At 33.9% G+C, this 44,823-nt stretch carries 39 protein-coding genes, 2 tRNA genes and 11 pseudogenes (1 of these 52 running past the window's edge); 22 read left to right on the top strand and 30 right to left on the bottom strand.

From position 1 onward, the window contains the following. Positions 1-522, top strand: partial view of an N-acetylmuramoyl-L-alanine amidase gene (locus wVul_RS04190; RefSeq protein WP_047759288.1) — the 3' end only. Its footprint begins 945 nt before the window's first position; the window shows 522 of its 1,467 coding nt (coding positions 946-1,467); its start codon lies off the left edge, out of view; the stop codon is at positions 520-522. A gap of 266 nt (positions 523-788) precedes the next feature. Then, positions 789-1,469 carry a ribulose-phosphate 3-epimerase gene (gene rpe, locus wVul_RS04195; protein WP_047759289.1) on the top strand — a complete coding sequence of 227 codons (681 nt, stop codon included), beginning with the start codon at positions 789-791 and terminating at the stop codon, positions 1,467-1,469. Positions 1,470-1,508: 39 nt separating this feature from the next. Here rpe and wVul_RS04200 read toward each other — a convergent pair. From wVul_RS04200 to wVul_RS10510, 3 pseudogenes are all read right to left on the bottom strand, one after another. Beyond that, positions 1,509-2,835 (bottom strand): annotated as a pseudogene (locus tag wVul_RS04200) (IS110 family RNA-guided transposase). A 222-nt stretch (positions 2,836-3,057) separates the two neighbouring features. After that, positions 3,058-3,887: pseudogene (locus tag wVul_RS04210) on the bottom strand (transposase); the annotation flags it as partial. 377 nt (positions 3,888-4,264) lie between these two features. Beyond that, positions 4,265-4,429, bottom strand: a pseudogene (locus wVul_RS10510) (IS5 family transposase); the annotation flags it as partial. A gap of 154 nt (positions 4,430-4,583) precedes the next feature. On the opposite strand from wVul_RS10510, the gene ruvX reads away from it, so the two are divergent. After that, on the top strand, positions 4,584-5,051 hold the full coding sequence (gene ruvX / locus wVul_RS04215) for a Holliday junction resolvase RuvX (RefSeq protein ID WP_047759291.1): 468 nt from the start codon (positions 4,584-4,586) through the stop codon (positions 5,049-5,051). Positions 5,052-5,078: 27 nt separating this feature from the next. Here the strand turns inward: ruvX and ruvC are convergent, their stop codons facing one another. The 11 genes from ruvC to pheS form a co-directional block, all read right to left on the bottom strand. Next, entirely contained in the window at positions 5,079-5,567 is a 489-nt protein-coding gene (ruvC, locus tag wVul_RS04220) for a crossover junction endodeoxyribonuclease RuvC (protein ID WP_047759292.1), read from the bottom strand. Then, entirely contained in the window at positions 5,568-6,395 is an 828-nt protein-coding gene (locus wVul_RS04225) for a cytochrome c oxidase subunit 3 (protein ID WP_047759293.1), read from the bottom strand. A gap of 47 nt (positions 6,396-6,442) precedes the next feature. Then, on the bottom strand, positions 6,443-7,102 hold the full coding sequence (locus wVul_RS04230; protein ID WP_047759294.1) for a TenA family protein: 660 nt from the start codon (positions 7,100-7,102) through the stop codon (positions 6,443-6,445). A gap of 48 nt (positions 7,103-7,150) precedes the next feature. After that, entirely contained in the window at positions 7,151-7,828 is a 678-nt protein-coding gene (locus tag wVul_RS04235; RefSeq protein ID WP_047759295.1) for a TenA family protein, read from the bottom strand. Positions 7,829-7,922: 94 nt separating this feature from the next. Then, the gene (gene metK, locus wVul_RS04240) at positions 7,923-9,098 is read right to left on the bottom strand and encodes a methionine adenosyltransferase (RefSeq protein WP_410543409.1); all 1,176 of its coding nucleotides are present in this window, start codon (positions 9,096-9,098) and stop codon (positions 7,923-7,925) included. Between the two features lie 36 nt (positions 9,099-9,134). Beyond that, positions 9,135-9,211: transfer RNA gene (locus wVul_RS04245), tRNA-Ile, on the bottom strand. Positions 9,212-9,219: 8 nt separating this feature from the next. Beyond that, complete coding sequence (gene rpmA, locus wVul_RS04250) at positions 9,220-9,489, bottom strand: 50S ribosomal protein L27 (RefSeq protein ID WP_047759296.1); 270 nt, start codon at positions 9,487-9,489, stop codon at positions 9,220-9,222. Positions 9,490-9,499: 10 nt separating this feature from the next. Continuing rightward, positions 9,500-9,802, bottom strand: a complete 303-nt coding sequence (gene rplU, locus wVul_RS04255; RefSeq protein ID WP_047759297.1) for a 50S ribosomal protein L21 — start codon at positions 9,800-9,802, stop codon at positions 9,500-9,502. 476 nt (positions 9,803-10,278) lie between these two features. Continuing rightward, positions 10,279-10,749, bottom strand: a complete 471-nt coding sequence (locus wVul_RS04260; RefSeq protein WP_047759298.1) for a P44/Msp2 family outer membrane protein — start codon at positions 10,747-10,749, stop codon at positions 10,279-10,281. An 83-nt stretch (positions 10,750-10,832) separates the two neighbouring features. Then, positions 10,833-12,068, bottom strand: coding sequence for an NTP transferase domain-containing protein (locus tag wVul_RS04265; RefSeq protein ID WP_047759299.1), 1,236 nt, complete (start codon positions 12,066-12,068; stop codon positions 10,833-10,835). Then, positions 12,069-13,112 carry a phenylalanine--tRNA ligase subunit alpha gene (gene pheS, locus wVul_RS04270; protein ID WP_047759300.1) on the bottom strand — a complete coding sequence of 348 codons (1,044 nt, stop codon included), beginning with the start codon at positions 13,110-13,112 and terminating at the stop codon, positions 12,069-12,071. A gap of 351 nt (positions 13,113-13,463) precedes the next feature. Between pheS and wVul_RS08725 the strand changes: the two genes are divergently transcribed. Beyond that, positions 13,464-14,569, top strand: a protein-coding gene (locus wVul_RS08725) for an IS3-like element ISWpi17 family transposase (protein WP_153295427.1) whose coding sequence is annotated in 2 segments (ribosomal slippage) — positions 13,464-13,737 and positions 13,737-14,569 — 1,107 coding nt in all. Because the reading frame shifts where the segments join, the coding sequence is not laid out codon by codon here. A 301-nt stretch (positions 14,570-14,870) separates the two neighbouring features. Here wVul_RS08725 and wVul_RS10055 read toward each other — a convergent pair. After that, the gene (locus tag wVul_RS10055; RefSeq protein ID WP_255351219.1) at positions 14,871-15,002 is read right to left on the bottom strand and encodes a hypothetical protein; all 132 of its coding nucleotides are present in this window, start codon (positions 15,000-15,002) and stop codon (positions 14,871-14,873) included. Between the two features lie 168 nt (positions 15,003-15,170). Next, positions 15,171-16,095 (bottom strand): annotated as a pseudogene (locus wVul_RS10515) (IS110 family transposase). A gap of 222 nt (positions 16,096-16,317) precedes the next feature. Here wVul_RS10515 and wVul_RS04295 point away from each other — a divergent pair. From wVul_RS04295 to wVul_RS10285, 6 genes and pseudogenes are all read left to right on the top strand, one after another. Next, positions 16,318-16,560: pseudogene (locus wVul_RS04295) on the top strand (IS110 family transposase); the annotation flags it as partial. A gap of 45 nt (positions 16,561-16,605) precedes the next feature. Further along, positions 16,606-17,070, top strand: a complete 465-nt coding sequence (locus wVul_RS04300; RefSeq protein WP_047759303.1) for a phage baseplate assembly protein V — start codon at positions 16,606-16,608, stop codon at positions 17,068-17,070. Positions 17,071-17,529: 459 nt separating this feature from the next. Further along, entirely contained in the window at positions 17,530-19,287 is a 1,758-nt protein-coding gene (gene ltrA, locus wVul_RS04305; RefSeq protein WP_202966476.1) for a group II intron reverse transcriptase/maturase, read from the top strand. Positions 19,288-19,382: 95 nt separating this feature from the next. Then, on the top strand, positions 19,383-19,637 hold the full coding sequence (locus tag wVul_RS04310; RefSeq protein WP_047759341.1) for a PAAR domain-containing protein: 255 nt from the start codon (positions 19,383-19,385) through the stop codon (positions 19,635-19,637). Further along, the gene (locus wVul_RS04315) at positions 19,621-20,070 is read left to right on the top strand and encodes a DUF1016 N-terminal domain-containing protein (RefSeq protein WP_153295550.1); all 450 of its coding nucleotides are present in this window, start codon (positions 19,621-19,623) and stop codon (positions 20,068-20,070) included. The genes wVul_RS04310 and wVul_RS04315 overlap by 17 nt, the downstream gene beginning before the upstream one ends. A 114-nt stretch (positions 20,071-20,184) precedes the next feature. Continuing rightward, a complete protein-coding gene (locus wVul_RS10285; protein ID WP_410543410.1) occupies positions 20,185-20,358 on the top strand; it encodes a PDDEXK nuclease domain-containing protein in 174 nt (57 codons plus the stop codon). On the opposite strand, the pseudogene wVul_RS08745 reads toward wVul_RS10285, so the two are convergent. Next, positions 20,355-20,866 (bottom strand): annotated as a pseudogene (locus wVul_RS08745) (transposase); the annotation flags it as partial. The gene wVul_RS10285 and the pseudogene wVul_RS08745 overlap by 4 nt on opposite strands. 222 nt (positions 20,867-21,088) lie before the next feature. Here wVul_RS08745 and wVul_RS04330 point away from each other — a divergent pair. Further along, positions 21,089-22,077, top strand: a pseudogene (locus tag wVul_RS04330) (IS110 family RNA-guided transposase). 217 nt (positions 22,078-22,294) lie between these two features. Here wVul_RS04330 and wVul_RS04335 read toward each other — a convergent pair. From wVul_RS04335 to wVul_RS04365, 7 genes are all read right to left on the bottom strand, one after another. Next, a complete protein-coding gene (locus tag wVul_RS04335) occupies positions 22,295-24,271 on the bottom strand; it encodes a type IV secretory system conjugative DNA transfer family protein (RefSeq protein WP_047759306.1) in 1,977 nt (658 codons plus the stop codon). A 30-nt stretch (positions 24,272-24,301) separates the two neighbouring features. Next, a complete protein-coding gene (gene virB11, locus wVul_RS04340) occupies positions 24,302-25,294 on the bottom strand; it encodes a P-type DNA transfer ATPase VirB11 (RefSeq protein ID WP_047759307.1) in 993 nt (330 codons plus the stop codon). 1 nt (position 25,295) lies between these two features. Further along, positions 25,296-26,777, bottom strand: a complete 1,482-nt coding sequence (locus wVul_RS04345; protein WP_047759308.1) for a TraB/TrbI/VirB10 family type IV secretion system protein — start codon at positions 26,775-26,777, stop codon at positions 25,296-25,298. Between the two features lie 16 nt (positions 26,778-26,793). Next, positions 26,794-27,591, bottom strand: coding sequence for a P-type conjugative transfer protein VirB9 (gene virB9, locus wVul_RS04350; RefSeq protein WP_179943854.1), 798 nt, complete (start codon positions 27,589-27,591; stop codon positions 26,794-26,796). Continuing rightward, on the bottom strand, positions 27,578-28,258 hold the full coding sequence (locus tag wVul_RS04355) for a VirB8 family type IV secretion system protein (RefSeq protein ID WP_047759309.1): 681 nt from the start codon (positions 28,256-28,258) through the stop codon (positions 27,578-27,580). The genes virB9 and wVul_RS04355 overlap by 14 nt, the downstream gene beginning before the upstream one ends. Before the next feature lie 72 nt (positions 28,259-28,330). Further along, the gene (locus wVul_RS04360; RefSeq protein WP_047759310.1) at positions 28,331-29,413 is read right to left on the bottom strand and encodes a GTP cyclohydrolase II; all 1,083 of its coding nucleotides are present in this window, start codon (positions 29,411-29,413) and stop codon (positions 28,331-28,333) included. Between the two features lie 31 nt (positions 29,414-29,444). After that, a tRNA-Leu gene (locus wVul_RS04365) sits at positions 29,445-29,532 on the bottom strand. 175 nt (positions 29,533-29,707) lie between these two features. Between wVul_RS04365 and wVul_RS04370 the strand changes: the two genes are divergently transcribed. Then, positions 29,708-30,952 (top strand): metallophosphoesterase family protein, encoded by a 1,245-nt coding sequence (locus wVul_RS04370; protein WP_047759311.1) that lies wholly within the window; start codon positions 29,708-29,710, stop codon positions 30,950-30,952. 553 nt (positions 30,953-31,505) lie between these two features. Here the strand turns inward: wVul_RS04370 and recG are convergent. After that, positions 31,506-33,535, bottom strand: a pseudogene (gene recG / locus wVul_RS04375) (ATP-dependent DNA helicase RecG). Between the two features lie 140 nt (positions 33,536-33,675). Between recG and wVul_RS04380 the strand changes: the two are divergent. Further along, on the top strand, positions 33,676-34,623 hold the full coding sequence (locus wVul_RS04380; protein WP_047759312.1) for a hypothetical protein: 948 nt from the start codon (positions 33,676-33,678) through the stop codon (positions 34,621-34,623). A 9-nt stretch (positions 34,624-34,632) separates the two neighbouring features. On the opposite strand, the gene miaA is transcribed toward wVul_RS04380, so the two are convergent. Then, the gene (miaA, locus tag wVul_RS04385) at positions 34,633-35,526 is read right to left on the bottom strand and encodes a tRNA (adenosine(37)-N6)-dimethylallyltransferase MiaA (protein WP_047759313.1); all 894 of its coding nucleotides are present in this window, start codon (positions 35,524-35,526) and stop codon (positions 34,633-34,635) included. Between the two features lie 75 nt (positions 35,527-35,601). Here miaA and wVul_RS04390 point away from each other — a divergent pair, with 75 nt between their 5' ends. The 5 genes from wVul_RS04390 (at position 35,602) to wVul_RS04410 (ending at position 39,215) form a co-directional block, all read left to right on the top strand. Then, positions 35,602-36,072, top strand: a complete 471-nt coding sequence (locus wVul_RS04390; RefSeq protein ID WP_047759314.1) for a hypothetical protein — start codon at positions 35,602-35,604, stop codon at positions 36,070-36,072. Positions 36,073-36,220: 148 nt separating this feature from the next. Next, positions 36,221-36,808 carry an L-threonylcarbamoyladenylate synthase gene (locus wVul_RS04395; RefSeq protein WP_047759344.1) on the top strand — a complete coding sequence of 196 codons (588 nt, stop codon included), beginning with the start codon at positions 36,221-36,223 and terminating at the stop codon, positions 36,806-36,808. 17 nt (positions 36,809-36,825) lie between these two features. After that, positions 36,826-37,677: an AAA family ATPase gene (locus wVul_RS04400; RefSeq protein WP_047759315.1), complete on the top strand. Its 852-nt coding sequence runs from the start codon at positions 36,826-36,828 to the stop codon at positions 37,675-37,677. Between the two features lie 36 nt (positions 37,678-37,713). Then, the gene (locus wVul_RS04405; RefSeq protein WP_047759316.1) at positions 37,714-38,505 is read left to right on the top strand and encodes a hypothetical protein; all 792 of its coding nucleotides are present in this window, start codon (positions 37,714-37,716) and stop codon (positions 38,503-38,505) included. Between the two features lie 50 nt (positions 38,506-38,555). Then, entirely contained in the window at positions 38,556-39,215 is a 660-nt protein-coding gene (locus tag wVul_RS04410) for a VirB8/TrbF family protein (RefSeq protein ID WP_047759317.1), read from the top strand. A gap of 6 nt (positions 39,216-39,221) precedes the next feature. Here wVul_RS04410 and wVul_RS04415 read toward each other — a convergent pair whose 3' ends face one another. Further along, a complete protein-coding gene (locus wVul_RS04415; protein ID WP_047759318.1) occupies positions 39,222-40,718 on the bottom strand; it encodes a proton-conducting transporter transmembrane domain-containing protein in 1,497 nt (498 codons plus the stop codon). Between the two features lie 542 nt (positions 40,719-41,260). On the opposite strand from wVul_RS04415, the gene wVul_RS04420 reads away from it, so the two are divergent. Both wVul_RS04420 and wVul_RS10290 read left to right on the top strand, forming a co-directional pair. Further along, on the top strand, positions 41,261-41,716 hold the full coding sequence (locus wVul_RS04420) for a hypothetical protein (RefSeq protein ID WP_153295552.1): 456 nt from the start codon (positions 41,261-41,263) through the stop codon (positions 41,714-41,716). Between the two features lie 21 nt (positions 41,717-41,737). Continuing rightward, complete coding sequence (locus wVul_RS10290) at positions 41,738-41,884, top strand: transposase (RefSeq protein ID WP_410543411.1); 147 nt, start codon at positions 41,738-41,740, stop codon at positions 41,882-41,884. 253 nt (positions 41,885-42,137) lie between these two features. Here wVul_RS10290 and wVul_RS10520 read toward each other — a convergent pair. After that, positions 42,138-42,299 (bottom strand): annotated as a pseudogene (locus wVul_RS10520) (IS5 family transposase); the annotation flags it as partial. Continuing rightward, positions 42,293-42,523: a transposase gene (locus tag wVul_RS08760; protein WP_153295564.1), complete on the bottom strand. Its 231-nt coding sequence runs from the start codon at positions 42,521-42,523 to the stop codon at positions 42,293-42,295. The pseudogene wVul_RS10520 and the gene wVul_RS08760, both read right to left, overlap by 7 nt. A gap of 208 nt (positions 42,524-42,731) precedes the next feature. On the opposite strand from wVul_RS08760, the pseudogene wVul_RS10525 reads away from it, so the two are divergent. Both wVul_RS10525 and wVul_RS04425 read left to right on the top strand, forming a co-directional pair. Then, positions 42,732-43,584, top strand: a pseudogene (locus wVul_RS10525) (transposase family protein). Positions 43,585-43,833: 249 nt separating this feature from the next. Further along, positions 43,834-44,265, top strand: coding sequence for a hypothetical protein (locus wVul_RS04425; protein ID WP_047759320.1), 432 nt, complete (start codon positions 43,834-43,836; stop codon positions 44,263-44,265). Between the two features lie 179 nt (positions 44,266-44,444). On the opposite strand, the pseudogene wVul_RS04430 reads toward wVul_RS04425, so the two are convergent. Continuing rightward, positions 44,445-44,823, bottom strand: a pseudogene (locus tag wVul_RS04430) (IS4-like element ISWpi18 family transposase); the annotation flags it as partial.

The following is a 44,823-nucleotide window of genomic DNA, read 5'->3' on the forward strand; positions in this document are numbered from 1 at the left end:
CCTAAATTTTTAAGTGAATATGGCAATTGTATTTTCAACAAATTCACATCTTTTAGTAATAAAATTGAATCAAGTTTACAACCACCATTTTTGAATGAAGAGGATTACAAGCGTTTATTATCTTCTTTTGCAGAATATAAAAATAATATTTCTTCTAGTGCATTTGCTACGCTCATGTACAAGATTAAGCTATATTACGACTCTTATCTAAGGTATAATATAAGATCTTCGTTTTATATGCCATTTAAGCTTAATATATTTACAAAGTTGGATATTTTAAAGAATGAAATATTGTCTTTTAAGTCTATAAGCTCTGAAAAGGCTATAGAAGTTTCGAGTTTAATTAATGAGTTTAGGTCAAAAATTTTATCTGATTTCCAAAATTTTGAGAAGCAATGGTTTCAAGAATTTAAGGACACTTGGAAACAAAAATTTATACCAGATATGGAAAAGCAAATGTCTTGGACTGCGCTGCATAAAACTGTGTTGGAATATTTAGAAGGAGCGAAGAAAAGAGTCTAATGATTATTGCAATAGCCACAGATACTTGAGCGTTTATCAGTTGAGCAGAAGAAAACATCAGATAAATTACAAGCACTGCGTTTTTTTTACTTATGCTAACAATTTTTTGTGGTGAAAACTATTTATGGTTCAACCTGAACAAGATAATTCAAAGGTTGCAATTACACATAGGATATAAAAAAATTTCTAAATGAGACTCATGTAGTATTGGGATGACAGAGTTCAAAAAATAAGTTACTTTTTTTATTTTTGGTAAAAAGTAGTCCATGGGTATTAAAATTGCACCTTCTATACTTTCAGCAGATTTTGCAAAATTAGGGGAGGAAGTAAAAAGAATTAGCGACTTGGATGTAGATTATATACACATAGACGTTATGGATGGAAATTTCGTTCCAAATATTACAATAGGTCCGAATGTTATCTCTGCAATACGTAAATATAGCAATCTTCCTTTTGATGTACACTTAATGATTAAATCTCCTGGTGACCATATTGAAAGCTTTATAGAAGCTGGTGCTGATATTATCATTATACATGCAGAAGCAGAGATACACCTTGAGAGGCTAGTAAGAAGGATAAAGTCATATAAAAACGTAAACAATGCAAAAAAAACGATTCAAGTTGGAGTTTCAATTGTCCCTTCAACTTCTCCGAGTGTGCTTGAGTATATAATACATGAGCTAGATATTGTGCTAATTATGACAGTCAATCCTGGATTTGGAGGACAGGAGTTTATTCATTCACAGTTGAATAAGATATCTGCTGTAAAAAAAATGATACAAGAGCGCAGTCTTAAAACACAAATTTCAGTAGATGGTGGAATTAACTTTTCTAACGCAGCTGATGCAATAAAAGCAGGTGCAGATATATTAATTGCTGGATCATCAATATTTAAAGCTAAAGATATGAAAAAAGCTGTAAACGATCTTAAAAATCTGTTGTTATAACCCTCCTAATAAACTCCTTCAATTAACTGATCCTTTCTCCTAAGAAACTCCTTGAACTAACTCATCTTTTTTTACCAGGATATAGCCAAATTCAGAAGCTTTTTTACTCAGATTTTTCATAACCCTGTTTTGATAAAGTTTTTCGTAAGAATCAATTCCTTTTTCGACATACTCTTGTCCATACTTTAGCATATTATAAAAGATACATGCTAATTTCCTTGCCATAGCAGTGATCGCTTTTGGAGCTCCCAGTCGTTTTTTCCACTTTCTGCATTGTGAACCAAGAGCAGTATTACTTTTTGATACACATTGTGCAGCAAGCCGTAAGGCATTTGCAGCACGATTTACGACTTTACAAGTTTTCGTGCTAAACACTTTCTCTCCAGTGATTTTATTACCAGGACTCAGCCCCAACCAAGACGAAAATGTTGGCCATTTGTTATGGTTGATACCAGTCTCTGAGATTATGGTCTGTATACTTAGTACACTGAATCCTGGAACTCTAGTAAAATCTATCCCGATAACCCGGTATAATTCTTCATGCAAATTAAAGTTTGGATCATTTTTTTGCTTGCCTTGTGCTTTACTTGTTGATTTGCTCTCATCAGATTTTGTTTCAAATGTTTTATAGTAGCTTTCAACGCTTCTATCACATTCCTTTATTTGTTCCTGGAAAAAAGTATATGCTTCATATTCTTGCTTAAGTGTAAACAAGTGTTCCTCTCTGTAGTCACCGGTTAATGCCTTTACAATAGTAGATTTATCATTTCTTATTCGTCCATCCCTTAATTCAGCTAATTTTTCAGGATCTCTTTCACCTTCAATTATCGCTTCAATAATCCTAATACCTGTTACACCATTAATATCACTAATTGCCTTATGTAACTGAATGTTCATCTGAATTAATGCCTTTTGCATGCGTTGAGTGTGTGTACTTGCGCTTCTGATTAGATTATTACGTTGTCTGACGTAGCCACGCAGTACGCAAATTTGATCATCTGGTCTAAATGATCCTTGGAGCAGTCCATAGCTATGTAACTGTTGCAACCACTGGCAATCTTGAACATCAGATTTTCTACCAGGTACATTTTTAATATGCCGCGCGTTTACTAATTTTACTTCAAATCCATATGATTCAAGTATTTGAAATAAAGGAATCCAATATACTCCCGTTGATTCCATAGCTACCGTTTTAATTTCACACTTCTTCAACCATTTTGCTAAGTTATGCAGATCCACTGTAAAACAACCAAACTTTTGGATATGTTGCTCATCTCTTCCTTCTGGAACACATACATAATGTACAGATATCTATTCCTGCCGCATTAGGGTTCATTACTTCCAACTTATTTTTTACTTTTGCCATTTTATATCTTTAGTATATAATTTATCATTGAAGAAGCGCTTCAGCTTGAGACGGTAAAATTAAGGCACTCTCCTAAACGAGGTAGTCTGAATAGACTCCATCAATGGTTTAACCGTCACCTTCAAAACCATGCTAACCAACGGGCACTGTGGCACCATTGGGATATCGGTCATAACTGCAGAAGTGCTTCCTACGCAATTATACCAACAAATTACTAAAAACTTAAATTAGGGAGTTTCTTTTTGGTTTGACAGGTTTTGCCTGTTCGATGCTTACCAGAACATAACCGAATTCAAGGGCTTTTCTACTTAGATTTTTCATAACCCTGTCTTGATAAAGTTTCTCATAATAATCAATTCCTTTTTCTACATATTCTTTTCCATATTTTAGCATATTGTAAAAAATACATGCCAATTTTCTTGCTGTAGCAGTAATTGCTTTCGGTATCTCTAGTCGCTTCTTTAAAACCTCCTGCAGTATGCACCAAGTGCAGTCTTGATACACAGCAAGGCATTCGCAGCACGATTTATAACCTTACGTGTTCTTGTTCCAATAATTTTCCCTCCTGTAATTTTATTAGTAGGACTCAACCCGAGCCATGAAGAAAAATGCTTTTCTGTCTGCCATTTATTGCGATTTATACCTGTTTCTGAAATGATAGTCTGTACACTTAATACATCAAGTCTTGGAACTTTAGTAAAATCCATTCCCGTTATTCGATATAAATCTTCGTCTACGGCAAAATCTGGACTATTCTTCTGCTTCCGCTTTTTTATTTTATTCAATGTTCCGTTCTCATTCAACTTTGTTTCAAATATTTTATAGTAATTTTCTATACTTTTATCACATTCGGTTTGAAAAAAAGTATATGCTGCATATTCTTGTTTCAATACAAACAAGTGTTCTTCTCTATAGTCGCCTGTTAGTACTTTTACTATAGTATGGTTATCGTTCTTCATATTCGAACTTCTAAATTCAGCTAGTTTTTCAGGATTCCTCTCTCCTTCAATTATTGCTTTAATAATTTTCATACCTGTTACACCGTTGATATCACCATAGGCGTCAAGTTCAGGAAAAGTAGCATAAGAAAGAAGAGAAGCGGTAAAAATTATTTTAGACATTAAACGATAAAATTAGTAATTTATAGATTCTTTAAAAAAAAATTATCTTATTCTAGATCAAAACTTCTCAAAAAAATAAATATAACAAATAAGATACCTATCTTAAATGGTTGCTATATTAGGTATATTCTCTTAACTTGACGCCTATGGTTTATTTAACACTCCCGAACATTTTGCGTAATAAAATATACGATACAATTACTCCCCTTGAATTTACTTTGTGTAAATTTGTTGCTTCTCTTGCCCACTCTATAATTAAACAACTCTGCAATGTCTCCTATTTGACTGGCCAACAATGAAAATTGGCATAAAATCACACCTTTATCACCATAAATATAGTTGCCACCTTGTATTTTTAGACTATTTTCGTACCTATTTTCAATAGCTTCACTGATGTAATGAAAAATGTTTCCCCTTTTCTCAAGAAATTTGCTATATTCGTTTTAGTTACTGACTCTTATTTTTTGTGGCATATTTTTTCTTCAAGGGTTAAATGGCTATTTTATAATGAATTTTGTCAAGCACTGGAATGACACCTTGCCTTACAGAACGTTCTTACAGCTCTATATCACGCTGCTTACATCACAATTTATTTGTTTATTCTTGATTTTGAAGGAAATCTAATAGATGCTACATAGGAATCCAGACGAGTTTCTAAAGTCTATTCCAAGAGATAAACGCATAATGTGCCTTGATATGGGAGAAAAACAAATAGGCGTAGCATTTAGTGATAAAACACAGCTCATAGCCACAGCTCATAGTATATATTACAGAAGGAATATAAGCAAAGATTTAGGTTACTTACATAGAATACTTAAAGAAAATGAAGCTGGATCAATGGTAATAGGACTACCATTCACAATAGATGACCAAGAGACCGAATGGTGTAAAGCAATAATCCAATTCGCAAATAAAATAATAAAAAAATGTAAAGTAAACATATACCTACAAGACGAAAGTTTATCAACATCTCTTGCAACTCACGCACTAAAAATTACGGGAATATCAATCACAAAATCGAAAAAAATAGATGATAAAATTGCTGCATGTATTATTCTGCAACGAACATTAGATAAGATAAACACCATCAAATAGTTTTTTTTAAACTGAATTCATGTAAAATTACTTAATAAAACAAGAGCTTTTCGTATAAGCATGACAAATTGCTGTAGCAAGAGCATCAGCAGTATGGTGACATTTTATGTTTAAGTTTTTAACTATTTGCTTCACCATAAATATAATCTGATTCTTATCAGCATGGCCATTTCCGGTAATGCTCTTTTTTATATAGTTCGCATCATATTCATTCATGGTCAAATCCGTCATTTGTAATACTAAAATTGCAATTGCTCTTGCATATCCTAAAGTTAGTGAAGATTTTGGATTCTTATTAACAAAAATTTTTTCTACAGCAGCTTCATTAGGAGAGTATAGAAAAATTACTTTCTTTAATTGTTCAAAAATTATATTTAGACGTTCACCTGTACCCAATTTACCATCAGTTGATATGGTACCACCACCCAAAAATTTAATATTATTCTTTTCTTTCAGGCTGATAATGGCCCAACCAGTCTTACTCATCCCTGGATCTAGACCTATTATTTTAATCACTTAATAAAGGCTTAACCAATAAATAAACAAAAATAAAAATATCCAGACTAGATCGACAAAGTGCCAATACCAAGAAGCAAATTCAAAGCATAAGTGATCTTGAGGTGTAAATTGATCTTTTCGAGCTCTAAATAAACATACTGACAAAAATATTATACCTATTGTAACATGAACGCAATGAAAACCAGTAATCATGTAAAAGTTAGATGTATAAATAAGTTTTTCTCCTGCTTCTTGTAAAGAAAAACTTGCTTCATGATACTCAAGTGCTTGGACTATTATAAAAAAAACTCCAAGCAATATAGTCATAGACAGCATTTTAATCATGCTCTTTTTATCATTTTCAAGTAAAAAATGATGTGCTGAAGTAATTGTTGTACCAGAAAGTAATAATATCAACGTATTCATAAATGGTAACGACCATGGATCAGGTGGTAAAATCCCTTCAGGGGGCCATTCAACTTTTTTTGTAGGAGAAAACGCTTCAAATAAAAAAACCGGATCAAGCCAGGCTTTAAAGAATGAACAAAAGAACGCTATAAAAAACACAACTTCCGAGAGGATAAATAAGTACATTGCAAGCTTGAGTCCATGTTTTACAATGGCAGTATGGCATTTATCATAAATTGCCTCTCTTATTACATCTCTCCACCAAAAAAACAGTATCCCTGATACTGCAGAGATCCCCAGAACTAAACCAAATATTCCAGAAATTTGTTTATGGAGTGCACCAATTAACCCAAGTGCAAGAACAAGAATTGCTACTGATATAGCAATTGGCCAGGGGCTTGGGTCCACTAAATGAAAATCATGTTCTTTACTTTTCATATCATCTCCAAAAATACGTATCAAGCATACAAATTAGCTTAAAATTGTCAATATTTCTTAAAATCTTGATCAAATTCTGAAAAATTATATGCGCTATTCCAAAAATCTAACTCAAATTGCACGCTTATTCTAAACAATTCAAGCATTCTTCTTCTTTCTTTTTCTCCTACTTTTTGGCAATACTCATCAACAATACTTTCCAAAGCGATGCATCCAGACCCTATTAAATTACTGCTATAAAAATCAAACCAATCTCTATATCTATTGTTTTTCTTAATTTTATTTCTCATACTGTCAACAACAACCTTATATATAAAATGGCAAGAGTATAAAACTGTTATAGCTTCATAAGTGTCGCTATATGAGGTAGATAAAAGAAAGTTAGTGAAATTAAAGCACTTGAGAGACTTCTCTCCAAAACTTATGGAATACACAGTAAAGTAGTGCTTATATAAAACTCTCACAATGGCTATTGTGCCCTGAGCTACTTCAATGAGTGAGGTAATATTGCTAAGATCTTCTACTTTGGATGCAATGATCAATATGGTACGAATGTAACCATCTAAAAATAGTGCATCCTGCTGGATATAGAATTTAAAACTCTCTATATTTAAAGTACCGTCCATTAACTCAACATTAAAAGGGTGATTAGCTACATCCCTCAAAAGATTCGATCCATAACAATTCCTAATTATATTACTAAACATATAAAATACTAAAAATCAAGGTTCTGACACGAGTTGCCCTATATTAGATTATAAGTTGCGACCTGCGTTATAATAGATCTCATCCCAAAACACCAATTCTAGTTCCAGCCCTTTCCTAAAAAACCCACGCATCTTTCTCTTTTCACAATCGTTAGTTTCCTTATATAATTTATTTGTAATATTAGTAACCTCATCAATCGCAGCATTCATTTCTTTGCTATCGTAAATGTTGATCCACTCTTTGTATTTGTTATTTCTAACCTCCTTGGGTGTTACCTGATTCATCATATAATCCACAATAATTTGGTATATATTGAAGCAAGGGTAAGATGCTGCCAAAGCCCCAGCAACAAAATTATGATATGCAGCGCATATGAAAAAATCAGTAAAGGCAGAACAGGCTCTTGATTTCTTGTGATTATCGGATAAATCACAATCTGCAAAATATTCTTTATATTGCTTACGAACATCAAACGTTCCTCTTGCCACATTTATTAAGCTGCTCATTATCTCAACGTCATTAGCTTTAGCTGCAATAATCAATAAAGCACGAGTACAATCCACTAAATATAAAAAATCCTGCTGAAGATAAAATTTGAACTTTTCATAATCTAGCGTATTATTAATCAATTCAACATTGAAAGGATGTTTTTTTATTTTTTCAATAAGATCAGATGATTCTCTTACAGCAATATCGTAAAATTCTTCTTTCGGTTTGTTAGACATATATGAACCTCACAAATATAAAAGCCACTAGAATTAGTATAAAAAACTAATTACACTTTAATAATAAGTTATTATATCAGTATCGAGCTAGAAATCAAAACTTTAAAGCAGTTCTACTTTTGTCTCCTATATTGAATTCTCTACAAAGATCAGCAGATAAGTCCATACTTTCCCAAGAAAATCCACCATCACTTTCTGATTTTTTACCGAAATGTCCATAATAGGCTGTACGTTTATATATAGGACGATTAAGCGATAAATGCCTGATGATACCTTTAGTTGATAAATCTATGTTACCTTCAATAAACCTTTTAATCCTCTTTTCATCTACTATATTCGTACCAAATGTATCAATATAGAATGAAGTAGGTTTTGAGACACCAATTGCATAAGAAAGCTGCACAAGGCAACGTTTAGCCAAGCCGGCAAAAACAATATTTTTAGCAAGGTATCTCGCCATATAAGCTGCTGATCTATCAACCTTGGTTGCATCTTTTCCAGAAAATGCTCCCCCACCGTGTGGAATATAGCCTCCATAACTATCAACCATAATTTTCCGTCCAGTTAACCCACAATCACCAACTGGTCCACCGATAACAAATCTACCTGTTGGATTAACTAAGAGATTTTCCTCAGGACACATCCACCCTTCAGGTAAAGATGAAATTATGTAAGGATAAATTATTTCCTTCACTTTCGATTGACTCAGACCTTCAGAGTGCTGTATCGAAACAACAACATTTTCAGCACACACTGGAAGGTTATTCTCATACGCCAAAGTAATTTGTGACTTTGCATCTGGGCCAAGCTTTACCTCTTTAACCATACTAATGATATTTTTCAGAATCAAGTGTGCATAAAAAATGGGTGCCGGCATGAGGCTTTCCGTCTCTGTTGTTGCATAGCCATACATTATGCCCTGATCTCCAGCGCCTTGATCCACACCTATTGCAATGTCATTTGATTGTTCATGTAGCAATATATTTATCTTCACTGTTTTCCAGTGGAAACCATCATGCTCATAACCAATATCTTTTATTGTATTTCGTACAATACTTTCAATCTTGTTATTTTCAATGTTAGGCCCAAACACTTCCCCAGCTATAATAACATTATCTTTGGTAACCAAAGTCTCTATTGCAGTACGTGAAGAAGAGTCATTAAAAAGGTATTCGTCAAGTATTGCATCTGAAATCTGGTCTGCTACTTTGTCTGGATGACCGGCTGCTACTGACTCACTAGTTACTAAATTCTTATGTAAAATTATCATCTAGTTACACAATATCAAAACTACTGTAAGTCTAAATGGTGGGTCTGGGAAGAGTTGAACCTCCGACCTCACGCTTATCAGGCGTGCGCTCTAACCACCTGAGCTACAGACCCATATTTATTCAAGCCAAAGCTTGCATATCATCTGTAGGTACAACATCAATAAAAGTCTTTTTATTTGCTGATTTTCTAAAACTGACCCAGCCTTCTATTTTAGCAAAGATTGTATGATCTTTACCCATACCAACATTTTTTCCAGGATGGAATTTTGTACCTCTTTGGCGTACAATTATGTTACCAGGAATAACCTCCCCATTCTTCTTTACTCCGAGCCTACGCCCTGCAGAATCTCTACCATTACAGGAACTACCACCTGATTTTTTAGTTGCCATATCTTACCTCTTACTTTTGAAGACTAATTTCATTGATACGAAGAACAGTGATATACTGCCTATGACCAATTTTCCTACGGTAATTCTTTCTTCTCTTTTTCTTAAAGATTATAATTTTTTTATCTCTACACTGCTCCAGCACTTCGGCTTTAACAATAGCACTAGATGAACAAGATAAGCCATTATTTGAAATACAAATCACTTTATTGATTTCCACTTCCTCTTTTTCTTCAGCTTGTAATCTTTCTACTTTGATTATGCTACCTTTTTTTACTAAATACTGCTTCCCACCAGTTTCAATCACTGCAAACATGACAAATATCAATTATCGTTATTAACACTAATCGTAAATGATGTTATACATACTGTCAATATAAATAAAAACACGAAATACTTCTATCTTTATCTACTTTTCCCTGGAGAGTAGTTAAGTTTTAAAAACAAGAGTTTTAAGGCTTGACTATTCTTAATTTCCCCTACTTTACTTCTTTCTAATGAAAATATCCGTTCAACAAAGTGGCAAAATAAGATAGACAAAAAAACATAGAAACAAATGGTCAGTGCGTGACACTGGCATCCAGTCCTTTTTCACAAGAAACGTTGTAGAGCGCTTTCGTGTTTACCAACTGAGTGCCCCTGGATCCCAGTGTCACGCACTGGGATGACAAGAAAAGAAACACTTCCATTTCAATTATTTGCACATTAGCCATACATCTGAACAGATACTAATTAAAACTTTAAGATGCTAATAAAAACTCAAGCTTTCACTAAAAAACATTCAATTAGAGCTTACAAATTAAAACTCATTCCAAGTTCAACTCCATGCGAAAGTTCATGGAACTTTTGCAGCTTATAGCCAGCAAAAACATTTGTTCTCTCAGAAAGTGGAAGATTAATACCAGAACCTATCTGGTAGGAAAAAAATCCTTCTACGTCTGTCCCTTGCTCTTCTGACAGAGGAATTTTAGCAACTCCTCCCACACCAAAAGTAATATAAGGAGTAATATCTGTACTTTCAAATTTATAATGATAATGAAATTTTGCCATAATTCCCGCATCTAAAATCCCTTCATTAATAACAAGTTTAACTGCACGGCCAAATGAAATTTTAACGCTATCTGTACAATGATAGCCAAGATCATAATTAACACCGAGCATGCCATACGACGAAGAGGTGTATGTTCTATCTTTAATCCAATCAACTCCAAAAGATGGTACTGACAAAGAACAGCAGGCCAACAAAGTAAGTAATTTTTTCATTTTTATCCTCTAAAGATTAATACATGCGTATACAAGCATATAAATATATAAAAATAGTATAAATTGCAAGTAAAAAATTGGAATTATTTTATTTTTTTTGTTATTTGCCTTTCTCTTGCAATTGCAAGACTTCTCTTTGGCACATCTTCCACTATAACGCTACCTGCTGCAACTAGAGAGTCATCATGCACATTAAGCGGTGCAATTAGTGAACTATTGGCACCAATAAAGCAATTGTTTCCAATATTTGTTTTATGTTTTTTTTTTCCATCGTAATTACAAATAACTGTACCTGCACCTATGTTACTCCCCTGCCCTACCTGAGTATTTCCTATATAACTTAAGTGCTTTATCTTAGTATTTATACCTATATCACTTGCTTTTATTTCAACAAAATTACCTACAGTTACACCATTACCGATTGTTGTATTTTCGCATTTGGCAAATGGACCAACTCTAGCATCAGAATCTATTTTGACTCCAGGACCAAAAAAAACGTATGGGTAAATAATTGAATCCATGCCAACTTGCGTGTCAAGAGAGAAGAAAACAGTCTCTGGAGCAACAAGTGTCACTCCAGAGTTAGTGAAAAACTTTCTTTTGTCTTCTTGAAAGTAAAACTCAGCCTTTGCAAGGTCATTCCTATTATTTATGCCAGTTGCCTCCTCCTCATCAGCAATAACGTAGCCGACATTTAAATTACTCTTCACTGCAATGGCAACGATATCGGTCAAGTAATATTCATGAGCTTGATTATTACACTCTATTTTCTCCACCAATTCACGTAGATTCTTTTCACGTGCAACCATTATTCCAGCATTAGCAAGAAATTCCTCATCATTATTTCTACCATTTTGTGCTTCTACGATTTCTCTTAGAGAACCATTCTCAATAATTAGTCTGCCGTATCCTTTATTATTAGTTTTAAACCCAAGACAAACTAAAGCATTGCTCTCTCCTAAGCAGCTTATCATTTTAGTTATTGTACTGCTTTTTATCAGCGGAGTATCTCCATACTGCACAACAACTATGTCTGACAATTCTTTCAGATTTCTCATTGCAATTTTGACTGCATCCCCTGTGCCAAGCGTTGACTCTTGTGTAATTAATTTTATACCCTCAAAGCATTCCAGCCTTTGAGTTAAAGGCAAATCAATTACAACAGCTATTTTTTTAGGATTTAGCTGTTTTGCATTATAAATGACGTGCTCAAGCATAGAGAAATTACCTACTTTGTGCAGAACCTTAGGTAAGCTTGAATTCATTCGTTTACCATGCCCAGCAGCAAGTATAACAAATGTATAAGCTTTGTTTGTCACTTATCTTAAAGACGAAAAATGAAAACCATAATGGTTGAGCCAACTGATTCTGTTGTCATAAAAGCTCCTTAGGTCACCAATTTGATATTTGAGCATCGCCAGCCTTTCTATGCCAATACCAAATGCAAAACCATTGTATTTAGCATAGTCTATTCCAACATTTTGAAAGACATTTGGGTGCACCATACCGCATCCAAGTACTTCAATCCATTTACTATCTTTATAGCTTATGTCCACTTCTGCAGAAGGCTCAGTAAAAGGGAAAAAACTATTACGAAAGCGTATTTTTAGACCTTTATCTCCGAAAAATTTACCAAGGAAGCGATGAATAGTAAACTTTAATTGGCCCATATTGACATTTTCATTAACATACAACCCTTCTATCTGGTGAAACATAGGAGTGTGAGTTGCATCAAAGTCATTTCTGTATACCCTGCCTGCAGTCACTATTTTAATTGGAAAAGTTTTTGTCTTTTCCATGGTTCTAATCTGCACAGATGAGGTATGAGTGCGCAGCACCACTCTTTTATCATTTATTTTGTTTCTTAAATAGAAGGTATCCTGCTCTTCGCGCGCAGGGTGGTGACTCGGAGTGTTTAGCGCATCAAACACATGAAATTCATCTTCAATATCAGGACCATCAACTGCTTTGAAACCCATATGTGCAAAAATGAGCTTTACTTCACTTATAACTTTACTGAGTGGATGAATCTTGCCAATTCTTTCTGGCCTGACAGACAGCGTGATATCAACTGCTTCATTTTGCAGTTTAAAGTTAACTTCTTCAGCTTTGAGTTCATTTTCCTTGCTCGTTATAAGTTGGTCTATCTTGTTGCGTAAAACGTTAATAACTGCACCTAGGTCGCGTTTTTCTCCTGCATCATCTATATTCTTTAAGTCATCGAAATAAGCTTTTACTACACCCTTTCTTCCCAAGTATGACAACCTAACTTTTTCTAAATCTTGTAAAGAAGCAGCACTTTCAATTTCAGAAACTGCCTTATCTTCAAGTAAAGGTATTTCACTTATTAGCTCCCTGTTCACCTTAAAAACGCTAGCTTAAACTTTCATTATAGTGAAATCTTTAATACCATCAATAAAACTATTTGGATAAAAAGGTGTCATCCCAGTCTGGGATCCAGGAAAGTTTGTTTGTGAACAAGCAAACTAATCTTATAGCGTTCTTGATAAGATTGTATAAGTGCTGGCTTCCATCGTCACGCGCTGGAATGACACCTTAATACGTGCTGGAATATGAGTGTAGCCCTATCATCGCAATCCTGTCACCCAAGTAGCCCTCTTGTATCTTGTAAAAAGCATCTAATTATAATGCACCCCATAAACTAGACCAAAAAAAAATGGTTAATCCGAGTAGGAAGGTAAAGGGGTAAAAGTATGGCAACAAAAAAATATGAACCAGAGTTAAAAGCAAAGATAGCTTTGGAAGCAATAAAAAATCAAAAAAGCACATCTGAGATATGTAGTGAATATAAAATACCATCAACAAATCTATATGATTGGCGTGATAGAGTATTGGCAAGGTTAAAAGACCTATTTGTTGAAGAAAGTGAAAGTGCGAGAAAACAAAGAATCTTAGCGCAAGAAATAGAAAGTTTACATAAAGTAATAGGAGAATTGACAGTGGAAAATAGTTATTTGAAAAAAAAATTACTGAAATAAGCAAAAAAGATAGAGTAAGGTTTATAGAAAAAGATTCTGATCTGTCAATTAGGAAACAGGCTGATTTATTGGGGATTTGCAGATCTAGCCTATATTATAGGCCTATAATTAATAACGAAAGTGAAGTAGCAAATTTGATTCAATTGGCTTCTGATTGCCGTTATGGATATCGTAAAATTACTGCTGAAATCATAGCGAGTGGAGTAGTAGTCAATCACAAAAAAATCTTAAGAATTATGAAAAAAATGAAGATTAGTGGGCTGTATTGTAGAAAAAGATGTAATACAAGTATTAAAGAAAAAAAGCATAAAATATATCCTTATTTACTCAAAGATTTGATTATTTGCAGAGTTAATCAGGTATGGGCTACTGATATAACATATATTATGGTAGAAGGTAAGTTTGTCTATTTTGTGGCAATAATGGACTTGTATAGTCGCTATATTATTGCTCATTCATTATCACCATATCTCGATGCTGGATTTTGCCTTTATACTCTCAAAGAAGCTCTAAAACAAGGTAAACCTGAGATTTTTAATAGTGATCAAGGGATGCAGTTTACTAGCTACAACTTTATTATGGAATTAGAGCGTGCTAATATCAAAATCAGTATGGACCATAAAGGACGTTGCTTCGACAATATATTTGTTGAGCGCTTATGGAGAACTTTAAAGCAAGAAGCTATATATTATTATAGACCAAATAGTATCAGAGATTTGAATCTTATAATAAATGATTTTGTTGCTTGGTATAACTATAGAAGGCGACATCAGACTCTACATTATAAAGTTCCTGCTGATCTTTATTATCATAAACAGTAAATGAATATGTTGATAAATACTTTAAATGTGTGTCGACGTATTTATCAACATATTCATTTTAAAAATCGGATCACTTTGAAAAAAATGGTCTAGACAAATGGGTGCACTATAGTTCCTTATTAAAGCCCAGATCAGACTCGCGCTACCTTTATGCCGAACACCACCTACACAGTAATCAGGTTTCTTGTAAGCTCATTAAGAGGAGAACGACTCACTCCCCCTTTCGATGTTCACTTCCCATTTCGACACGTTCATCAGTGGTTCACTTACGTTCGCCTTTCTGATCCTCACCTTCCAGCTCTTACGCTGATTTTTCCTTAACGCTTATGACCCTATCTCTTAAATAGAGCCACTTAAGGTGGTTTGAAACCTGCTCCTGAAAACCGATTTCGAAGGACCTTCCTTCATCTTCAATAAAGCTTCTCACAAACATTATTCTGCTTGTTGCTGCAGCACACGATCATTGATGGAGTCATTTAGACTACCTCGGTTAGAAGATTGTACTATCAACCGTTCCAAGCTGAAGCGTTTCCCTATTACAAATTATATGTAGGAGTTACCATGAAAAAAGCAAAAAGATACTGTCTCTCATGTCAACTGATTATTTCACTAAATCACCATTAAATGGTTGATTATTTTTTAAAATACCAAAAACCACATGCATTAATTTTCTCATTAATGCGACAATTATTACCATTGGACATTTTCCTTTACTTGCTAAACGTTGGCAAAATTCTTGAAAGTGAGAATTATAACTATAGCTGGCATATAAAGAGCTTTACGAATACGCTCTGATCCTATTTTACATATTCGACTTTTTTTATTTACGGATGAACCTATGCTCAGGATTTAGACCAGCAAATTGCCTAGCATTATCAAAATTATCAACAGATGGCATTTCTGCAATAGCAGTAAGATATCCTATACCTTTTATGGTCTTGATGTTTTCTACCATATTTTTTAGGTGTGAGTAATTATTAACATGCTCATTAATTTCTTCCTCTATAGCAGAAATTTCTGTTTCTATTGTAGCAATTACCTTAAGTACAGCTTGCTTACAACGGGAATCCATATTTTTATTTTCCAAGCTGTTGTAACTTGTCGTCTTTAAGTGCTTGCAAACAACGATAGAGATCTCTTAAACGCCTAACTTCAGGAGGAGTAGGTTTCCAAAGATTAGGTTTATTGGCAATACAAAACCTGGCAATCTTGGCAGCATCTGACTTATCTGTTTTGTTTCTCAATAGCTCACTTTTGCCAAAAGCCTTGATTTGAGAAGGGTTTACCACACTTACATTATGTCCAAGTTCATACATAAAAATAACTATATCTTCACTGTAACAACCAGTCGCTTCTAGGCACAGATGAATAAGGACTGCTCCGTGATTATTACACCAAGCTACAAGCTTTTCAAAACCTTCCTTGTTATTGCGAAAAACTTTATGTCGCTCTTTACTGCCTATCAATAAACAAACATCAAATTTTTTTTTAGCAATATCTACACCTAAAATAACATTTGCTTGCATAAACCAGCCTCCAAAACTATAAATAAAGTTGAGAGTTAGACTAACCTTGTGATACGGGATATAATTCCAAAGATACTGTTCTGTCTTTTAACTCTATATGGGAAGGGAGCAAAATCTTTTTGTCAGCCTTTTTGGCATAAGTAATCTATCGGCTTCACCTTCCCTGCAAGACATTTTAGCTACAATGCCCTACTCCTTGAAGATACAAGTAATACTGCTCTTGGTTCACAATGCAGAAAGTGGAAAAAACGACTGGGAGCTCCAAAAGCGATCACTGCTATGGCAAGGAAATTAGCATGTATCTTTTATAATATGCTAAAGTATGGACAAGAGTATGTCGAAAAAGGAATTGATTCTTACGAAAAACTTTATCAAAACAGGGTTATGAAAAATCTGAGTAAAAAAGCTTCTGAATTTGGCTATATCCTGGTAAAAAAAGATGAGTTAGTTCAAGGAGTTTCTTAGGAGAGGGAAAAATTAAGGGACATAAAATAAACGTGGGAAATATAAATGTTGGATCATAGTTTTGCGATTTCAGAACTGAATAGGAAGCTAGCAAACGTTATTCGTATAGGAGTTGTAAAAGAAATAGATTATGAAAAAGCAAAAGTAAGAGTTAAAATAGGAGAATTTTTAACAGATTGGTTGCCATGGATAACGATGAAAGCTGGAGAAGATAGAAGTTGGCTTCCACCTAATATTGATGAGCAGGTGATAGTATTGTCGCCATTTGGGGAATTATCATTAGGGGTAGCGCTGGCTGGAATATATCAACAGAAGTATGCTGCCCCAAAGAATAAAAAAGAAATAAATAGTGTAAAATTTCAAGATGGGACGAAGTTTACATATAATAAAGGGAAACATCATTTAGAGATTGAAGTAGTGGACAAAATAACATTGAAAGCTGGAGAATCAAGTATAGAAATGACAAAAAGTGGAATAAAACTGAAAGCAGATAGAATAAACCTTAATTAAGTGCGATCCGAAAGTCGTGATTTTGTGATGGTTAAATTCCATCTTCCCTAGATATCGGGGATAATGTGTATCTCACATTTTAGAGATTGGCAACCTCTAAGGTGCAAGCATGAGATAGAAGCGGGTAATGCTAAACCTTATGGCAAATTCCTGCAAACAGAGTTAGATATGATTACGAGAGAAACCTATGTCTGAATTGTCGTAAGGTTTAATATGCGAAATAAGGTTGAAAACGCATTGACCAAAATGGTACGAAGCAAAAGAGGAGTCAAAGTTTTAGTTTCTTTGATTATGGATATTCTCAGCTTCCGGCAAATAGTAGGAATCTAAGTCTAACGTGAAACAAAGTCATGGAACGGAGTAACCACATGGAAGCTCTTATTATTCTTTGTTTAAGAAGGATAACTAAGAAGGTGGCCAACTGAATGCTTCTATGTGGAGGGATTGTTTAAGAAGCAAATGCTCAAAGTAACACTTGGGATATGCAGACGTGGACACTGTAGTTTGGAAGGTAAAGTTATGAGTAGTAGTGAATATGTTATGAGCCAACAAAAAGTTAGGTATAAATGGAACGAAATTCCTTGGCGTAAGCTGGAGAAATCTTCATTTAAGCTACAAAAACGAATTTACCGAGCTTCTAAGTGTAATGATATCAAAAAGATGCATAAGCTTCAGAGATTATTACTCAAATCAACAAGTGCAAGAACACTCGCTGTCAGAAAGGTGACTCAGGATAACAGGGGAAAAAAGACAGCAGGCATTGACGGAAAAGCTAGTCTTAATCAAAAAGAAAGATTGCAATTAGCAAACTCTTTGGATATAAGAAAAAAAGCAAAACCATCAAGACGTGTCTGGGTCCCAAAATCTGGAAAACCACTGGAGTATCGCCCCCTTGGTATACCCACGATAGCAGATCGAGCAAAACAAACACTTGTCAAAATGGCACTAGAACCGGAGTGGGAGGGAAAGTTCGAGTCAAACACTTTTGGTTTTAGACCTGGTAGGTCATGTCATGATGCAATAGCGGCTATATTTATTTCACTTGGAAGGAAAACAGCATTTATTCTGGATGCTGATATTTCTGGATGCTTTGATAATATTAACCATCACGCATTGCTAGAAAAACTCAATACCACACCAACTTTAAAGAGAATTATAAAAGGATGGTTGAGAGCAGGCGTTATGGAAGATAGAAAGTTTAAACCTACTAAATGTGGTATAATTCAAGGAGGAACAATTTCTCCTTTACTTGCTTGTATTGCATTACATGGATTAGAAAGTCATATTAAAAAAGCATTAGTATGTGAACTTTTTCAATACGCCAAAAGGAAATATGGTAGCAAGGCATCACGTACAGTAGCACAACAATCAATAAGTGTAATTGCTTACGCCGATGATTTTGCGGTCCTACATGAAAGTAAAGAAATCATTCTTAAGGCAAGGATAATAGTCGAGGAATGGCTAAAAACCATTGGACTAGGATTAAAAATGTCAAAGACAAAGATTTCTCACACTTTAAATGGAGAAGAACCAGGATTCAATTTTCTTGGATTTTCTATAAGACATTATCCAACAAGAAGTAGTAAGAAAGGTTACAAGTTATTAATGAAACCAAGTCAAGAATCTATAAAACAGCATAAATTCACTATTAAACATAAGCTTAAAGGATTACGTGGAGCAACGCAAGAAGCAGTAATAAAAGAACTTAATCCTATAGTTAGAGGGTGGAGTCAATATTATATGTTAGTAGTTTCTAGGAAAACCTTTGAATTAATGAGTGATATAGTGCATAGAAACCTTTGGAAATGGGCAGTCCGTAGACATCCAAACAAAGGTAAATGCTGGATTAAGAGGAAATACTTTAATAAGTATAAAAATGACAACTGGAGATTTATGGCAAGTAACAAGATTCATCTTATTAGACACAGCGATCATGCTATCAAACGGCATGTCAAAGTGAAAGGAACTAAATCGCCATATGATGGGGATTGGATCTATTGGGGTAATCGTTTAAGGAAGATTCCAGATAAGCCACCAAGGGTAACAAAATTAATGAAGTTGCAACAAGGTAAATGTGCTCAATGTCAACTTTGGTTTAAAAGTGATGACGTCCTAGAGATACACCATAAAGACCTTAATAGACGCAATAATATGAGCAAAAATTTATCCTTGCTGCATGGACATTGTCATGATGAAGTACATAGGAGGTGTGCATGAAAAGCACCAAATTAGAGAGAAGCCGGATGATGGGTAAACTATCAAGTCCGGTTTTGAAGTCGAGTGAAGAAGGGCAACCTTCTCACTTAGATAACATGAATAAACCGGTTGTGCGATTAGGGGATTATTGTGTAGAAACAACACCGCATTTCTGCATTATCGGCAGTAACAATGTTTTTGTAAATGGTAAGCCAGTTTGTAGGAAAGGAGATAATTTTACAGAAGGTAGAGTATTAACTGAAGGATCAAAAACAGTATTTGCAAATGGTATTGGTGTAGGAAGAGTAGGAGATTCTGTATCTTGTGGTTTCAAGGTAGTAAGTGGAAGTAGTAATGTTTATTCAAGATAAAAATAAACCATGTGCTATACTTACTAAAAGTAAAGTTATGAATATGGACATAGCTATTAGCCTATTAGGAAACATCAGTAATTTAATAGATAGAGCAAAGAATCATCTTGCTACACATTTCAATTCTACTCTAGTATTGTTAAATTGGGAAATTGGTTCCAGAATTGATCAAGATATCTTAAAGCACAAACGTGCAGACTATGGCAAGCGAATCATCTCCCAACTTGCAAAAGAACTTCAGATTAAATATGGACGTGGATTTGATAAAGCTTCACTATTTCGGATGGTGCAATTTTCTAAATTCTTTCCTGATCAAGAAATTGTCGCGACACTGTCACAACAATTGAGTTGGTCACATTTTGTAGAAATTATTGCAATTTCTGATGAGCTGAAGCGTAATTATTATATAGAAATGTGTCGTATTGAAAGGTAGAGTGTTAGGGCACTACGTAGTAAAATCGATACTATGTTGTATGAACGTACAGCGCTAGCAAAAAAACCTGAAGATTTCATAAGAAGGAGTATAAAAAATTTACGTGAAGAAAATATGTTAGCACCAGAATTCATTTTTCATGACCCATACTTCCTTAGCTTCATGGAATTGCCATCAAGTTATAGTGAGACTGATCTAGAAAATACAATCTTGGATGAATTGACAAAGTTTTTACAAGAGTTTGGAAATGATTTTTATTTTGTAACACGTCAAAAACCGAATTTTTAATTCAACTCAATTTTCAATCTATTAGGAAAAAAGATATCAAGTTGAGACATAGTTAAAAGACAAAGCTGTAGTCCATTTTTGCTCTACCTTTTTTATAGCACAATATACCTGTTTGTACAAGGCATTTGTACTGGTCTTTAGTTTTAGTTGATTTGTCTATGCAACCCCTCAATAGGATTGGTGGTGTAAATCAGCTTCCTAACAGGCCCAGAATACTTAAAATAACCAGACAAATTTTCCCAATTGTTTTGCCACGATTTTGTAACCAAGGGATATTTTTCACTCCATTTTTCTTCCAGCTCAAGCAAATAATTCTCAGCGATCTCCTTACTTGAAGCACGATATATTTTTTTCAAATCATTCATAAAAACTTTCACATCTTTGCTGGATACATATTTCAATGAATTTCTTATCTGATGCACTATACACTTCCGCTTTAGCTATTTATGGCTGTAGGAAAGCTTTTCAGACCATCTACACAAGCTATCAGAATATCCTCTACTCCTCTTGTATCTTGTAAAAAGCACCTAATGTTTTAAGCTTAAGCATTAGGTGGAGGAGGGAAGAACTCTGTTTCTCCTCTTAGATATAAAATCTGTAAGAAAGATAAGAGTTCCCTCCTCAAAAGTATAGGCTGGACGGTATCGTAGAAAGACCTAAATGGCTCTAATTCTGTATCCACAAGGTTAGCCTTACTTTTCGTTTTAAATGGTAACGTATGGGGTTATATATGATCAACAACTTTCTTGGAATTGATGTATCAAAAGATCGCTTTGATGTTTTTCTTTCATTCATAAGTAAAAAAGAAAAGCGTGAAACTAGGAAAAGGAGCTTTAAGAACGATGATCTTGGGTTTCAAGGTCTGCTGAGTTTTCTACAAAAGCATAATGTGGAAGAAGTAAAGGCATGCATGTGGTTGTTATAGCGAAGCTTTGGCTGAATTTCTGCACAATGCTGGACATTTTGTTAGTGTTGTAAATCCTTATTGTATTAAATCTTATACAAGGAGTAAGCTCGTAAGACAAAAGAATGATCAGACTGATGCAGAAATTATTGCTGATTATTGCCAAAGACAGGAACCAACTCGTTGGACACCACCTTCTTCTGAAATGAAAAAATTAAAACATCTTTATCGTTGCTCAGTTGCGTTAAAAGAATTAGTAAATAACCACCTAGAAAAAAAAGAGAGACTGCCTAAAGAAGTTGCAAATGCTTGGGAGGATCTTGCAACGAATATAGTTAAAAAAATAGAAATAATAAAAAACTCCATACGCAAACTATTAAAGCAGCACAAAGAATTGTTGGAAAATTTTCAGCTTCTATTGACTATTCCAGGAATAGGAGAGGAATCAGCAATAGCTATTTTAGCTGAAATCCCTGACATAAAAGCTTTTAGAGATGCCAGGCAATTGGCAGCATATACAGGAGTTATACCGAAAAATATAACATCAGGTTCATCTGTACATTCTAAACCAAGATTAAGTAAATCAGGTTCACAAACATTACGTAAGGCCCTTTTCTTTCCTGCCATAGTAGCCAAGAATCACAATCCTATCATTGTGAGTTTTTGCCAAAGACTAAAGAAGAAGGGTAAGCATAATATGGCAATTGTGGGAGCGTAAGCTACTCCATATCATTTTCGGTATCCTGACATCCAAAAGTGCTTTTGATCCAAATCATATCAAGAATTACAGAACTAGGATGTTGACTGTAGTTTAAAATCAAAAAATGCTTCCAATCCATTCAACATATTCACTAACTGTAATCTGTGTACTGTTACACAATCAGAAGTATTTTTTGATTTTATGATACAGCTTGAGTAATTTTTTTGTTGACTAGCAAGACGGTATCTTTCTTATTCCACTTTTCCTTAACTTGACGCGTATGCTTCTTTGAACGTTCCCTCTATTGTGCAGCTTCAACACTTCTCATGTCTCTACAGCACACCTTTATCATTAAACCCATCATCATCTTCTTCCTCGTCATCAAACTCATCCTCATCTTCTTCATCATCAAATCCATCACCACCTTCAAATTTATCACCAATACCTTCGTCCTCAAATTCATCGTTGACCTCTGGCTCATCGTATATTGCATCTTCAGTTTTAGCTTCAACAGGATAATCAGCAGCTTCAATAGCATTACTCTCTTCTTCATTACTAATCTTATCTTCGTTAGCAGCAGAAAAGACCTTATTCGGGTCATATGGCTCTTGTGTAGGCACACGTGTTGGTTTGAGCAGCCTTCTTGTGAATGTGCTGTCATTATAATATAAAATTTTCTTCGATTTAATTGGATAAGTTGATTCTATCAAAATTATCTGATCATCACGTGGCAACATAATAATTTCTTGAGGTAAGAGTAATGCCCTCTGTGTTTCAGAGATATGCAACGATCTTGATGCAGGATTCAAGTCTAAAAATTTAGGTTTATTTAATGATTCTTGTTGTACAGTTTTGTTTCCTATAAGCTGAGATATTAAATTAGCCGTTTCAATATTATTGGCTGCAAAAGTTACTCTATAGGTTGAGTTTGATAAAAAGGAGTTCATTCCTGCTTCTTCATATATTCCTTTGAGCTGTTCAGTATCTTGAACAATCAAAAACAACCTCACTCTGTAACCACGAAAATACGCAATGCCCGTTTGAAATTGCTCCATTTTTCCAAGCGTTGGAAACTCATCCATTAAAAATAATACGCCGTAAGGCTCGTCATCAGATGGCAATTTCCTACATAAAAATTCAGTTGCCTGTTGGTAAAAAACCTGCATTAAAGGCCTTAACCTAGTTAAATTGTCTGGAGTTAAGCCAACATAAACTGTAATTCTCTTCTTTTTAAAATCTAAAATATTAAAATCACTTGATGCAGTTGCAGTATCAATCAATGGGTTTGCCCATAATTCAAGAGATGAGTTCATGGTTGATACAACACCTGATCTTTCTTTGTCAGCTTTTTGTAAAAAAGCCGCAATGTTCATATACGCCACGGGGTGTATTATTTTACCCATTGTGTCCAAAACTACAGCAAGATTGTAAACTACGTCATCGCTACGCATTGTACGCACAACTTCACCAAAAGATTTAACTTTCTCTGGTGCAGCAAGTAAGTATAGTACCACTCCAACAAATAAGCTTCTTGCTTCGTTTTGCCAAAAATCTTGTTCAGGCATAATTAGGTTAGCTATTTTTTGCACATCATCAACCATCTGTCCAGGTTTTTCACTAATCCATTCCAGTGGATTATAACAATGGCTTACTCCATCTGGCTGCGCTGGATTCCATACATATACTTTTTGCCCTTGTCGTTCTCGCCAACCACTTGTTATTTCATAGTTTTCTAATTTTATGTCGTGCACAATTACCGAGTCAGTCCAAAATAATAAATTAGGAATCACAAAACCAACACCTTTACCAGAACCTGTAGGCGCAAAGAGCAATGCATGCTGAAACCCATCAGCAATAAAATATCCTCTCTTATCTTTACCGAGCAATATCCCTTTTTTGCTTCTTAATCCTGCTTTTCGTATGTCTTTCTCTGATGCCCACTGTGAATCTCCATGAAGTGATTCTTTCCTTTTAAATGGTCGCCACTCAATTAATCTTTCTCTCACATTCCATAAAATAATCATCAAAACAATGATAGGCAGTGCAGAAGATACAATTAATTTAATTTTGAGCTCAAGGCTATATAACTCTGGATGATGCCAGCAATATTGTATATGATCAAAAATTGTCGGCCAGAGAGCTTGAGGAAAAGGCGTCAAGCTAGGGTTAATTGCTCTAAAATCCACACTATCTGGACCGTCAACAAACAAGTAGAATAATATACCAGACAAATAGAAGCAAAATTCAAGTATGCTAAAAGATACCACACCTCCTATGAGAATATTGCGTAGGTGATTTCCATTACTCATAAACTACTTTTTCTTAACTTACGTATAAATTTAAGCATTTTCATTTGAAAATCTAGTAAATAATACCTCAGAAACGATTCTTCTGCCCCTACAAGTTCTTTTTAGCTGAATAACAGTATCGATTACATTTCTGATGTATGGTATGATCTGATCTGGGGGAATGCCAAGATTTGCTTGCATAACCATCAGTTTTATTTGCTCAAGGGCCATTGCTGGACTATCTGCATGAAGGGTTGATATTGATCCTGGGTGACCAGTGTTTATTGCTCTAAGAAAGCTAAAAGCTTCCGCTCCACGGAGCTCACCAACTATTATTCTATCTGGCCTTAAACGTAAACACGCCTCTATCAAATCCTGAGTGGTCACTTTTGCTCTGCCTTGCCCTCCTTTAGAAGCAATCAGATGCACTCTATTAGGGTGATCGTTCAAAACTATCTCCCTCGCATCTTCAACAGTAATGATTCTTTCTTCAGATGGAATAGCACGCAAAGTAGCATTAGTAAAAGTGGTCTTACCGGTAGAAGTTCCACCACTAATTATAATATTTTTCTTATTTATTACAGCACATTCTAAAAATTCTTTTATTTTCTTTTGTTTCAATAGCAAATTCAAATGACGATTCACTGGATCATCGATTACTTCTATAACAGCTTCAGAAAAAGCTCCCATCTTTTCATAATCATCCAATGATAATTGCATGCTAGAGGGCTTACGAATTGACATAACTACTTTGTCGGGCTCACATGCTGGTGGAAAGACTATCTGTATACGATAACCATTTGGTAATGTAGCTGAAAGTAGTGGTGCTTCTTCGCTAAGTTTTTGTTCTGTGGCTTGAGCAATCAGCCTGCCAAGAGACTTTAAGTGATTAAGATCAAATATTTCTAGCTTTTCGCATCTTATTTCACCACGATTTTCAATCCAGACTTCCTTAGGCTTATTTATTGATATTTCATTTACGCCTTCCTCTTGAAAGATGCCTTGCAATGGCTCCAAATATGTTTCAAGTGCAACATAGTTCATCTCAATTATTTAATATTGCCTGTGGAGGAAATACTATATCTTGGTTAACAAATACTTTCAATGCAGTGCCTTGATCAACATAAATAGTTGGTTTTTTATCTGTGTATCTGCTTACTATATTCCGCATATCTTTAGAAAAATCCTCGATTGATTTTCCAATTGCTTCATCATAGACAGACTTGCTCCCTTGTTTCCGCAATAATCCCTTTATATCTTCCAAAGTTATTTCATCAACCTTACTACTATCAATTGAGACCAAGCTTAGGTCTCTTACTACTTGCTTAAATGTCTCAACTAAGCTCTTTTCATTAAACGCATTCTTAATTTTCCTAATAGCTCCAAGCCCAAGTTTCCACTTATCATTCTTTGCATTTTCTTCATCTTCATTAGACATGCTCTTCTTACCAATAATATCCTTAAGGGAAGAGATATCTATTTCAGTTGCAGTGATGGATCTCACTGCGTCCATAGGAGTTAACGTATCAATAAGATTAGAGGCCTTTTGCCCTATAACAGCCGAACCAATTGAAACACCAGCAAGTGCCACTGAAGAGAATAATGCACTTACTATTTTATTATCAACTATTCCTGCTATCCCTGCTCTACCAAGCTCGTCAGTACTAAGTGATAAGATAGCAATATCTATTCCATGTGGCATAATCACTCTGTTCCAATTTATATTTACACGAGATTTAGCAACATTCGAGTCAAATGAATAACTACCTATCAATCTTGAGCCTTTAGGTATTAAAACTGTATCACCAGTTTCTGCATAAACATCTCTACTCACCATAGCACGCAGCATTCCTTGCAGATCAGAGTTTATTGCAGTTTCAAGAACAGCATCAATAATTTTACCTTGAGTAATCATTAAACCAAGCTTTCCTACTCTAGTAGCTTTGCTCGACTGCGCTGAAGTGTCGGATAAAATAGCATCAGCAGCCTTGTTCTCTCCACTACTACCTGAAATTATTAACATTTGTGCATTACGTCTTTCTCGAGGATAACCTACACCTCCTATTGTAGGGAACGAAGTAGGTAAATTACTAATAACATTGCTAGAAGGAAAATTTTGCTTTGGCAAAATAGGTATACTTGACACAGGAATTTCTTTTAGTTGCTCTTCTTTTTTTGTCACTTCTTCTTTTTTAATTTGTTTTACTTCTGGTATAATTTGTGGAGTAGGAAGAGGAGGTAAGGGTGGCAAGGGATCAGTTATTATTCTTTCAGGAACCATTACATTATCTGGAACCTGCTCCAACTTTTCTTTTAATTCTTGAACGTTTTGCTTTATTTCCTCTTTTTTAACAACTCCTAAATCCTCTTTATGAGAAGGACTAAAATAGAAATAATACACTCCACCAGCCAGAAGCACTAAAACCATGATCATCAATGCCCTATGACCTTGATTAGAGCCAACCGTTACCACCTTATTCTCTATTTCTGATTCATCTTCTGAATTGTTACGCCTTTCTTTATTCATATTGCATGTACCACAGCTAAAGAGACCTATTTATAACTTCAACTTCACTACCTTCATAACGCATGAATAGCTTTTTATGCACTCCTTTTATTACAACATAATCATTAAATAACAGTCTTTTACAGGGTTTATCATTCTCTTCTATAAAAATCTGAGGAATTTTATTACTATTTCTAAACTTTAAATAGGTTAAATAACCATCATCAAATAACTCAATCGGAACTATATCTGCATTATTACCTTCATCAATATATGTATAATTGTATCTCGTATTATTTTCTTGTATTATTTTTTCTGAATTTTCTGTAGTATATTGCATTTGAGTAGGTAAAGAAACCTCATCTAAATCAACATCAAATTCATCTTCTTCTTGAGGATAATAAAAACGTATTACGTAAGATATATCCTTTTCAACGGAATAATCGTGATCCACTTTTTTAGCATCAGTATATGAATATTTATCGTAATTTGGTCTTGAAATTAGATCAAAAATGTAATTTCTTTTTTTAGTTGTTGTAATAATCATGTTAGTGCGACTACTGACTTCAAATGGCATGACAAGCAGTTTATTATCATAAGGGCTAATTTTCCAACTTGATGCATCACCAACGGCGATATTCTTGACTTTTTCCCCTTCTGCAAATTCAATATAAGAATAGTAACCTTGACTAAAAACTACCGTAAATACCTCATTAGGGCTATATACAAAAGTCTTTATTCTACTATCTACAGAAATAGGTTTATTATTAATAGATGCATTTAAACTGCCACTTATTAGTAAAGCTAAAACTAACAATATCCTACACATATTCATCATCTACTCTATATGAAATAACTTGAAACCCTAACGGGTTAATATATCTTTGCTGATCATTCATTTCAAGCGATGCATATTTATATGACATCACAACTATCTTATTTTTCCTTGAGGAATTTCCATCTTTTCGTGTAAATTCTATAGAAAACCTCACTTGAAGAGCATCATTACCTAATTTTTGAATTGAACGAATTTTCAACTCACCTTTAGCATCTGAATATAAATTAAAAAGGTCATTCATATTCTGCGATTTTATATAATTGCTAAATTCACTATATACATTAGGTGAAGAAAATAACCTTACCTTTGTATAATAATTATAATTATAATTATACGAGTCAAAAACCTCCCTTGCTTTTATATACTCTGAAATAAAATAATTGTTTAACACTTCATCCGCAGAATATTGTTTTACTGTAACAGGATCAACCAATTGCACTATTCCTGACTTTTTGTCAATTTCTATAACGAATGGCTCAATAGTGCTGCTTGTGCTAATTTTAAATATAGCTAATATGCTTACAGAAATTGCCACTAATAATATTAACGTAAACAAAAGTAGAATATTCCTTTGAGCAATAACTGTGCTGTAGCGATTTGAATTCCAATTTATATCCTTATCTAAGGATTCAGTATTTTTTTCTCGCTTAAAAAATCTTAGCATCTTAACATTCTTAAAAATCTTAACTTATATTAATGAGCATAGCAAATTAACAAAGTAATTATAACAAAAAAACTAAAAAACCCTTAATCCATGGCCTAGCCTACCAAATTTTGTTTCCATATATGAATCATTATATTCATTACGTTCCATAATAAGTGGTAGACACTTTGTAACCTCTATACCATTGTTTTTCAACTCCGATAACTTCCTACCGTTATTTGTAAGTAATTGGATCTTTTTGATGTCTAATTTCTTGAGTATTTCAACTGCAACAGCAAAGCTTCTTTCATCATCTTCAAAACCCAATACTCTATTTGCATCAACAGTATCAAGATTATGTCTTCTTTGCATACTGTACGCTCTTAACTTATTAGCTAAACCAATGCCTCTTCCATCTTGCATCAAATACAATATAATACCACTTCCAAAGTCAGCTATCATTTGAATTGCTTGATGTAACTGACTTCTACAATCGCATGATAAGCTATCTAACAAGTCACCCGTATAGCACGAAGAATGAATTCTCACTAATGGTTCGTCATCTTTATCTGGATTGCCAATGATAATTGCATGATGTTCTCTTCCGCCACTTTCGGTTCTATAAGATATGATATCTACTTCTTGAGTCTGTTTTAAAAATAATGATGTTTTGCACACTTCATATACATCCTGATTTTCTTGAAAATTATTTATGAATGACGTGTCCAGTGCAATAACGTCATTTTTCTCGCACCAATTTTGCATTTCATGGTTATTCTCAAAAGTCATATCAGCCACTAATGCGTATGGCAATAATTCTGAGAATTTAAGCAAGGCAATAGCACATTCATCTATTGTCTTTGAGCATTGCAACTCTTTTATGCAATCTTCCTTTGAACAGTTTATTAAATAGAGCAGTTCATCAAAATTATTCACCAACAGACGTTTGCTGTTATGTTCTTTATTTTGAGATATGTATTTTACCTTACTTGAAGTTAAAGTAACATATACATTACTTGATATAAGCTTGTATTGATTAAATAAATCTCTTTCTAAAGCCTCAACAGCAGCAAACAATAGGTAATTACTTTCATCATATATTACAATTGGCCGGCCACTTCTAATTTCGCTGATAGCTCTTTCTACCTTATTGCTATTCCGATTTTCTATAAACATTTTTACTCATATTAAACAGCGATAAAAAAACTGGTGCGGCCGAGAAGACTTGAACTTCCAAGGCCTTATGAGCCACAGCGACCTCAACGCTGCGTGTCTACCAATTCCACCACGGCCGCACTATATTCTATTTTTTATATAATTATTTTAAATTACTTAATCATTTTAGAATTTTTCATCTAGAGTGTCAATCTGATACTAGAATAATTTAGAAATTACCTATATAATTTGATTATAAATTTTAATCATTTAAGATAACCTTACTACTAATTTTTAACTTAGGCTTTTATACAAATGAATATAGCTAATATCTTTATTTTTTTAGCTCTCTCTCTTATAACTAGTTTTCATTTCGTCCATGCACAAATATTATACACATGGTCTCAAGTTATCCCAGAAAATAAATTAAGCATACGTGCAATTACAGACAATGACATGTGTCCTATTGCTTACGTCGATGGCAAGGAAATAGAAACGCTGAATCGCAGCTCAATTAACAATGGTAATCATAACGAAACAGTCTGTGAGCTGACAGTACAAACAAGTGTCAAAAACATTAGTATTGAGGATCTACAAGTTCCTATATTACCAGAAAAGGTTAATAAAATTGCTTTTATTGGTGATACGGGTTGTAGAATAAATATGTTATTTCAGCAGGAATGTAATTCGGTAGATAGCTGGCCTTTAAAAAAAAATTTAGATTCTATTGCCCTTCATAAACCAGATTTAATTATCCATGTTGGTGATTATCATTATAGACAAACAAAATGTAGAAATACAAAAAAGTGTGGCGATATTTATGGATATAATAAAGAAGTCTGGTACGCTGATTGGTTTGAGCCTGCAAAAGATATTTCAACACAATCTCCTTTTCTTTTTGTTCGTGGAAATCATGAGAGTTGTAATAGAGCTTATGAAGGATGGTTCAGATACTTAGATTCATACCCTTTTTCCCCTAAAAAATGTGAAGATCTTGTTTCTAGTTGGTCTTTAGATGCTGGACCGATTACATTTTTTATTTTTGATTCTTCATCCGGTGAAGACATTTTTACAACCCGAAGCACAATTGATGCTTTTGAGAGACAATTTGATAAATTGATACAAGATAAGCCCACGTGGTTTTTAACTCATAAACCGCTTTGGAGATCTCCAAAAAAAGAATTTTTGGCATTAAAAAGCCATGGTAATCTTACACAAATTGAAGCTTTTGGAGATAAATTTCCAAGCAATGTTACTACCATAATTTCTGGTCACATTCATATAGCCCAGATTTTATTAATGGATAATGTGCCAGACCAGATTATAGCTGGAAACGGTGGTGCATTATTACACGCTCAAGATCAAGAACCTGTTTATCAAAATGTAGAATTTGACTATCCAAACGGTAGAAATTACTTAGCACACGAGGTTAGAAACTTTTTCGGCTTTGGCTTTGCAATATTAAGTTTAGATGATCACAAATTTACTTTCTATAATCAAGATAATAAGGAAATGTATTCTGCAAACCTAATGAAAGACTTTAAACTTAAAACAAATTAAAGTTAGGACTGACCTGTTAATTTATTGTTAGCGATTACACTTTCAAAATGATAAGACTCTATCTTATAATAGAACTTTGTGGTATGCTACTATGATTCGTATTATACTTTGAATTGTCCATATAACCTGTTTTTAGCAATCGATTAATTAGTTGAATAAAACGCTCATCTTAGAAATTTTCACTCAGTATTTCCAACAACACGGTATGATCGATTAAATTATACATGTACTGAGCTCTCCTTCGATAAATCACTTGTACTGACCTTACCCCAAATTATAGCTTTTACGAATAATGAACCACTCGATTACCTCTTTCTTTTCTATCTTAACCGATTGCTTTTTCATTAAAAATTCATTGAGGTTCTTTGATGAACGAGTTATTTTATTCATTGTTGCTTCTCTCACTAAAAATGTATCGGGGAGAACTTACACCTTATTATTCTATCCTCTTCACTCTTATTTTTCCTTAACTTGACTAATATGGTTTGTTGAATACTCCCGTTTGTCAAGTGGTTTCTATTGATGAAGGTTATGGCTCAGAAGATAGTGCAAGCTACTGAAATTTTGAAAAATGCAGCCTACTCCTATATTCGAATATATCAAGCAGTAATTCAAAATCAGCCATTACGCCCTTTGCATTGTTATACGCAAGATTGAGCAACTCTCTGTCCTTATATAGGTCAGCAAATTTAAATTCCATGTATCCTGATTGCTTTATGCCTAAGATATCTCCACTGCCTCTTAGCATCATATCTTTTTCAGCAATGTAAAATCCATCTTGTGACTCACACATAATCTTTAACTTTGAAGACGAACTTTTACTTAGATTGTCGTATAAGAGCACACAAAAGGAGGGCTTATTGCCTCGTCCTACCCTACCTCTTAACTGATGTAATTGCGATAACCCAAATTGTTCTGCATTCTCTATAATCATAATAGTTGCATCTGGTACATCTATACCAACTTCTATTACAGTAGTTGAAACTAGGAGAGAAAATTCATTCCTCTTGAAGGAAAACATAACTTGATCTTTCTGCTCCTGAGTCAATTTTCCATGTATTATGCTAATTTTATCAAAAAATGTTTTTTGTAATTCCTGAAAGCGCATTTCTGCTGCAGCAATATTGAGTTCTTCGTTTTCTTCTATGTATGGACAAATCCAATATGCTTTTTCGCCCCTGTTTATAGCATCCTTCAGTTTTTTAATGATATCCGGTACTTTCTTGATGTTCATAGTGACAGTTTTTATTGGCAATCTAGATTTGGGTTTTTCCTTTAAAATTGAGCATTCAACATCGCCATACATAGCTTGCTGCAAGGTTCTTGGAATGGGAGTTGCAGTAACAAAAAGTATATCGGGATTTTCTCCTTTTCCTACCAAGCGATTCCTCTGCATCACTCCAAATCGCTGTTGTTCGTCTATGACTGCAAGCCCTAAATTTTTAAACGTAACGTTGGCTTGAAATAGTGTATGAGTGCCAATCACTATATTTAAAACACCACTTGCAAGTTCGTTCATGATAGTCCTTCTTTCCTTGCGCGAAGTTTTACCAGTAAGCAGAGCAACTTTTATATCAGTACAAGATAGAGCTTCTTCGATCCAATTATAATGTTGCTCCGCCAAAATAGTAGTTGGTGCCATTAGAGCTGCCTGCATATTATTTTCTACCACATTCAGCATCGCAAAGAGTGCAACTACAGTTTTGCCACTACCAACATCACCTTGAAGCAGGCTTACCATGCGGTATTTTGATTTTTGTCTCTCTGCGATTTCATCTATCGCTCGAATTTGATCATTTGTTAATTGGAACGGCAATCCATTTAAGACTTGCTCTTTGTATTTACTCAATATGACAAATTCCCTTCCCTCCTTTTTTACATGGTTTTCCCTTGCAAATTTTAGTGCCAGCTGATACGCAAATAGTTCATCATAAGCAAGTCTTTCTCTACAAACTTCTGCTTCTGCCAATGAGCTTGGTCTGTGCAATCTTATGATGCTTTCTTTCCAATTCAGCCATTTCTTTTGCTTGATTAATGTTCCATCTATCCACTCTGGCAAATCGGGCAATCCTTCTAGGTTAGAGTTTATTATATTTCTAATGCTTTTATTAGTAATACCACGACATAATTGGTAAATCGGCTCTATGCAAGCTATTTCTTCAAATTGGCTAATGTTAAGCGATACATAATCTGGGTGAGTGATTTGCCAATGTTCAGCAAATTTTTCGAGTTTCCCACTGATGATTACATTGGCTCCGATTGGAAATAGTTTATGCAAGTATTTAATTGAGTAATTAAAAAAGACTATAAATACATACTGACTTTCACTTTCGACAACTACTTTATATGGCCTCCCTCTAAAAGTGGGCGGTTGATGCTCATAAACTTTTGCCATGAAAGTTGTAATTCTCCAATTTGTGCGTCAAGTAGCGATTTACTTCTATCCACATAACTGAGCGGCCTATAAAACAGCAAGTCCATTACTCTATCTCCACCACAAAGTTTAGGCAATATTGCAGAATGAAACTTAGGTATATTTCCTAGTTTGCTGCTCAGAAAAATCAGTATATCTGGTTGCTCCATACTATATAAAACAGTTTATCCATAATAGAGCCTTACTAAAATCCTGTCACCCTATAGTCAAGCTATGCAATATTTTATTGACTTATTAACTATTTTTGTGTATTATTATACTATTAGCAGTTCATATCAAAGTGTTAATAATGAACAACTCTAAATCAGAAAAAAAGGAAAATCGATTAGTTACGCTAAAAGCTCAGGCAGAGAAGTTTAATTTTAGCATGTTAAGAGTGAGTGAAAATAATGATAAAGCACACTCTGGTGAAACAATGTTCTTAGATTTTCACAGAATGAACTTTATTGTTAACAAAAAAAGTATAGATAGCACTTTAACTTTTGCTTTAACAGAAGGAGCTAAGGAAAATGGGCTTAGAAAAGCTTGGGATGAACATTCCAAAAACGAAAAAACTCCTGATGATAAAAAAGCTGACCAATACAAAAAGAAATTTGAAGAATTTTACAATCTAGGTACAAATTATGCTCACCTATTACAAAAGGAAGAGAACGGAAATTATCGACCATTTGCAAAAGCAGTTTTCAAGGAAATATTTGAACGTGCTAAAGTTCAAGTTCCAAGTGACTCTATCTTAGAGGAACTAGTTACCAATTGTAATCAAGCAGGATATGAAGCTGTTGTACATGCAGAGTTTCAATATGAACTCTTCCAACATTCATTCATGATGGCAAATCCCAAAAAAGTAATAAGTATTGACTGTATTAGCCCAAATAATGTGAGTGTTAGATCTGATATGACATTACCAATACTCTTCCAAAAAAGTGACGGTAAATGCGGTGACAAGGTATGTGACCTATCCAGCTCACTGGAATTTACACTTGAATCTCAAGATGGAAAAGATGATGTGATATATAAAGATGGCAAATTGTCACTTACTGTTCCTCGAAAATTGAGAGATTATAAAATCGATGATAGAAATTTATTTGATATTATTAAAGAATATTTCTACAAATTCTGCGAGAAGTTAGGATTTAAGTTTGAAGTAGAAATAGAGCACGATTTAGGCGATCCGATGAGCCACCTCGAAGATGTAGATCTGCCCATTCATAGCAATGAACATGGAAATACACCTTGAAACTAACAATTAAAATATTTCAAGCGCCGTTAGCTTATTTGCACAATCAATCACTTCAGAATTTGGAAATTGATTTTTAAACCAGGTGTACTGGCGTTTTGCGTAGTGCCTTGTGTTTATTTGAGCAATTTGTATTGCTTCGTCTAAAGTAATCTCACCTTTTAAGTATTTTATAATTTCTGGCACTCCATGTGCTTTCACAGCTGGTAAGTTTGGAGATAGATTCATGCTAAGTAGGTTTTTTACTTCATCAATTGCTCCATTTTCAACCATTTTAATAAAACGAGAATTTATTTTTCGGTATATGTCCTCACGTTTAGGTAGAATTGTATATACCTTAAAATTATTGAATAAAGGAGGCTGCCTATTTTCTTGCCATACAAAAATCGACTTGCCAGTTTCAGTAATAACTTCAAGTGCTCTTGAAAGACGGTGCGAGTCATTAATAAATATTTCACCTTGAATCCCTGGATCTTTGCTTAGCACTAATTTGTGGAACTCTTCTTTACTTAAATTTTTCCTAAGTTCACTTACGTTTTTTCTCACTTCCCAGCTTATTTGTGGAATTGATGATAAGCCTTTGATTAAGCTGCTGATGTAAAGCCCACTTCCTCCAGTTATAATAGGTATTTGCGCATTTTCTAATGCATGATTAACTTCTTTTTCTAAATCCTCTAACCACAGACCCACAGAATAATTTTCTCTTACTGAAACATAACCGTATAGTTTATAAAATTTTTCTTGCCTTGGTGGTTGAGCGGTAATTATGGGAATTTTTTTGTATACCTGCTTTGAGTCACAGTTTATTATGCTAATGTTTTTATGCTTTTTTATCAGATTATCACATAATTCTGATTTACCTGAGGCCGTAATTCCTGTAATAATTACTATATTATCTCTCATTTATATTAATTTAATTAACCTATGATAGGGTGTAGTAAAAATTTGGATCCTACAATCTAAAATTTGGAGATTTTTATGGCAGAAAACGATAACAATGACTCATTCACTAAGCGCTTCACAAACAGGACTCCTGACAATACAGGAGAAGGTTTTTCCAGTAAGTATTCGTCTCAAAACACTAAGGAACGTGCTCTAGGAGCAAAAGGAAAAATTTCTGAATTGGCAAGCAAAAAAGCTGAAGCTAAGGAAGCTTTTTCTGAAAGTGGTGGTATAAAGAGTAAAAGCAGGACTATCAATGAAAGATCCTTTGCTGATGCAACAAGAAGAAGTAGATCAGATCTCATATACTTAGTCCGTGGTAAAGACCGTGGAAGATCAGCTTGGCACTATGTATTAATTGATAAAGAGAAAAGAGAAATGTTTCTAGCAAAAAGCAGAACTGGCTCTATAGATGTTGCAGACTATGGAGAGATTTTATATTCAGGATGGGGAGAAGATCCACCACAGGCAATAGTTGATAAAATTAATGAGGAGTTCGGGTTGTAGCAGATCTGTTGTAAAAATGAGCAGTTGCTGATAAAATTTACTGTAAGTATGCAACATAGTAATTAATGCATGCTAGATATGATTCATTTTCGGTATCTCAATTGTTAACGTGCAGCAAAAAGCTATTATAAACATAAGTTTTAGCTATATGGTATTTGAAGTAACAAACGCAATAAAGAATAATTTGTTAGCATGCTTTCCAACAGAGACAGTATATGCTCTTGCTTGTAATGCGCTAGATAATGAATCTATAGAAAAAATATATCAGATCAAGAAGCGTTCTCAAAATAAGCAACTCTCTATATTTGTTAGTGATGTTTACAATTTGACAAAAATAGCAAAGGTAAAGGAAAGATATATTGATTTAATAAACTACTTTTCTCCTGGACCAATTACCTATATTTTACCGCTTGAAAACAACAACATGTTACCAAATGAATTCTTTAAAGGCAGCATAGGCATAAGAGTTCCTGATCATCCTATTGCGATTTCAATATTAAATGAACTGAAAACTCCAATAGTTGCAACTAGTATTAACATTTCAGGAGAAAAAAGCATATGCAAAGCAAGCGATATACCTCAATCTATTAAGCAACACTTATCTGCAGTAATTGAGGATGATGAACTAGTTTTTGGTATAGAGTCTACTATTATTGACTTAACTGGAGATAAGGTTAAGGTTTTAAGGAAAGGTAAAATTTCATTACAAACAATAAATAACGCATTTTCAAACTAAGATCTACAGGAGAAAGAATGAAAAAAGTAACAGGCCACACCCAAGCAAAAAAAAAAATAACGAACAACTTATCTGTTCAATCTTGGCTGATCTGTGGTAAAAAAGGTATAGGAAAGGCAACACTTGCAAAATCCTTTTCTAACTGGTTTCTTACAAAAAACTATGACGTAGCAGGATTGGACTTACACATTGTTGAAGGCGATACAATAGGAGTGGAAAAGGTGAGAGAAATGAAAGACTTTCTGCACTTAAGTCCTATTCAATCAGAATATAAAATAGCTATAATAGATAGCTTAGAAGCAATGACTAATAATGCTAAAAACGCAATATTGAAAATATTAGAGGAGCCGCCAAAAAATTCCAAAATACTTATAATTAGCCACAAGCCATATGATATACAAACTACCATTCGATGTAGGTGTTTTCAGCTGAATTTACTTCCATTAACTTATGATGAAACAAAGCAAGTTGTTTCATCTCAATGTAAATTTGACGATAAAACATTTGGTGAAGTCATTACTTTATTTCCTGGAATGCCAGGAATGATAATTGATGCACTAAATAGTGGTGTTTATGAGTCACATAAGTATTTTTATACACTTTTCCGTAATCTAAATAACTCTGATATAATTAGCAAAATAATTAATAGTGAAATTGAGCTAGAACTAGCATCGTATATAATTCAAATCTCCATTTTAGAAAAGATAAAGAGAGAAGTAAATGATGTTGAAATTCTGCTGAGTCAGTGGAAAAAAGTAGATGAACTCTTCGTTGCCGCAAAGCAATTCCGCTTAGATAAAAAACACGTTTTAGCTAATGTAGTTAACATCATGACACAAAAATATAATACTTTTAACATAGATTCATGATAAAATTCTGCTAATTTAATACTTAAAGTATATAATTTGACTGATAACAAGTTAACTGTATGGCAATCAATAGAAGTTTTAACAAAAACCATATTGAATATGCAGAAAGAATTGAGTTTAATCAAGAATACAGCTTTAGACCAAGACATCACTTTAGAAAAAGGGAAGGAGCTATCAAGTGGCATCTATGAGGCAAATTTTAAGCTAAACAAGGCAATCAATATAGCTACGCCAAAAATTGGCTATCGTATGCTCAGTGGCGATCTAGTCGTACTTAATCATATTACGAAAGAAGAAGTAAAGATTCCTGGAGGTTTTCATTATCTTAAAGTCGTTAAACTTAATCATAATGACTATAAACTAACGTTTTGTAATTCTTTAGGTAATGAGTTTTTTGAATATAAAAAGTATGATCCACAATATTCTGGTATTCCAGATGAATATAAATTCATAGATTTTGGTAATATAAAAAAGACTAATAATCTAAAATTTAAGGAGTATGTTGGTCATGCACCCAAGTTTTTTGCTGCAGAAGGATCTATTGAGCCTGGATCTGAAAGCCATGTAATTGATCTTTTTGAGCTAGTCAGAGATGGTAAAGGAAAGAAAGTGGGTGCCCTTGCTGATGAATTTGGTTATTTTGATGATCAAAATAACCTACACTACTATAATTACCACAAAAGTGCAGAAAGCAATACTTATGATCCCGAAAGCTTTAGTGTAAAAATGATAAATTTAGATGTGAGCAAAATCGATAAATTTCACCTTATTGCAGAACAGGGTGATATAATAATTCATCCTATTTTGGAAAATTTAGACATATTTTAAAGTTTTTTTAGAGTTATTGTTGTTATAATTGGGTTTGGTAACATTGTATTATGGAAGATAAATTGCTTGAGTCAGTAAAAAACAAAAGTTATTTCAGAAAAGCAGTAGAGTGGTATTGTCACAGATACCTGTTCTGCGTTGTAGAAAGATCTTGGATGGCGTTAATAGCGTTACTTCTCCTAGCATGCTTATGTTTATTACTACTAAACATATATCTATTACTTCCTATTAAAAAAGATTTAAATTTTGTGAAGTATATGAACCACACAGAAGATGAGTTCTCTGCAATACATAAACTTAGTTTTAGTAAAAAAGAAGATGAGTACACTTCCATAGCAAGGTATTTAATAAGTAAATATATTGAAACATACGAGTCCTCTCAGACTGTTGAGCCAAAGTATCAAGAAAATTTTATAAGAAATAATTCTATATATAAAATCTATCAAGACTTTCAGGAAAAAGTGAACAATGAAGCTGTTTCATCCACAAGAAAAATTACCAACATAAACGTAACAACACTATCTATTGACCGATCGACCAAGAACTTAGTTACATTTACTGGAAACGCTACTGTAGTTTTTACAGCTGAGCAAAATAAGAAGATGAAAGATTATATTGTGGAGGTTAGCTTCACTTTGTCAAATATAAAAGCGACTCTAGCTGGCATAGTGCCATTTAAATTTATTGTTAATAGTTATAAATATAAATGATTATATTTATAACATTATTTGGTAGCTAAAAAAAATAACTAAAGTGCATATAGCAGTAATAACTGGAGGTAAAACTAGAAGCATTGGTGTCCTTTTAATAAAATAATTTCTAGAAGGCTTTGAGAAAAAGGCGTTGTAAATTATTGGTAAAAAGTATAGAGCATTGAGTATAGTACTAACAATTAACACTAGAGTTACAAACACAGAAAGTGTTACATTACTAGAGTTAAAAACAGCTTGAAAGATGAGAAATTTGCTCCAAAAAGTCGGAGCAGGAGGTACTCCTATCATGGACAATGCACCTATAGTGAATGCTATCATGCTAATTGGCATACTGCGTCCTATACCGTGAATTCTATCTATATATTTTTCACCCGTTTTCGTTATTATGCTACCTGCAACAAAGAATAAAGTAATTTTTGCAAACGCGTGGCAAATTAATTGAAAAATTGCAATCTTCATGCTGAATTCACTAAAAATTGAAGCGAACAATATAATATATGACAACTGAGAGGTGGTAGAGTAAGCAAGCAATTTCTTTAATTCCTTTTGCTTTAATGCAATCAATGATGCAGTAATAATAGTAAATCCAGCAGCGTATGGAAGCCACCCTCCAGCAAACCAACTTTGCTGTGCAAAACGTTGCATATTATCGACGCCGAAAGTGTATAATATAACTTTGATGATGATGAACACTCCTGATTTCACAACAGCAACGGCATGTAGTAGTGCGCTTACAGGAGTTGGTGCAACCATTGCTTTTGGTAACCAAAAATGCATTGGCATTAACGCAGCTTTTCCTACTCCATAAATCAGCATAGCAAAACACACTGCAATAAAAGTGATGAGTGAAGTATCAAACTTGAATATTCCACCATCCACAAAGTCTAAAGTATGAAATTCATTATATAAGAGGCCTATTGCAGGAAAAAATAACACTAAAGAAGAGAAAAATAGTAAACCAAAGTAATAGCGTCCTGCAACTACTGATTCATTTGTTGAGTTGTAAGTAACTAAAGGGTATGTACTAATAGTTAGAAGCTCATAAAAGACAAATGTAGTGAGCAAATCTCCAGAAAAAGCAATAAATATTGCACAGCTAATTGATATTGAAAAAAAGCATAGAAAACTTGAGTGATTATTATCAGCATAGTTATTTCGCATATAACATATTGCATATATACTGGTTAGTACCCACAAAAATGATATTAATAAACTGAACACTACTCCACTAGACTCTAGCTTTAAACTAATATGCAAATTACTACCAAAGTCCATGAGAATAAATTGAGAATGATTACCATACACCAAATATAAAGTGCATAGAGACGTATACGCAAATAGAAGCATAGAAGAAGCAACAGTAACGCTACTGCTTACTCTTAGCCATTTACTAGTAAAAAAAATAGCTAATGCATTTAAAAGTGGGATCAACGCAGTAATTAATAAATAATTCTCAGTAATAAAAAGCGGTAAGGAAAGAGATGTAAAAACACAATCCATTAAGTAGTTCATCTTTCTGTTTAGGTAAAGCTTTAATTATATTCAAATGATAGAAAATTTGCTATTTTTTTAGCTGTTGTGTATTCTATAAGTAGAATAAGGTTAACTGCATAAATTAAAACAGTATCTGCTATAGCTTTAGGTTTACCGAAACAAATTTTATGAACAATTTAAGTTGTCATTCCAGTGTCAAGCACACAGCTGTACGAACATTAAAAAAGTAGTAGAATATTGTGGAAATTTGGGATATGTGATGTTCTACTACAAAGAAATAATATCAAAATTGCCTAGAAAAGAGCTAGAGAAAATAGGTGAGGCAGTTGGTATAGGGTTAGCAAGCTGACTGGAGAAAACGTTTTCAATTTGTTGCTCTATAGCATACTGGAGAAAAATGAGCTGAGTTTGCGGACAATCGAGGAAAATTATCGTAGAATGTTCAATATAGATACTCGCCATTCATCGGTAGCAAGCCGCTTAACCTGTCAAGTATTTTGAGAAGATTTTTTCGTTCGTGTTGCAGAGTTCCGGAAAATCAACGAAAGTTGCTGATAACTACACTTCAGCTATCAAGTAAATTACTACATCTTGGTATTCCCTGCAGAAACGCAAAATATTGTGAGAAAAATATGATAAAATGCACTATTTCAACAGATGGAAGATTCGCAAAATTGCTTAATTTATGTACTCAGGCAGAAGGATTTTCGGATCATAAATCGTTCCGGGAAATGATTTTAAATCATGGTCAAGAGTCAATTTGTATATTCGACCGTGGGCTACAAAAACGTGCAGCTTTTGAAGAATTTTTAAAAAAAGATATACATTTTGTCACTCGTGGCAACGACAATATTCGTTATAAAATAGTTCGTATTCACACAAAAATTGCAGGTATACAAACAGAAATGCTCGAACTGATAGAAGATATGGTAGTCCAGTTAGGGCAAGATGGTTCAAGATTTTTGTCGTTTGAAATCAGGCTCATTAAAGCAAAAAAGTGGTGAGATTCTCACATTTTTACCAATATTTACGAAATGTCTGCTGAAGAGATTTGCACTCTTTACAAAAAGCGCTGTTCGATAGAAATTTTTTTTAGATTTATCAAGCAGGAGCTCAATGCAAAACATTTTCTCGGGTATAGTAAAATACAATTTTGGTCACGTTGTATATGATTCTCATTGCCTCTGTTCTATTAACGGAATACAGGAAACGCAGCGAAATCAAGAGTTACAAGTTTACAAGGAGAGCTTTTATCAACGAACTTAGACTCGAAATCTGTCATTGAATATTGCGGTGGTGATTCAGAAAAAGTCTACGATTATTACCTTTCTTCTTTTCCATAAGCAATGTTCGTACAGCTGTGTGTCACGCATTGGGATGGCTTTGTTGCATCGCTCTTCGGATAGTAGGTAACGTACAATAAATTCATGAAGCTATCTCAAATTTAGCTATGCCAATATCAGTAAATTTGTTAAGCAAATAACACTTGAGTAGCAGTTCCTCCTCACAATTAACCTCAGATTTGTTACGAAAATTAAATCCGAATATTTGTTTCAGTCGCGAGAAAAAACTTTCTATAGCTAACCGAAATAGGGTTTCCCCGAGCACTGAAAGACAAAATCAATGGTAGAATGAATATCAGGCCAAAAGCTTGGTAGAGCTTTTCTTATCGCATGTTTGATGGCAAACCATAATTTTGGGTTTAAATCCGGCAAGTATGGGGGCAAAAATAGAACTTTATATCCAACATTTTCTATTAGCTTCCTGGTTCTTTCAGATTTATGAAAGCTTGCATTATCAAGAATTATCAGGCTTTAATATCGGAATAAGTACGTTCTCGGCATAAGCTTCAAAAATCCCACTATTACAATATCCTTCAATTACCCATGGTTTTCCCATCATTTAGCGCCCCTATTATGCTCACCCTTCTTCTTCCGTATCCTGGTTTTTCTGCAAATAACTGACCTTACCCAGAAAAAGTAGAGAGGAAGTTAAGAAGTTTTTTCAAAGAGGTGTGATATGACAAAAAGAAGAGAACATACAGCAGAATGCAAAAATGAAGACTGGAAAAAGAAACAGGTCAATCATCAGCAAAAATAGGAAGAGATTTGGGTATTAGCGGCTAAGCAGGTGGGTAAAAACATACAATCCCAGGAAAAGGAACTTGTGACAAAGAAAAGTTTGATTTAAAGAAAGAGCTGGCAACGAGAGAAAGAGACATTTTAAAAAAAGCCCTGGGATATTTTGCAAACCAAAAAGAGTTTTTATAAAAGAACATGAAAACTGCTATAAAACACGGGAATTATGAAGGTTTTTGAACGTATCTGCTTGTATAGATGGATTACTCAGAAAAAAAACAATAAGAGAAGAGCTCATACAAAGAAAAGCATCACAATGCAGGTACGGAGCTCCTAAACTGAATTAAAGGCTTTAGGTAAAATCAAAACAATGTTATGCAGAAAAATGGCATTCAAGCTAAGCTTAGATGAAGGTTTAAAACTACAAATAACATATTGAATCAGAATTTCACCACTGATCAACCAAACAAGATATGGGTTTACGTACATAAAAACCAATGAAGGATGGTTGGCAATAATAGATTTAGTTGATAGGCATAGATATGGCTATTGCGCAAATCTGCTTATAGCGATCAAGGATCACAATACACCTCTAAAAATTATCAATTTTTACTGAGTACAAAAAATATTATTTCTAGACAAAGGTTGTTGTTATGATAATGCTGTTTCAGAGAGCTTTTTTAGTTCACTCATACTCATTGATACTTCACAATACTCTGCACAACACCGCAATATTTGAATATATAGAAATTTTTTATAATAAACAGCGTAGACATTCTACATTGCATTCCTGAACTTTTTATTTTCATAGCAAAAACTTCTTTACTTCCTCTCTACTTTTTCTGGGTAAGGTCACATTATTATCTACCTAATCTGGCGTTATTGAAGCGTGTTGCAATTGCTAATATGCTGAGAAAGTTACTTTATAAATATCATATAATTATTATTACTATTTTAATATAAATATTAACTTAGTCATAAATTATTGACATTGATTAATAATTTAATTATTATTAGTATTGTATTAATAATGAAGGAAAAAAATGCTTAATAATAACATACCGTCACCACCGCCTCCTTTACCACCTGAGGATTTGAACAAATGGAAACCTCCACAGGGTAATAGTAATAAACCTTCCGGTAATTTAGGAACTAACAATAGCACTCAATCAAAAAAAAGATGTCTATCTAAGGGTGATAATATTTTTACAAAGTTGAAAAATAATCTTAAACTCACACAAGAAAGACGACAAGCATTTGAACAAGACCCTGAGGAAGAATGTGAAAGCAATGCTAAACAGAGTGAGCTGACAAAACCTATAAATGGCCAAAATAGTATTGATAATGATAAGACACAGAAAATAAAATATAAAAGTGGAAATCAAAAGTTATTTGCAGCAGGACAAAAAATCGATACTCCCATTTTAATTAACAATTCAGTTAGCCTGAGTAAGGCAACACTGCCATTAAGTTAAGGGAAAGAGAAGTTAAGATTGGACAAAAAATTTGAAGCGATTGATAATTATGGTAAATACTAGGGTGAATTTTTAAGAAAAGGGAGTCTGAAAAGTGCAAGTTATTTAAAAAAGTAATAATTGCAGGTTATTTTGCAAAGAATGTACTAATGCAATGATACTGAAAAGATATCTTGAATTTAAAACACATGTTTTCTAGCTCTTTTCTGGTAGTTGAGTGAACGAATATCAGATATCTTATGACGATCAACTCTTCTCCCTTTTCTTACCACTAAAGTGTTCATCAAAAATAACTGTGATAGTCGATCCATAATGCAGTCTATGTCTGACTCTGTAGAAAAAATATCAAAGGCTAAGTTTTTAATCGCATTAAATGAGACAGATTTATTGATGCTTTTTTTTAGTTTACTATTCTGTGCGCTCAATGTCTCTTCATCATCTTCTATCATGATACTTTCTAGATTACTGATGAAGATAGTTGACCAAAAATCCTGCTTGATAGTTTCAATACTTTTTCCTGTGAAATTCTCTAAATTTAATCTTCCCTTCAGCCTAGAA

It is taken from the genome of Wolbachia endosymbiont of Armadillidium vulgare str. wVulC, from assembly GCF_001027565.1.
GTDB lineage: Bacteria > Pseudomonadota > Alphaproteobacteria > Rickettsiales > Anaplasmataceae > Wolbachia.

What these genes read in the sequence shown, in the direction of transcription:
- rpe (WP_047759289.1), top strand. Translation starts at nt 789, where the DNA reads ATGGGTATTAAAATTGCACCTTCTATACTTTCAGCAGATTTTGCAAAA.
- ruvX (WP_047759291.1), top strand. Translation starts at nt 4,584, where the DNA reads ATGCTACATAGGAATCCAGACGAGTTTCTAAAGTCTATTCCAAGAGAT.
- wVul_RS04225 (WP_047759293.1), bottom strand. Translation starts at nt 6,395, where the DNA reads ATGAAAAGTAAAGAACATGATTTTCATTTAGTGGACCCAAGCCCCTGG.
- wVul_RS04230 (WP_047759294.1), bottom strand. Translation starts at nt 7,102, where the DNA reads ATGTTTAGTAATATAATTAGGAATTGTTATGGATCGAATCTTTTGAGG.
- wVul_RS04235 (WP_047759295.1), bottom strand. Translation starts at nt 7,828, where the DNA reads ATGTCTAACAAACCGAAAGAAGAATTTTACGATATTGCTGTAAGAGAA.
- metK (WP_410543409.1), bottom strand. Translation starts at nt 9,098, where the DNA reads ATGATAATTTTACATAAGAATTTAGTAACTAGTGAGTCAGTAGCAGCC.
- rpmA (WP_047759296.1), bottom strand. Translation starts at nt 9,489, where the DNA reads ATGGCAACTAAAAAATCAGGTGGTAGTTCCTGTAATGGTAGAGATTCT.
- rplU (WP_047759297.1), bottom strand. Translation starts at nt 9,802, where the DNA reads ATGTTTGCAGTGATTGAAACTGGTGGGAAGCAGTATTTAGTAAAAAAA.
- wVul_RS04260 (WP_047759298.1), bottom strand. Translation starts at nt 10,749, where the DNA reads ATGAAAAAATTACTTACTTTGTTGGCCTGCTGTTCTTTGTCAGTACCA.
- wVul_RS10055 (WP_255351219.1), bottom strand. Translation starts at nt 15,002, where the DNA reads ATGTTTGTGAGAAGCTTTATTGAAGATGAAGGAAGGTCCTTCGAAATC.
- wVul_RS04300 (WP_047759303.1), top strand. Translation starts at nt 16,606, where the DNA reads ATGTTGGATCATAGTTTTGCGATTTCAGAACTGAATAGGAAGCTAGCA.
- ltrA (WP_202966476.1), top strand. Translation starts at nt 17,530, where the DNA reads ATGCTCAAAGTAACACTTGGGATATGCAGACGTGGACACTGTAGTTTG.
- wVul_RS04310 (WP_047759341.1), top strand. Translation starts at nt 19,383, where the DNA reads ATGAATAAACCGGTTGTGCGATTAGGGGATTATTGTGTAGAAACAACA.
- wVul_RS04315 (WP_153295550.1), top strand. Translation starts at nt 19,621, where the DNA reads ATGTTTATTCAAGATAAAAATAAACCATGTGCTATACTTACTAAAAGT.
- wVul_RS10285 (WP_410543410.1), top strand. Translation starts at nt 20,185, where the DNA reads ATGTTAGCACCAGAATTCATTTTTCATGACCCATACTTCCTTAGCTTC.
- wVul_RS04335 (WP_047759306.1), bottom strand. Translation starts at nt 24,271, where the DNA reads ATGAGTAATGGAAATCACCTACGCAATATTCTCATAGGAGGTGTGGTA.
- virB11 (WP_047759307.1), bottom strand. Translation starts at nt 25,294, where the DNA reads ATGAACTATGTTGCACTTGAAACATATTTGGAGCCATTGCAAGGCATC.
- wVul_RS04345 (WP_047759308.1), bottom strand. Translation starts at nt 26,777, where the DNA reads ATGAATAAAGAAAGGCGTAACAATTCAGAAGATGAATCAGAAATAGAG.
- virB9 (WP_179943854.1), bottom strand. Translation starts at nt 27,591, where the DNA reads ATGAATATGTGTAGGATATTGTTAGTTTTAGCTTTACTAATAAGTGGC.
- wVul_RS04355 (WP_047759309.1), bottom strand. Translation starts at nt 28,258, where the DNA reads ATGCTAAGATTTTTTAAGCGAGAAAAAAATACTGAATCCTTAGATAAG.
- wVul_RS04360 (WP_047759310.1), bottom strand. Translation starts at nt 29,413, where the DNA reads ATGTTTATAGAAAATCGGAATAGCAATAAGGTAGAAAGAGCTATCAGC.
- wVul_RS04370 (WP_047759311.1), top strand. Translation starts at nt 29,708, where the DNA reads ATGAATATAGCTAATATCTTTATTTTTTTAGCTCTCTCTCTTATAACT.
- wVul_RS04380 (WP_047759312.1), top strand. Translation starts at nt 33,676, where the DNA reads ATGAACAACTCTAAATCAGAAAAAAAGGAAAATCGATTAGTTACGCTA.
- miaA (WP_047759313.1), bottom strand. Translation starts at nt 35,526, where the DNA reads ATGAGAGATAATATAGTAATTATTACAGGAATTACGGCCTCAGGTAAA.
- wVul_RS04390 (WP_047759314.1), top strand. Translation starts at nt 35,602, where the DNA reads ATGGCAGAAAACGATAACAATGACTCATTCACTAAGCGCTTCACAAAC.
- wVul_RS04395 (WP_047759344.1), top strand. Translation starts at nt 36,221, where the DNA reads ATGGTATTTGAAGTAACAAACGCAATAAAGAATAATTTGTTAGCATGC.
- wVul_RS04400 (WP_047759315.1), top strand. Translation starts at nt 36,826, where the DNA reads ATGAAAAAAGTAACAGGCCACACCCAAGCAAAAAAAAAAATAACGAAC.
- wVul_RS04410 (WP_047759317.1), top strand. Translation starts at nt 38,556, where the DNA reads ATGGAAGATAAATTGCTTGAGTCAGTAAAAAACAAAAGTTATTTCAGA.
- wVul_RS04415 (WP_047759318.1), bottom strand. Translation starts at nt 40,718, where the DNA reads ATGGATTGTGTTTTTACATCTCTTTCCTTACCGCTTTTTATTACTGAG.
- wVul_RS04425 (WP_047759320.1), top strand. Translation starts at nt 43,834, where the DNA reads ATGCTTAATAATAACATACCGTCACCACCGCCTCCTTTACCACCTGAG.